The organism is Furfurilactobacillus milii (assembly GCF_009864005.1).
GTDB classification, from domain to species: domain Bacteria; phylum Bacillota; class Bacilli; order Lactobacillales; family Lactobacillaceae; genus Furfurilactobacillus; species Furfurilactobacillus rossiae_B.
Genome location: NZ_WEZQ01000002.1, coordinates 115,344 through 173,014 on the forward strand (window position 1 = coordinate 115,344; position 57,671 = coordinate 173,014).

Annotated in this window: 53 protein-coding genes and 1 tRNA gene (2 of these 54 cut by a window edge); 41 read left to right on the plus strand and 13 right to left on the minus strand. The window is 42.0% G+C overall.

The annotated features are described in order from the left end of the window. The 16 genes from GB993_RS02150 to GB993_RS02225 all read left to right on the plus strand — a co-directional run. Positions 1-852, plus strand: the 3' portion of a protein-coding gene (locus GB993_RS02150) for a prenyltransferase (protein WP_161002909.1). 69 nt of this gene lie to the left of the window's left edge; only the last 852 of its 921 coding nucleotides appear in the window; its start codon lies beyond the left edge, outside the window; the stop codon is at positions 850-852. Positions 853-983: 131 nt separating this feature from the next. Next, positions 984-1,667 (plus strand): glycoside hydrolase family 73 protein, encoded by a 684-nt coding sequence (locus tag GB993_RS02155; protein ID WP_347877337.1) that lies wholly within the window; start codon positions 984-986, stop codon positions 1,665-1,667. A gap of 103 nt (positions 1,668-1,770) precedes the next feature. After that, positions 1,771-2,967, plus strand: a complete 1,197-nt coding sequence (locus GB993_RS02160) for an ATP-grasp domain-containing protein (RefSeq protein ID WP_161002910.1) — start codon at positions 1,771-1,773, stop codon at positions 2,965-2,967. A gap of 141 nt (positions 2,968-3,108) precedes the next feature. Next, positions 3,109-5,412, plus strand: a complete 2,304-nt coding sequence (gene pcrA, locus GB993_RS02165) for a DNA helicase PcrA (protein ID WP_161002911.1) — start codon at positions 3,109-3,111, stop codon at positions 5,410-5,412. A 92-nt stretch (positions 5,413-5,504) separates the two neighbouring features. Further along, entirely contained in the window at positions 5,505-7,541 is a 2,037-nt protein-coding gene (ligA, locus tag GB993_RS02170; protein ID WP_161002912.1) for an NAD-dependent DNA ligase LigA, read from the plus strand. 58 nt (positions 7,542-7,599) lie between these two features. Beyond that, on the plus strand, positions 7,600-8,742 hold the full coding sequence (locus tag GB993_RS02175; RefSeq protein WP_161002913.1) for a CamS family sex pheromone protein: 1,143 nt from the start codon (positions 7,600-7,602) through the stop codon (positions 8,740-8,742). Between the two features lie 174 nt (positions 8,743-8,916). Next, positions 8,917-10,944 carry a KUP/HAK/KT family potassium transporter gene (locus tag GB993_RS02180; protein WP_161002914.1) on the plus strand — a complete coding sequence of 676 codons (2,028 nt, stop codon included), beginning with the start codon at positions 8,917-8,919 and terminating at the stop codon, positions 10,942-10,944. Positions 10,945-11,105: 161 nt separating this feature from the next. After that, complete coding sequence (gatC, locus tag GB993_RS02185; RefSeq protein ID WP_161001085.1) at positions 11,106-11,417, plus strand: Asp-tRNA(Asn)/Glu-tRNA(Gln) amidotransferase subunit GatC; 312 nt, start codon at positions 11,106-11,108, stop codon at positions 11,415-11,417. Further along, a complete protein-coding gene (gene gatA, locus GB993_RS02190) occupies positions 11,417-12,886 on the plus strand; it encodes an Asp-tRNA(Asn)/Glu-tRNA(Gln) amidotransferase subunit GatA (RefSeq protein WP_161001086.1) in 1,470 nt (489 codons plus the stop codon). Before gatC ends, gatA begins: the two co-directional genes overlap by 1 nt. Beyond that, the gene (gene gatB, locus GB993_RS02195; RefSeq protein WP_161002915.1) at positions 12,886-14,313 is read left to right on the plus strand and encodes an Asp-tRNA(Asn)/Glu-tRNA(Gln) amidotransferase subunit GatB; all 1,428 of its coding nucleotides are present in this window, start codon (positions 12,886-12,888) and stop codon (positions 14,311-14,313) included. Before gatA ends, gatB begins: the two co-directional genes overlap by 1 nt. Positions 14,314-14,441: 128 nt before the next feature. Next, positions 14,442-15,461 (plus strand): diacylglycerol kinase, encoded by a 1,020-nt coding sequence (locus GB993_RS02200; RefSeq protein WP_161002916.1) that lies wholly within the window; start codon positions 14,442-14,444, stop codon positions 15,459-15,461. Between the two features lie 171 nt (positions 15,462-15,632). Continuing rightward, a complete protein-coding gene (gene rlmD, locus GB993_RS02205) occupies positions 15,633-17,000 on the plus strand; it encodes a 23S rRNA (uracil(1939)-C(5))-methyltransferase RlmD (RefSeq protein WP_161002917.1) in 1,368 nt (455 codons plus the stop codon). Between the two features lie 152 nt (positions 17,001-17,152). Then, complete coding sequence (locus GB993_RS02210; RefSeq protein ID WP_161002918.1) at positions 17,153-18,040, plus strand: restriction endonuclease; 888 nt, start codon at positions 17,153-17,155, stop codon at positions 18,038-18,040. Positions 18,041-18,075: 35 nt separating this feature from the next. Beyond that, positions 18,076-18,417, plus strand: a complete 342-nt coding sequence (locus tag GB993_RS02215) for a hypothetical protein (protein ID WP_161002919.1) — start codon at positions 18,076-18,078, stop codon at positions 18,415-18,417. 470 nt (positions 18,418-18,887) lie between these two features. Further along, the gene (metE, locus tag GB993_RS02220; protein ID WP_161002920.1) at positions 18,888-21,194 is read left to right on the plus strand and encodes a 5-methyltetrahydropteroyltriglutamate--homocysteine S-methyltransferase; all 2,307 of its coding nucleotides are present in this window, start codon (positions 18,888-18,890) and stop codon (positions 21,192-21,194) included. Between the two features lie 14 nt (positions 21,195-21,208). Beyond that, positions 21,209-22,198: a methylenetetrahydrofolate reductase gene (locus tag GB993_RS02225; RefSeq protein ID WP_161002921.1), complete on the plus strand. Its 990-nt coding sequence runs from the start codon at positions 21,209-21,211 to the stop codon at positions 22,196-22,198. A gap of 102 nt (positions 22,199-22,300) precedes the next feature. On the opposite strand, the gene GB993_RS02230 is transcribed toward GB993_RS02225, so the two are convergent. Further along, positions 22,301-22,654 (minus strand): DUF2178 domain-containing protein, encoded by a 354-nt coding sequence (locus tag GB993_RS02230; RefSeq protein ID WP_161002922.1) that lies wholly within the window; start codon positions 22,652-22,654, stop codon positions 22,301-22,303. Position 22,655: 1 nt separating this feature from the next. Next, entirely contained in the window at positions 22,656-22,904 is a 249-nt protein-coding gene (locus GB993_RS02235) for a helix-turn-helix transcriptional regulator (protein ID WP_161002965.1), read from the minus strand. Between the two features lie 330 nt (positions 22,905-23,234). Here GB993_RS02235 and GB993_RS02240 point away from each other — a divergent pair, with 330 nt between their 5' ends. Beyond that, positions 23,235-25,040 (plus strand): DUF2207 domain-containing protein, encoded by a 1,806-nt coding sequence (locus tag GB993_RS02240; protein ID WP_161002923.1) that lies wholly within the window; start codon positions 23,235-23,237, stop codon positions 25,038-25,040. Between the two features lie 129 nt (positions 25,041-25,169). Here GB993_RS02240 and GB993_RS02245 read toward each other — a convergent pair whose 3' ends face one another. From GB993_RS02245 to gntK, 3 genes are all read right to left on the minus strand, one after another. Further along, the gene (locus GB993_RS02245; RefSeq protein ID WP_017262722.1) at positions 25,170-26,528 is read right to left on the minus strand and encodes a gluconate:H+ symporter; all 1,359 of its coding nucleotides are present in this window, start codon (positions 26,526-26,528) and stop codon (positions 25,170-25,172) included. A gap of 746 nt (positions 26,529-27,274) precedes the next feature. Next, positions 27,275-28,642, minus strand: coding sequence for a gluconate:H+ symporter (locus GB993_RS02250; protein ID WP_161002924.1), 1,368 nt, complete (start codon positions 28,640-28,642; stop codon positions 27,275-27,277). Positions 28,643-28,914: 272 nt separating this feature from the next. Beyond that, positions 28,915-30,468: a gluconokinase gene (gntK, locus tag GB993_RS02255; protein WP_161002925.1), complete on the minus strand. Its 1,554-nt coding sequence runs from the start codon at positions 30,466-30,468 to the stop codon at positions 28,915-28,917. Positions 30,469-30,655: 187 nt separating this feature from the next. Here gntK and GB993_RS02260 point away from each other — a divergent pair, with 187 nt between their 5' ends. From GB993_RS02260 to GB993_RS02270, 3 genes are all read left to right on the plus strand, one after another. Further along, a complete protein-coding gene (locus GB993_RS02260; RefSeq protein ID WP_017262726.1) occupies positions 30,656-31,513 on the plus strand; it encodes a MurR/RpiR family transcriptional regulator in 858 nt (285 codons plus the stop codon). A gap of 113 nt (positions 31,514-31,626) precedes the next feature. Continuing rightward, the gene (locus GB993_RS02265; RefSeq protein ID WP_161002926.1) at positions 31,627-32,406 is read left to right on the plus strand and encodes a GH25 family lysozyme; all 780 of its coding nucleotides are present in this window, start codon (positions 31,627-31,629) and stop codon (positions 32,404-32,406) included. A gap of 14 nt (positions 32,407-32,420) precedes the next feature. Further along, entirely contained in the window at positions 32,421-32,855 is a 435-nt protein-coding gene (locus GB993_RS02270) for a hypothetical protein (protein WP_161001097.1), read from the plus strand. A 121-nt stretch (positions 32,856-32,976) separates the two neighbouring features. Here GB993_RS02270 and GB993_RS02275 read toward each other — a convergent pair whose 3' ends face one another. After that, the gene (locus GB993_RS02275; RefSeq protein WP_161002927.1) at positions 32,977-33,405 is read right to left on the minus strand and encodes a M48 family metalloprotease; all 429 of its coding nucleotides are present in this window, start codon (positions 33,403-33,405) and stop codon (positions 32,977-32,979) included. Further along, entirely contained in the window at positions 33,389-33,727 is a 339-nt protein-coding gene (locus tag GB993_RS02280; RefSeq protein WP_161002928.1) for a helix-turn-helix domain-containing protein, read from the minus strand. Before GB993_RS02280 ends, GB993_RS02275 begins: the two co-directional genes overlap by 17 nt. Before the next feature lie 155 nt (positions 33,728-33,882). Here GB993_RS02280 and GB993_RS02285 point away from each other — a divergent pair, with 155 nt between their 5' ends. Both GB993_RS02285 and GB993_RS02290 read left to right on the plus strand, forming a co-directional pair. After that, the gene (locus GB993_RS02285; protein ID WP_161002929.1) at positions 33,883-34,254 is read left to right on the plus strand and encodes an ArpU family phage packaging/lysis transcriptional regulator; all 372 of its coding nucleotides are present in this window, start codon (positions 33,883-33,885) and stop codon (positions 34,252-34,254) included. Positions 34,255-34,395: 141 nt separating this feature from the next. Continuing rightward, positions 34,396-36,120, plus strand: a complete 1,725-nt coding sequence (locus GB993_RS02290) for a CotH kinase family protein (protein ID WP_161002930.1) — start codon at positions 34,396-34,398, stop codon at positions 36,118-36,120. 70 nt (positions 36,121-36,190) lie between these two features. On the opposite strand, the gene GB993_RS02295 is transcribed toward GB993_RS02290, so the two are convergent. Then, positions 36,191-36,595, minus strand: coding sequence for a DUF4828 domain-containing protein (locus GB993_RS02295; protein WP_017262734.1), 405 nt, complete (start codon positions 36,593-36,595; stop codon positions 36,191-36,193). 246 nt (positions 36,596-36,841) lie between these two features. Here GB993_RS02295 and GB993_RS02300 point away from each other — a divergent pair, with 246 nt between their 5' ends. The 5 genes from GB993_RS02300 (at position 36,842) to GB993_RS02320 (ending at position 40,075) form a co-directional block, all read left to right on the plus strand. Continuing rightward, complete coding sequence (locus GB993_RS02300; RefSeq protein ID WP_161002931.1) at positions 36,842-37,840, plus strand: Gfo/Idh/MocA family protein; 999 nt, start codon at positions 36,842-36,844, stop codon at positions 37,838-37,840. 15 nt (positions 37,841-37,855) lie between these two features. Beyond that, the gene (locus GB993_RS02305; protein WP_161002932.1) at positions 37,856-39,247 is read left to right on the plus strand and encodes a DEAD/DEAH box helicase; all 1,392 of its coding nucleotides are present in this window, start codon (positions 37,856-37,858) and stop codon (positions 39,245-39,247) included. 4 nt (positions 39,248-39,251) lie between these two features. Beyond that, positions 39,252-39,635 (plus strand): tautomerase family protein, encoded by a 384-nt coding sequence (locus tag GB993_RS02310; RefSeq protein ID WP_161001105.1) that lies wholly within the window; start codon positions 39,252-39,254, stop codon positions 39,633-39,635. 46 nt (positions 39,636-39,681) lie between these two features. Further along, positions 39,682-39,754 (plus strand) — tRNA-Arg (locus GB993_RS02315). Between the two features lie 30 nt (positions 39,755-39,784). After that, complete coding sequence (locus GB993_RS02320) at positions 39,785-40,075, plus strand: hypothetical protein (protein WP_161002933.1); 291 nt, start codon at positions 39,785-39,787, stop codon at positions 40,073-40,075. Positions 40,076-40,228: 153 nt separating this feature from the next. On the opposite strand, the gene GB993_RS02325 is transcribed toward GB993_RS02320, so the two are convergent. Then, positions 40,229-41,482: an ISL3 family transposase gene (locus GB993_RS02325; RefSeq protein WP_161002934.1), complete on the minus strand. Its 1,254-nt coding sequence runs from the start codon at positions 41,480-41,482 to the stop codon at positions 40,229-40,231. 135 nt (positions 41,483-41,617) lie between these two features. After that, complete coding sequence (gene thiD, locus GB993_RS02330; protein ID WP_161002935.1) at positions 41,618-42,424, minus strand: bifunctional hydroxymethylpyrimidine kinase/phosphomethylpyrimidine kinase; 807 nt, start codon at positions 42,422-42,424, stop codon at positions 41,618-41,620. 213 nt (positions 42,425-42,637) lie between these two features. On the opposite strand from thiD, the gene GB993_RS02335 reads away from it, so the two are divergent. After that, complete coding sequence (locus tag GB993_RS02335; protein ID WP_161002936.1) at positions 42,638-43,252, plus strand: MarR family winged helix-turn-helix transcriptional regulator; 615 nt, start codon at positions 42,638-42,640, stop codon at positions 43,250-43,252. A 75-nt stretch (positions 43,253-43,327) separates the two neighbouring features. Here GB993_RS02335 and GB993_RS02340 read toward each other — a convergent pair whose 3' ends face one another. After that, positions 43,328-43,528 carry a hypothetical protein gene (locus GB993_RS02340; RefSeq protein ID WP_161002937.1) on the minus strand — a complete coding sequence of 67 codons (201 nt, stop codon included), beginning with the start codon at positions 43,526-43,528 and terminating at the stop codon, positions 43,328-43,330. A 151-nt stretch (positions 43,529-43,679) separates the two neighbouring features. On the opposite strand from GB993_RS02340, the gene GB993_RS02345 reads away from it, so the two are divergent. The 3 genes from GB993_RS02345 (at position 43,680) to GB993_RS02355 (ending at position 45,837) form a co-directional block, all read left to right on the plus strand. Next, a complete protein-coding gene (locus GB993_RS02345; protein WP_161002938.1) occupies positions 43,680-44,312 on the plus strand; it encodes a DNA-3-methyladenine glycosylase in 633 nt (210 codons plus the stop codon). 126 nt (positions 44,313-44,438) lie between these two features. Continuing rightward, positions 44,439-44,861 carry a GtrA family protein gene (locus GB993_RS02350; RefSeq protein ID WP_161002939.1) on the plus strand — a complete coding sequence of 141 codons (423 nt, stop codon included), beginning with the start codon at positions 44,439-44,441 and terminating at the stop codon, positions 44,859-44,861. A 109-nt stretch (positions 44,862-44,970) separates the two neighbouring features. After that, complete coding sequence (locus GB993_RS02355) at positions 44,971-45,837, plus strand: YihY/virulence factor BrkB family protein (RefSeq protein WP_161002940.1); 867 nt, start codon at positions 44,971-44,973, stop codon at positions 45,835-45,837. A 19-nt stretch (positions 45,838-45,856) separates the two neighbouring features. Here GB993_RS02355 and GB993_RS02360 read toward each other — a convergent pair whose 3' ends face one another. Further along, a complete protein-coding gene (locus tag GB993_RS02360; protein WP_284142823.1) occupies positions 45,857-46,216 on the minus strand; it encodes a GtrA family protein in 360 nt (119 codons plus the stop codon). A gap of 109 nt (positions 46,217-46,325) precedes the next feature. Further along, complete coding sequence (locus GB993_RS02365) at positions 46,326-46,772, minus strand: flavodoxin (RefSeq protein WP_161002942.1); 447 nt, start codon at positions 46,770-46,772, stop codon at positions 46,326-46,328. Positions 46,773-47,147: 375 nt separating this feature from the next. On the opposite strand from GB993_RS02365, the gene GB993_RS02370 reads away from it, so the two are divergent. From GB993_RS02370 to GB993_RS02415, 10 genes are all read left to right on the plus strand, one after another. Then, positions 47,148-48,584: a flippase gene (locus tag GB993_RS02370; protein WP_161002943.1), complete on the plus strand. Its 1,437-nt coding sequence runs from the start codon at positions 47,148-47,150 to the stop codon at positions 48,582-48,584. Positions 48,585-48,731: 147 nt separating this feature from the next. Then, on the plus strand, positions 48,732-49,370 hold the full coding sequence (locus tag GB993_RS02375; RefSeq protein WP_162854012.1) for a sugar transferase: 639 nt from the start codon (positions 48,732-48,734) through the stop codon (positions 49,368-49,370). A gap of 1 nt (position 49,371) precedes the next feature. After that, positions 49,372-50,025: a hypothetical protein gene (locus tag GB993_RS02380; RefSeq protein WP_161002944.1), complete on the plus strand. Its 654-nt coding sequence runs from the start codon at positions 49,372-49,374 to the stop codon at positions 50,023-50,025. Positions 50,026-50,040: 15 nt separating this feature from the next. Further along, entirely contained in the window at positions 50,041-51,438 is a 1,398-nt protein-coding gene (locus GB993_RS02385; RefSeq protein ID WP_161002945.1) for a hypothetical protein, read from the plus strand. Continuing rightward, the gene (locus GB993_RS02390; RefSeq protein ID WP_161002946.1) at positions 51,428-52,195 is read left to right on the plus strand and encodes a DUF4422 domain-containing protein; all 768 of its coding nucleotides are present in this window, start codon (positions 51,428-51,430) and stop codon (positions 52,193-52,195) included. The genes GB993_RS02385 and GB993_RS02390 overlap by 11 nt, the downstream gene beginning before the upstream one ends. Before the next feature lie 27 nt (positions 52,196-52,222). Continuing rightward, positions 52,223-54,169, plus strand: a complete 1,947-nt coding sequence (locus GB993_RS02395) for an HAD-IA family hydrolase (protein ID WP_161002947.1) — start codon at positions 52,223-52,225, stop codon at positions 54,167-54,169. Next, positions 54,135-55,103: a glycosyltransferase family 2 protein gene (locus GB993_RS02400; protein WP_161002948.1), complete on the plus strand. Its 969-nt coding sequence runs from the start codon at positions 54,135-54,137 to the stop codon at positions 55,101-55,103. The genes GB993_RS02395 and GB993_RS02400 overlap by 35 nt, the downstream gene beginning before the upstream one ends. Before the next feature lie 20 nt (positions 55,104-55,123). Further along, positions 55,124-56,080, plus strand: a complete 957-nt coding sequence (locus tag GB993_RS02405; protein WP_161002949.1) for a glycosyltransferase family 2 protein — start codon at positions 55,124-55,126, stop codon at positions 56,078-56,080. A gap of 1 nt (position 56,081) precedes the next feature. Beyond that, a complete protein-coding gene (glf, locus tag GB993_RS02410) occupies positions 56,082-57,206 on the plus strand; it encodes a UDP-galactopyranose mutase (protein WP_186337668.1) in 1,125 nt (374 codons plus the stop codon). Positions 57,207-57,338: 132 nt separating this feature from the next. Further along, a protein-coding gene (locus GB993_RS02415; protein WP_161002950.1) for a DUF402 domain-containing protein crosses the window boundary here: on the plus strand, positions 57,339-57,671 show its 5' portion. The gene runs 231 nt beyond the window's last position; 333 of the gene's 564 nt are visible here — the first part of the coding sequence; it begins with the start codon at positions 57,339-57,341; its stop codon lies beyond the right edge, outside the window.

Here is a 57,671-nt window from a genome sequence, read left to right on the forward strand (position 1 = left end):
TTAGGACTACTGTACGTTTGGTACAACTACCACGCCTTTAATCTCTTACATAGTGTGCTCTTTTTTATCGTTATCGAGCTGATGCACATGGCCGTAAATGCCAATGACAATACTCAGGATTTCGTGCACGCAAAGGACGAGAAAACGTTTAAACAACTAACAAACGTCGTAGGGCACTATCACATTTCGCTTCGGCTGGCGATCACGGTTATTGTGAGCTTGTCAGCTGGTGCCGCGATTATTGGGTTTGGCCTGCTGAAATTGACGTGGGGCTCAAGTAGTTGGATTTTCTTGGGGATGGGGATCATTGGCTTCCTCGTTGGCTATTTTTACGCTGGCGGACCATTGCCAATTTCGAATACGCCGTTTGGCGAGCTTTTTTCTGGTGTCACCATGGGATATGTGATCATGTTGGCAGCTGTTTATGTTAATTTAGCGCCGGCTCAGCAATTGTCATGGTCCCTTGCTGGCAACGTTTTACTGGCATCAGGATTAGCTGTGTTTGCCATTGGTAATTTAATGTTGGCCAACAATCTGTGCGATTACGAAGAAGATAAACTAAATGAGCGTCGGACAATCGTGGTTTTGCTGGGGCAACGCGTTATGTTGTGGGCATGGAATATTGGCTATGCGTTGGGATATATTTGCATGGTTGCTGCTGTGCTAGTTGGCACGCTGCCTAAACTGACATTATTAGCGTTAATAATTGTACCGGTCGTCATCAAAAACAACCGGCAGTTTGGCGCTGTGATGGTTAAATCAAAAAGTTTTGTATTGGCCGTTAAGAATTGTATTGTCATCACCATTTCGTTTGCTTTAGCGATGGGGATTGGCATTGTCTTTCATCTATAGTTGAGGCGGTCCTTTGTTGAAATTGAAAGTCATTAATTTTTTCTTAGCCACGTCGCTAAAATTAGCACGGACCATCAACTTTGTGATTTAATGACAATTAAACGCAATTAACAGAGTAAAGGACGGTTGGTGTGGCAAAAAAGCGACGAAAAATTAATTGGCGTCGTCGAATGAAGCGCTTTAGGCGAGCACTAAAGGGCTTTTTTGTCTATCGCGGTCATTTGCGTTGGTTCAACACGCTGTTAACGGCACTGACGATTTTGATTATTGCGCTAGCGTTTGGTGGCGTTGGTAAACGGGTGTTAGTGCCTGCTGGACAATCTTCACAGATTGACGGAACGGCAAAACAGCATCGGCAATTCATTAATCAAGTGGCACCGTATGCGCAACAACTGCAACAACGGACTCATGTGCTGGCCAGTTTACAAATTGCCCAGGCAATTCTTGAATCCGATTGGGGCGAATCGACGTTAGCCAGCCAATATCATAATTATTTTGGTGTTAAGGCAGGACAGGATGAACCGGGGGTTGTCTTAAGTACATTAGAGTATGTTAATGACCACTATGAAACAGTTAATGCCCGGTTCAGAACGTATCCCAACTGGCAAGCATCGTTTGCAGCGCACGCGCAGCTGTTTGTTAATGGTGTCGATTGGAACCCAAACAAATATAGCGACGTTCTTGCTGCTACGGATTATCGTTCGGGCGCCGCAGCCTTGCAAAAGGACGGGTACGCAACGGATCCTGGATATACTAGCAAAATAGTTACAATTATTGAAAAATATCATTTAAATCGTTTTGATCAATCTAATTGATTGTGCACTTATCAGGCGAACAACTTGTCATTCTGGGCCGGTTCACCTACACTAAGTGCATTAATAATCAAAAATTTGAATTAGATACAGAGGAGACTGTGCCGTGACGGGAAATGTTTTATACCCTGGTGATACGCTGGGCATTATTGGAAATAGTTCAAACGGACCATTATTAGTAAATGCAGCCCGCCGTGTAGGGCTCAATGTGGCCGCCTACACCTCAGAAACCAACAGTGAAATTGCAAGTCTAGCCGACGCAGTGTTCACCGGCGCGTTTGACAACAAGCAACGTTTACAGGCGTTTGCAGAAAATTGTGATGTGGTCACTTACGAATCTGAACATGTGCCCAGTGAGGTGATTGCGTTTATCGCCCAGTTCACAAAAGTGCCACAGGGATCTGACACCTTGGCGATGATGCAGGATCGTTCATTAGAACGTGCCTTTTTTGAAGGCCTCAACATCAATATCCCACCATATGCCACGATTATTGAACTGGATGACATTTACGCTTCGGCGGCCTCAATTGGTTATCCAGCCGTGTTGAAACCAATGCAAAAGGGAATTGAACAAGAACAGCAGTTAACCATTCGTTCACAGGCTGATGTGCCGTTGGCAGCAGATATGTTGCAGCATGGCCCGCATATTTTGGAGGCTACAATTCCCAATGCTCAGGAAATTTCTGTGTTGGTGGTCAAGGGCTATCCACAAGAAAATGAACTGGCTGATCAGATCCGGCTGTTTCCAATTATTGAAACCAATTATCAACAAGGACGTTTGATGCGCGCAATTGCGCCAGCACGAATTTCGGATGATATTAATGATGAAATTAAACGGATTACTCAAACGGTCGCTCACAATGTCGATTACTATGGTGTGTTTCAGTTAAGCTTTATGATTACGGACACCGGCAACCTCTTTCTCCGTGATTTAACGCCGGCGATGGATCGGTCCGGCTTAGTATTTGATAAGGCGGCTAACATCACGATGTTTGAAGCGCATTTGCATGCAATCGCCGGCTTACCATTGGCCATTCCGAAGCAATACATGGCCACGGTTCTGGCATCCTTTGACGATGAACAACTCGATGCCATTCGCACACAGTGGATCATCAAATCTAATTGGGAATTTGTGTTCTACCATAAAAGTGGTCGGTTGATTTCCCCCGCCGCGGGGCACGTGTTGATTCAAGCTTCAACGGTTCAAGATGGTTTGAATCAGTTGTCGGCAACGACGATTTGGGATCCTGCGCGGCCAGTGGCGCCAGCGCCGAGTCGATTGGACAAAAATAAATATTTCTGATTAGAATGACCGTTTGTGAGTAGGAAAACCTTGCAAGTGGTCATTTTTATTTTCAAAACATACGTTCGATATGATGGTGTGACGCTGTCGATTTTGGTATACTTGAACTACTGAATTTTTACGAGAGGAAGGCACATTTTCGTGAGCGCAACCACATTATTAGCAGGACTAAACGACAAGCAGCAGGAAGCTGTTCAGACAACAGAGGGGCCATTACTGATCATGGCTGGTGCCGGATCAGGGAAAACCCGAGTGCTGACACATCGTGTTGCTTACTTGATCGAAGAAAAAGACGTTAAGCCGTGGCATGTGCTGGCGATTACGTTTACCAACAAAGCTGCTCGCGAAATGCGTGAACGGGTGGCTAAGCTTTTAGGCGAAAGTGGAGAAGATGTTTGGGTTTCCACGTTCCATGCTCTGTGTGTCCGAGTATTGCGTCGTGACATTGACCGGATTGGGTTTAACCGCGCATTTACCATCACAGACACCAGTGAGCAACGGACGTTGGTTAAACGAATTTTGCGAGAACAGAATATCGATCCCAAGAAATACGATCCGCGTTCACTGTTGGCCGCAATTTCAAATGCCAAAAATGATCTACAAACGCCAGCTGATTATGTAAAAACTGCGAATACACCGTTTGAACAAATTACAGCAACGGTTTACGAAGATTATCAACGTGAACTCAAGGCCAACCAGGCCCTCGACTTTGATGATTTGATTATGCTTACGATCGAGCTATTTGATAAGGCGCCTGATGTGCTGGAAGGCTATCAACGCCGGTTTGAATACATTCATGTGGATGAGTATCAGGACACCAATAATGCCCAGTACAAGTTGGTCAGCATGTTAGCAGCTAAGTCGCACAATCTGTGTGTTGTCGGGGATGCTGATCAGAGTATTTATGGTTGGCGTGGTGCTAACATGAACAACATTCTGGATTTTGAAAAGGATTATCCAGAGGCGCAAACCGTTATGTTGGAACAAAATTACCGCTCAACACAAACCATTTTAAACGCCGCCAATGAAGTGATTGAAAATAATGTTATTCGTCGGAAAAAGAATTTGTGGACGGATAATGGTAGTGGGGAAAAGATTTCTTATTACCGCGCACAAAGCGAACGTGATGAAGCGCATTTTGTGGTGGCTCAAATCGAGACACAAATGCGAGAAAATCACCGGGATTACGGTGACTTTGCTATTCTGTATCGGACTAATGCCCAATCGCGAACCATTGAAGATGCGTTGGTTAAAAGCAATATTCCTTATAACATGGTTGGCGGACATAAATTCTACGACCGTAAGGAAATTCGCGATGTATTGGCCTATTTAACGTTGATTGTCAATCCACAAGATGACATGAGTTTCGAACGAATTATCAATGAACCCAAACGTGGTCTCGGTAGTGGCTCAGTCGAAAAGTTGCGGGAATTTGCAAACTTCAACAATTGGAGTTTGCTGCAAGCAGCACAGAACGTCACGATGGCAAACAATGTCCCGAGTCGTGCACGGAACAGTTTTGATGAGTTTGGCCAGATGATGGCTGAACTGACCAAAATGCGTGAATTTGTCTCAGTTACGGACTTGACGGAACAATTGCTAGATAAAACTGGTTATTTACCAGCACTTAAAGCGACTCATTCACTAGAGGATGAGGCCCGTGTTGAAAACTTGCAGGAATTTCTGTCAGTCACAAAACAGTTTGATGATTCCTATGAACCAACAACCGCTGCGCCGACTGACGTTGAAGCAGCTGATCAACCCGTACCTGAAGGTAGCGGTGACAAGTTTGTTGATTTTCTGGCTGACTTGGCCCTTGTTTCGGACTTGGACGATGTTGACGAAGAAAACGATCAAAATGTCACGTTAATGACGTTACATGCTGCCAAAGGACTTGAATTTCCAGTTGTCTTTTTGATGGGACTTGAAGAAGGCATCTTCCCGCTTTCTCGTTCTGTTATGGATGAGGATGAATTGGAAGAAGAACGGCGGTTGGCTTATGTTGGGATTACGCGTGCTAAACAAAAATTGTACATGACGAATGCCTTCTCACGCCTATTGTATGGTCGTGTGCAAAATAACCCAGCGTCCCGCTTTGTAGAAGAAATTAATCCGGATTTGATTCAGAGCGAAAACCATAGTGCTGGCAGTTTAACAGCCGGCGGACCGAAAACACCATTTGATAGACGCACAGAATCCGCTTTGTCCACCACTTATAAACGCAAACCAGTTGGCACCAAGTCGACGAAGGTTGAGCGGTCACAGGGAACGGGGGCTGACCAAGTTAGTTGGGCTGCCGGCGATAAGGTGACCCATAAGAAGTGGGGCGAAGGCACCGTTGTGAAGGTTAACGGTCAGGGTGAGGATGCTGAATTAGACATTGCTTTCCCAGAGCAAGGCATTAAACGGTTGCTGGCAGCTTTTGCCCCAATTGCAAAGGCTTAATTCTCCGTTTAGTTGATGGTTAATCAAAAGTTTTAGCGAGTTTGGCATCTGTGTCTAGATACACGGGCAAATCGAGAGAGGAGTGTTAAAGCATGGCAGATCAACCAGTATCGGAACTAACAACCACACAGGCTAATCAAGAAGCTACACAACTGCGTGAACAGTTGGATTCATGGCGAAAAGAGTACTATGTGCAGGATGCACCAACGGTTGAGGATCACACATATGATATGCATTATCAACGATTGTTGGATTTAGAAGCAGCGTTTCCTGAGATCGTAACGCCTGACTCACCGACACAGCAGGTTGGCGATGTGACACTGCCTGGTTTTAGTAAGGTGACACATACGGTACCAATGCTGTCGATGGGGGACGTGTTCTCGGTTGAAGAACTGGCCGAATTTGATGCCCGTACGAAGCAAAATTTAGGGCAAGATGAACTGGAATATAATTGTGAACTTAAAATTGATGGGTTGGCGATTTCGTTAGTTTATGAAAACGGTAAGTTTGTTCAGGGTTCCACGCGTGGTGATGGTAATATTGGCGAGGATATTACAGCTAACTTGAAGACCATTAAGTCAATTCCAATGACATTGACCGAGCCCCTCTCCATTGAGGTTCGGGGCGAATGTTACATGCCTAAAGCGTCGTTTGCAAAACTAAACGAACGTCAGGAAGCCGAAGGGAAAACACCGTTTGCCAATCCACGAAATGCGGCCGCCGGTTCACTAAGACAACTGGATCGAAAGGTAACGGCAGATCGTAATTTAGACACGTTTATCTATTACACATCAAGCTTTGAAGCTCTCGGTGCGTCCACCCAAAGTGAAGCACTGAAGCGTTATCAGGAACTCGGTTTCACCATCAACCCACATTCTCGCGTGTGCCACAATATGGATGAAATTAAAGCTTATATTGACGAATACACTGGTCAACGTGAATCGTTAAGCTATGGCATTGATGGCATTGTCATTAAGGTTAACCCTGTGTCCCAACAAGATGAATTGGGAAATACTGTCAAAGTGCCGCGGTGGGAAATTGCCTACAAATTCCCGCCGGATGAGCAACAAACGGTAGTGCGTGATATTGAATGGACGGTCGGTCGAACGGGCATTGTCACGCCAACGGCAGTGATGGATCCTGTTCAATTGGCTGGAACAACAGTTGCGCGCGCTTCGTTGCACAATCCTGATTATTTAAATGAAAAAGGGGTGCGGGTCGGCGATACTGTTACGTTGCATAAGGCCGGTGATATTATCCCTGAAGTCGGCGAAGTCGTCATGGACAAACGGCCCGCAGATAGTGTGCCTTACCCGATTCCAACGCAATGTCCATCTTGTGGTAAAGACCTCGTTCATATTGACGAGGAGGTTGCACTACGCTGTATCAATCCTAAGTGCCCAGCTCAGGTCACAGAAGGGCTGACTCATTTTGCTTCTCGTGACGCGATGAATATCGATGGATTAGGACCTTCTTTAGTGGCTCAACTGTACAATCGTGAAATGCTTAGTGATGTAGCTGGTCTTTACCATTTGAAGCATGATGAATTGTTAACTTTAGATAAATTTGGTGATAAATCAGCCACAAACTTATTGACAGCGATTGACAACAGCCGCAATAATTCTTTGGAGCGGTTATTGTTTGGTTTAGGCATTCGGCATCTTGGCGCTAAGGCTGCTCGGCAAGTTGCGGAGCACTTTAAGACGATGACAGCAGTTATGACAGCATCCGCAGACGACATTGCGGAGATTGATGGCATGGGGCTGACTATCGGCGATGCGGTAGCACAATACTTCAGTACCGAGGCTGCTCAAGAGCTAGTCAATGAGTTGGTCGCTGCCGGCGTTAACATGACGTATGATGGCCCCGATACAGTAGCTGCGGCGGATGATCCATTCTTCGGTGGCAAACGGGTAGTGTTGACTGGTAAGCTAACACAGATGACCCGTGCCGATGCGACTGCGTGGTTAACCGCTCACGGCGCCAAAGTTTCTAGCAGTGTTTCTAAGAATACGGACTTACTTATTGCCGGTGAAGATGCTGGGAGCAAGTTGGCGAAGGCAACACAGCTGGAAATTGAGATTTGGAACGAAGATCGATTCGCACAAACGATGGCTGAGGATAATTAACAGTACAGACTAGTTTGACCTGTTTGTATTGATCCCAGCAGGGAGGATTTGGATTAAGGTGAAAAAGTTTCGTATTGTGGCCGCATTGTTATCTACCATGATGTTATTGGCAGCCTGTGGTAACCTCGACAGCACATCAAGTAGTTCGACAACACCGACTACCAGTAAAAAGAAGGTTCAAACAACTGGTCAAACCAACAGCAATAATTATCAAGGTGTCATCAAGGATGGGCATTATTTGACGAGTGCTGCCCGTGGTGTCACTAATGATCAAGACAATAACACCATGAACCTGAAGAGTTTTGAAAGTGGCTTATTAAATGTCTCTAAGAAGGAATTTAAGCCAAGCAAGTATATTTTTCAGGAAGGTCAGTATTTGTCTACGTCAACTGTTCAAAAGTGGGTTGAGCGTAAGTCAAACGATAATCCTACGGGATTGAACCCTGTTGATAACGGTCAAAAGGATGCTAATAAACGGAATCCGCTGTATTTACAGACTATTGAAGAACAGGATTACATGACCCAGGATGGCGATAATTTGTCCTTGTCAGGAATGACCATCGGAATCGGGTTAAATTCGGTTGACTACTACACCAAGGAAAAATATGGTGCCCAGTATTCGACAAATATTTCCGATGAGCAAATGACGACCCAAGGCCGTGCAATTGCAGCAGAAGTATTAAAACGCGTGCGTGCGGCTAAGGGCGTTGGCAAAGATGTGCCAATTGTGATTGCTTTGTACAAGCAGGCTTCTGATGACAGTTTGGTTGGTGGCACGTTCTTCTCATATAGTGTTAATGACGGGAACAATATCAGTTCCTGGCAGAACATCAATCAACGTAACGTGGTCTTCCCGTCTGCTGGCGGCTCCAGTACGTCAGGCACCAGTAATGATGAGAGCAACTTTGAAAACTTTAAGACTCAAATTCAAAACTTCTTCCCGAACCTCAGTGGTGTGACCGCTCAGGCACAATACCAGGACGATAATTTAGCTGGTATGAATGTCACGATTACAACGCAATTTTATAGTCAAACAGAGATTATTAGCTTTACCCAGTACCTGGCCCAAGTAGCGCCGAAATACTTGCCGTCAGGGGTACCAATTGATATCACGGTTCAATCAACGGATGGCGTGCAGTCGTTCCTGAGTCGTGATTCAGGACAAACTAAATTTTCAACACATGTTTTTGGATCCTATTAACAAAAATGAATAATTGACCAACCGCCACAACACAGAACAAAGCCTGTGTTATGGCGGTTTTTGTATTGAAGTGACAGAAAGATCATTAAGTTTGCGTTAGACTATTTTATTTTCGATCAAAATGGCTAAAATGAATTGGTGGTTCCAGATTATAAAAGTCGAGGTCGTTTTACGATGAATGCGAACACAAGAACTAAGGTCAGTCGAGCAGGCATTTTTATTACGTTAGGAATCGTTTACGGAGATATTGGTACTTCGCCATTGTATGTCATGAAAACGATTCTGGGCGATAATGGTGGACTGTCTACCACGACGCCGGAATTAGTTATTGGGAGTATTTCACTTATTTTTTGGACAGTGATGTTACTCACAACTGTGAAGTATGTGCTTATTGCACTTAATGCCACCAACCATGGTGAAGGCGGTATTTTTGCACTTTATACACTGGTAAGACGTCAAGCTAAGTGGTTACTTTATCCGGCATTGATTGGTGGCGCTGCATTGCTTGCCGACGGGATGCTGACACCAGCTGTGACAGTGACAACCTCAATTGAAGGACTAAAGGGGATTGTTTTTCATCATTGGGAACCCGTTCAAAATCAGGCTGACGTCATTTTTATCACCGTTGTAATTTTATCGATTTTATTTGTGATTCAGCGCTTTGGGACCAAAACGATTGGTCATGCTTTCGGTCCAATTATGACCCTTTGGTTTACGTTTATTGGTGTCGTTGGTTTGGTGAATTTGTTGCCAGACCTTGCCATTTTAAAGGCATTAAATCCTTACTATGCGATTAGTGTGCTGACGAGTCCAGATAATAAGGTTGGCATTTTTATTCTTGGGAGTGTCTTTTTGGCAACTACTGGGGCCGAAGCGTTGTATTCAGATGTTGGTCATGTTGGAAAGGCAAACATTGATGCAAGTTGGCCGTATGTTTTTGTATGTTTAATGCTTAACTATTTTGGCCAGGGTGTTTGGGTGATTCAACACGCACACGTGACCAATTTGGGACAAGCAGTGGACTTTAATCCCTTCTTTGAACTTTTACCTGGCGACTGGCGTTTTGTTGGCATTGTGCTGGCAACCTTAGCTGCAATTATTGCATCGCAAGCACTGATCACTGGATCGTACACCTTAGTTGCAGAAGCAGTACGGTTAAAATTATTACCACGATTGAAGATTAATTACCCAACGCTTCAGCACGGGCAAATATACGTACCGGCCGTGAACGGTATTTTGTGGATTGCCTGTGTCGGAATAGTTTTCTTTTTCAGAACTTCTGCGCATATGGAAGCCGCGTATGGGTTAGCCATTACTGTGACAATGTTGATGACGACACTCTTGCTGTTCCAGTATTTACGGTTACGGCATGTGAACGTTGTGTTGACTTGGTTGATGGTTTTATTCTTTGGCAGTTTGGAAACCATGTTCTTCCTGTCATCGATGGTTAAATTTGTTCATGGTGGCTATGTAACGGCCATTCTGGCTGGCTTAATTTTGTGTGTGATGTTTATTTGGTATTACGGCAATAAAATTCGTGATCGCGATGAGTTTGAGTCCGGCTATGTGGATTTAGATGATTATAAGGACCAGTTAGTTGCGCTGAGCAAAGATGAAAACTACCCAACTTTTGCAACCAATTTAGTTTATATGGCTAAGGTAAAGCCGGGCCATATGATTAAAAAAGAAATGCTCTATTCAATTTTGGACAAACGTCCGAAACGTGCGCAGGCATATTGGTTTGTGACGGTTAACGTTACAGATGAGCCGTACACAGCTAAATATGATGTCGATATGATGGGCACGAATAATGTTATTAACGTTCAACTTTACCTTGGGTTTCGTCGTGAACAACGGGTGAATGTTTATCTGCGGGCGATTGTTCACGAGCTAATTGAGAGCGGTGATTTGCCGGCCCAACCGCAAACTTATACGATGCAAAAGGGCCGCAATGTCGGGGACTTCAGCTTTGTTGTCATTCAAGAAGAGCTGTCACCGGAAACACGAGTCAAACCATTTGATCGCTTTATTATCCAAGCGCGAGTAACGCTTCAAAATTGGACGAGTACGCCTGCAACATGGTTTGGACTGGAATTTTCAGATGTTGTTGTCGAGCATGTGCCACTAATTCTCGGACGCCGGCGCCGGCCATTTTTACGGCGCATCAAACAACAACATACGGATGGCGCAGATCGACAGTAGCCGAATCGAGATGTGTTTGTTGAAAAAATTAATTATGACAATTAAGGGGCTGGATAGGCCATTATTTTTGTCGCGATTATTTAGAGAAGAACACAAACTTACCGCGCTTTGTCGTATAATATTAAAGATAGTGACAACTTTTTACAGAAAGAGGGATGGGCATGGCAGAAGAACCAATTTCACGTGCTGAAGTTGAGCACGTTGCCGAACTGGCAAAACTTTCGTTGACCGATGAACAGGCCAGCAAGTTTACTAGTCAACTGGACGAAATTATTACCATGATTGATGGTTTGAACGAGGTCAACACAGATGATGTGAAGCCGACAACCAACATGGCCGACGCGACTGCAATTTTACGTGAAGACGTTGCAGTGAACGCCCACCAAAAAGATGCGTTAATTAACGAAGCTCCTGAAACCGAAGATGGTTTTATTAAGGTGCCCGCAATTATTGACGAAAGTGAGGACGCCTAATGACACAACAGTTTGATAATTTAACTGAGCTTCATCAAGCGCTCGTTAATAAAGACTTATCTGCTACTGAATTGACGCAACAAACGTTAACTAATATTCATGATCATGAAGACGCCTTAAACGCTTATGTGACGGTGAACGATGATGAAGCATTGGCACAGGCTAAACAGGCTGATGAAAGCGGAATTGATGCGGATAACGTCTTTTCTGGTGTGCCAGTTGCATACAAAGATAACTTAACGACTAAGGGCTTGCTGACAACAGCTGCTTCTAAAATTCTGTACAACTTTAAACCTGTATATGATGCAGACGTTGTGACGCGTTTGCGCGCTGCTGGCGCCGTTACAATCGGGAAAACCAACCTAGATGAATTTGCCATGGGTGGCTCGACTGAAACATCTTACTTCGGGACCGTTCATAATCCTTGGGATACAACTAAGGTGCCTGGCGGTTCTTCGGGTGGTTCTGCAGCTACGGTAGCTGCTGGCGATGTGCTAGCTGCTCTGGGTTCTGACACTGGTGGTTCAATTCGCCAGCCGGCTGCTTTCAACGGAATCGTTGGTTTGAAGCCAACGTATGGCCGTGTTAGCCGTTGGGGATTGATCGCGTTTGCGTCATCATTAGACCAAATTGGTCCAATGACCCAGAACGTGACGGATGCCGCTGCTATGATGAATGTGATTGCGGGTCGTGATGAACGTGACGCCACTTCATCCAGCAAAGAAGTGCCGGATTATGTGGCTGGTTTGTCTGGCGACATCAAGGGCTTAAAGATTGGTGTGCCTAAGGAATTCCTTGGTGACGGAATCGATGAAGGCGTTCGTGATCAGATTAAGACCGCGATTAAGAAACTTGAAGCCTTGGGTGCAACGGTGGATGAAGTTAGTTTGCCACACAGTACCCACGGGATTCAGGCTTACTACATTCTTGGACCGTCTGAAGCTTCTTCAAACTTACAGCGGTTTGACGGAATTCGTTATGGATACCGCACACCAAATGCTAAGAATTTGGAAGAACTGTACGTTAAGACCCGTTCCGAAGGATTTGGTGACGAAGTTAAACGGCGGATCATGTTAGGAACCTTTGCATTATCTGCTGGTTCATTCGATGCGTTCTTTATGAAGGCTGCTAAGATTCGGACACTCATCATTGAAGACTTTAAGAAAGTGTTCGCTGATTACGATGTCATTGTTGGACCAACTGCACCAACACCGGCCTTTGGTATCGGTGCTGAAACTAAGGATCCGATGACGATGTACATGAACGACATGTTGACGGTTCCTGCTAATTTGGCTGGTTTGCCTGCCGTTTCAGTGCCTGCTGGCTTGGTAGATGGTCTACCGGTTGGTTTACAAGTCATTGGCCGTCCATTTGATGAAAGTCGCGTTTTGAACACAGCGTTTGCATTTGAACAGAACACGACATTCCACGAATTGAAGCCATCAATGAGCAAAGGAGGGCGTGCTTAATGAATTTTCAAACGACGATTGGACTAGAAGTCCACGTTGAACTTAAAACGAATTCAAAGATTTTTAGTCCGTCACCCGTTGAGTTTGGTGACAACCCTAATGCCAATACTAATGTGATTGACTGGGGATATCCTGGTGTCTTACCAACGCCCAACAAAGGGGTAGTGGAATACGGTATGCGTGCGGCTTTGGCCCTTCATGCCAAGATCAATCAGCATACGCACTTTGATCGGAAAAACTACTTCTATCCAGATAACCCAAAGGCTTACCAAATTTCACAATCAGATGTGCCGTTAGCCCAAAATGGTTGGATTGAAATTGACGTGGACGGTAAGAAAAAGAAAATCGGAATCGAAGAGATGCACATTGAGGAAGATGCCGGTAAAAACACGCATAATCCTAATGGGTATTCCTACGTCGATTTAAACCGTCAGGGGACACCACTGATTGAAATTGTGTCGAAACCTGACATTGCTTCACCTGATGAAGCCTACGCTTACCTTGAGACTTTGCGTCAACGAATTCAGTTTACCGGTGTTTCTGACGTGAAGATGGAAGAAGGTTCCATGCGTGTCGACGTCAACATTTCGATTCGCCCTTATGGAACGGACAAGTTCGGGACTAAGACGGAACTGAAAAACTTGAACTCCTTCAACTATGTGAAGAAGGGCCTTCAGTTTGAAGAACAACGTCAGCAACGTGTCTTATTGTCTGGCGGTCAAATTCAACAGGAAACACGTCGTTACGATGAAGCTTCTAACGAAACTATCCTAATGCGTGTTAAGGAAGGTGCGGATGATTACCGTTACTTCCCAGAACCAGATATTCCTAACGTTGAAATTGCGGATGACTGGATCAAACAGATCGAGGCAACAATGCCAGAAATGCCAGAACGTCGTCGTCAACGCTATGTTGATGACCTTGGCTTGACTGACTATGACGCCATGGTGTTGACACAGACCAAGGAAATGTCTGACTTCTTTGAGGCGGCTGTGGCACAAGGTGCAGACGCTAAATTGACGTCAAACTATCTGCAAGGGGACGTTAACGCCTATCTGAATGATAACCATTTGGATCTGCAAGATACGAAGTTGACGCCAGACCACTTGGCCGGCATGATCAAGTTGCAAATGGATGGCACGATTTCATCCAAGATGGCTAAGAAGGTCTTTAAGGCGATCATGGATGGTGAGGAACCAAATGATTATGTCAAGGCACATAACCTGGTTCAATTGTCAGATCCAGCTCAATTGCAGCCGATTATCGATGGCGTGTTGGACGCTAATGCCCAATCGATTGAAGACTTTAAGAATGGTAAAGATCGTGCCGTTGGCTTCTTAGTTGGTCAGATTATGAAGCAAACACACGGGCAGGCCAATCCGAAGATTGTTAACAAGTTGTTAATGACTTCATTGAATGCACGTTAAACGATTGTTATTTTAATCAGAACCGGTTAAAATTAAACCTCGTTGTGAACCTTACAACGGGGTTTGTACATAGTACTAAAATTGTTAAATGAAATGACTAAGACAGTTTGCAGTGGAGGCAATGAAACATGGGACAACGCGCACGGGTCATCTACAACCCAACGTCAGGACGCGAAGCACTAAAAAGAGATTTAATCGATATACTGAACGTCTTTGAACAGGCCGGTTACGAGACTAGTGCGTATGCGACCACGGCAGAGCCGGATTCAGCTAAAAATGAGGCGCACCGTGCTGCTCTTGAAGGGTTTGACCTAGTGGTGGCAGCCGGTGGTGACGGGACGATTAACGAAGTCGTCAACGGCATTGCTGGACTTGAGAAGCGACCTAAAATGGCGATTATTCCAGCTGGGACCACTAATGACTACGCTCGCGCGTTACGAATTCCACGTGATGCACCGCTGGATGCCGCTAAAGTTGTGCTTAAGAACCAAACCGTTAAGATGGATATCGGTCAGGCTGGCGAAACGTACTTTATCAACATCGCTGGTGGCGGCTTGCTGACTGAATTGACTTATGATGTTCCTTCCGATATGAAAACAATTTTTGGTTACCTTGCGTACTTGGTTAAGGGCGCTGAATTATTGCCGCAAATTAAACCGATTCAAATGTCGATTGAGTACGACGATGGTAAGTTCGAGGGCGAAGCTTCGATGTTCTTATTGGGACTGACGAATTCAATCGGTGGGTTCGAACAAATTGTGCCTGATGCATCGCTTGATGATGGTAAATTCAGTTTGCTCATTGTCAAAACGGCTAGCATGCCACAACTGTTGCGGCTGATGACATTAGTCTTAAACGGTGGTCGACACATTAATGATCCGTTGGTCATTTACAAGAAGACCAGCAAAGTGATTGCTAAGCCGCTTAACTCCGATCGAATGATGATTAACTTGGACGGGGAATACGGCGGTGACGCGCCAATGACGTTCATTGATCACAAACAGCACATTGAAATATTTGCTGATTTGGATGCGATTCCCGATGAACAGTTGACCGGTGAGGACCGTGCTATCGAAGAAGATGCCCGGAAGTTTGTTGAGGAAGTTGACAAGTTGCCAGAAGGTCAGACAGACGACAATAAAAAATAAGGATGTATCTCAGCAGCGGGTTCGCTTAAATGCGGATCCGCTGTTTTGTACTTCTTTTAAGTGAGTTGGCATGCTATACTAGTTTGGTTCGAAAATTTTACAGCGGACTGTTTTTGTTCGTTTGAAAAATTCCGTTGAGTGACCGTCGCAAAAGTCGAAAGGAAATAATTAATGAAATTCAAAGCACCAGTTGCTAAAAACCAAGAGTATACAGGCGATATTATTGACCTGACCTATCAAGGGATGGGTGTTGCTAAGATAGAAGATTTTCCAATCTTTATTACGAACGCATTGCCTAATGAAAAGGTTGTATTTGCGGTAACCAAGGTGGCGAAAACATACGCTTTTGGCCGAGTTGTTAAATTTATCGAAAAGAGCCCGCAGCGAGTTGATAGTGTCAATGTGACTTACACTCAAACTGGGATTGCGCCCCTGCAACACTTGAGTTACGAAGGTCAATTGGCCTTCAAACAACACCAAGTGGTTGAATTGTTAAAGAAGGCACACCTGGATATTGATGTTGCCAAGACGGTGGGGATGGAGACACCTTATCATTATCGTAACAAGGCTCAAGTACCGGTTCGTGAGATCAATGGTCAAATCGAAACTGGTTTTTACAAACGTGGCTCTCACACGGTTGTGCCAATTGAGGATTTCTATATTCAGGATCCTAAAATTGACGAAGCCATTATTGTCGTGCGTGATCTCTTACGTCGTTTCCATTTGGATGCGTATGATGAAACTAACAACACCGGTGTGATTAAAACCATCATGGTGCGTCGAGGCTATTATAGTCACGAAATGATGATTGTCATTGTTACGCGGACACATAAATTGTCGATGGTGAATGAATTAGTTGCTGAAATCACGAAGGCTTTGCCAGAAGTGAAGAGCATCATTCAAAATGTTAATCCACAACAAACGAACGTATTGTTAGGTGACACGGATCGAATTCACTTCGGTAGTCCAGTGATTCATGACCAATTGATGGGGTTGACGTTTGAAATTTCAGCTCACTCATTCTACCAAGTTAACCCACAGCAAACGGAAAAACTGTATCAGTTTGCAATCGACAAGGCACAGTTAACGGGTGAAGAGACTGTCATTGACGCCTACTGTGGTATCGGCACAATCTCTTTGGCGGTGGCTAAGCATGCTAAACATGTGTATGGTGTTGAAATGGTTAAAACAGCCATTAGTGACGCCAAGACCAATGCTAATTTGAATCACATCGATAACGTTGACTTTGTTGTCGGCAAGGCCGAAAACCAAATGGTACGGTGGCAAGAGGCCGGTTTGAAGGCGGACGTTATCATGGTTGATCCACCACGTAAGGGTCTGGCACCAGACTTCATTGAAGCTGCTACGGCCGTTAAACCGAGTCGCGTTGTCTACGTCAGCTGTAACCCAGCAACGTTGGTTCGTGATATTCAAGTGTTCATGGATCACGGCTATCACGTTGATGGCGACATTCAGCCAGTGGACCAGTTCCCACAAACAACTAGCATTGAATGTGTTGTCAGTCTGGTGAAAGACTAATTGAAAAAGGACAGTCCACTTTTGGACTGTCCTTTTTCAATGAACAAAATTTTTGAACGATTAATGGAGTGAATTTCTAATTGTGAAGACTGCTTTAATTAATCTATAATTAAAATAGAAATGATGTTGTAAATGATTCAGGAGGTTGTTTGATGGCAAATAAGTCGATCGAAACAGAAAATAAAGCAATGAGGGAAATTCTTCTTGCTATGATTAATTTAGGCGGTCAAGCGAGTCGAAAAGAAGTTTTGCAAGAGGTCAGAGATAATTCCCAAGTGTTTTCCGAAAATCAAATTGATGAAGTTCGAATTTCTAAACGAACGAATAAAACTTATCATCCTTTTCAATATAAATTTAATTTTGCTGTCAAGCATCTTATTTTGGCCGAGTTCATTAATTCAACGGCTGATGGTGAGCTGGAGTTATCCCAAAAAGGCCGCACAGTCAATTTTGATAGTTTTGATCCAGAAGAAGATGTTCGAAAAATTTCTGAAGATAAAATGTCTCACCAAAATAGGAAATCAGATATGGTCGATGAGGAAGCTATCGGTGTTAAAACTAATGAAGCTGATGAAGAAGAATCCTGGAGGGGAGAACTGTTAAGGTCCCTTGTTAAGATGGATCCAAAAAAATTCGAACTTTTTTGTCGCGGTCTTTTGACTAAAATGGGGATAGATGTTGACGATACTATTGGCATTCAGTATGTTGCAGATGGTGGAATAGACGGGTTCGGCTTTGTTCGATCTAATGACTATAGAACCACTAGGGTAGCCTTGCAGGCTAAACGTTGGCAAAGTAAAGTTTCGGCTCCAGAGATTGATAAGTTCAGGGGAGCTATGGATAAAAGAAACGCGGAATTCGGCATTTTTATTACGAATGCTGATTTTACTAGAGACGCTATTAGAACCGCCCGCCAAGGCACAAGAATTATAACTCTAATAAATGGCGATCAGATTTGTGATTTGGTTGCAAAATATAACTATTACGTGGAACCAGTTACAACGTATCGACTTAAGGGCTTTTACAAAGAGAATGATTAGGAGGGAGTATTTGCGAATTATGCTAGGAGCTAATTATGAAACGATTGAACGAGTATAAGCCAAACGGTGAAATTTATAGTTCAGTTGTCTTAAACTTTGATTCGAGTCAGCCTACAATTGATGGTCAAAAGGGAAGAGTCACTGTGACGGGCGGTAATCAGTATATTGGTTACATAGGCAACTATTTTAAGCGTAATGAAACAGAAACTTTCGATGTTTGTCATTATGATATTGATGAAGAAAATGATCGTCTTAAGAGCGATGTTATTACTGCTACAATAATTCCCTTATCGTGTGTAACACAAATTGAGGTCATTTTGTTCAGTTCTCCACGCTGGGACAGCAGAATGACCAACAAGTTTGTATTTTTAGAATGATGATGTATTTTTCTCTTTCTTTAACATCAAAGCGATCCTTCTTTTAAGATCATTCTACAAAAGTAATTGTTTATGTACTAGAATTAACCAAAAGTTCAAAATTAAATTAACATTAGAAAATACCTTGACTTTAATGAAAATCGAGTGTAAATTCAAGTCATTGAAAACGTATCGATGAGAAAAGTAATCTTTAACCAACGAGATAGAGAGCTTGCAGGGTGGGAACAAGTCACGCGGTGAAAGATGAACAATGGCCTCTAAACGGTGCCGCTGAACCTTAATGGCAAAGTGACAACGACCAGCAGTCGTTATCCTGCTACCGTATGAAAATGTACGGGATAAGGTTACAAGTGTGAGCTTGTGACAAAGATAAGGTGGTACCGCGAACGGTAGCTTCGTCCTTTTTGTAGGATGAAGCTACCGTTTTTTGTCGATTATTAAAAGCATTTAAACGAGAAGGAGTGTCATACATGACAGTTATTAGTAGCAATCTTGGTTACCCGCGGTTAGGGGAAAAACGTGAATGGAAAAAGACGTTGGAACACTACTGGGCAGGCAAGATTGATGAACCGGAATTTCATGCAGAAACAAAAGCATTGCGTTTGGCCAATTTGAAAAAGGAACAGGCAGCAGGTTTGGATTTAATTCCGGTTGCCGATAATTCAGACTATGATCATGTGCTGGACACGATTGCGGCTTTTGGCATCGTGCCAGAACGCTACGGTAGCTTCCACAAACGGTTAACGCTGGACGAGTATTATGCCATCGCACGTGGAACAAAAAATGCCGTGGCGTCAGAAATGACGAAATGGTTCAACATCAATTACCACTACATCGTGCCAGAATATGACCAACCTCATTTTGAATTATTGGATAATCGTTGGTTACGCTTCTACAACGAAGCCAAAACTGAATTAGGAATTGACGGAAAACCAGTTATCCTTGGTCCAATTTCGTTGTTAAAACTGGGCAAACGGAATGGTGATTACCTAGACGCAGACGCTGTTGATGAATTACTGCCACAACTGTTGCCACTTTACGAACAAGTCTTTACTGAATTGGCTCAGGCCGGTGTTAAGTGGGTTCAGGTGGACGAACCAACGCTGGTTAAGGTTGCGACGGCAGCAGAAGTTAAACCTTACGAAACGGCCCTAAACGCACTTCGCAAAGCGGCACCATCAATCAACATCGAACTACAAACGTACTTTGATAGCATTGATCCTTATGAAGCTGTTACCAAATTACCCGTTCAGGCAATCGGACTCGATTTTGTACACGACAACGGTGAGAACTTACAGCACGTGCTGAAGGACGATTTTCCAAGCGACAAGGTATTAGCTGCTGGTATTATCGACGGTCACAATATTTGGACAAGTAATTTTGCTGACAAACTGGCCGTAATTAAGAAATTGCAGGGTGTCGTTGACAACAATCATCTTTGGTTACAACCTGCTAACTCATTACTTCATGTACCAATCACGACAAAGAATGAAACGAAGATCGATCCTGTGTTATTAGGTGGATTAGCCTTTGCTGATGAGAAGCTACATGAACTGACGGTTTTGACTAAGGCCGCTAATGAAGGCCAACAAGCGGTTTCAGAAGAATTCACCAAGAATGCTGCCGCACTCAAGGCGTTAAATGAATCTGAACACCGGAACAACGCTGAGGTCCGTGCTGCGGAGGCCAACTTGGCCAACGAAACGTTTGAACGGCACAGTGCATTTCCAACGCGGATTGCACTGCAACACAAGAAGCTGCAATTACCGTTATTGCCAACGACAAGTATTGGCAGTTTTCCGCAAAGCAAATTGGTTCGCTCCAAACGGGCTGCTTGGCGGAAGGGCAACATTACGGATGCCGAATATGAAGACTTCATCAAGTCTGAAATTAAGCGTTGGATTGGTATTCAAGAGGACCTCGGACTGGACGTATTGGTCCACGGCGAGTTTGAACGGACCGACATGGTTGAATACTTTGGTCAGAAATTAACGGGCTTTTATGCGACGCAAAATGGCTGGGTTCAATCGTACGGATCACGTGGGGTACGGCCACCAGTAATTTTCGGTGATGTCGCTTACACGAAACCAATTACAGTTAAGGAAAGTGTCTACGCACAAAGTTTGACGGACAAACCTGTTAAAGGGATGCTCACGGCACCATTAACGATTATTAACTGGAGCTTTGTCCGTGATGACATTAGTAAGGCCCAGGTTCAAAACCAAATCGCATTAGCGCTGCGTCAAGAAGTGATTAACTTGGAAAAGGCTGGCATCAAGATTATTCAAGTTGACGAACCTGCGTTGCGTGAAGGTCTGCCACTAAAGAAACGTAACTGGAAGCCATACTTGGACGAAGCAGTTTACTCATTCAAGATTACGACGACTGGTGTTCGTGATGACACCCAGATTCACACGCATATGTGTTATTCAGACTTTGAAGACATCATCGACACGATTAGTGCACTTGATGCGGATGTGATTTCGATTGAAACATCCCGGAGTCACGGTGAAATCATTAGTTCATTTGAAAAGACACACTATGATAAAGAAATCGGACTTGGTGTTTACGACATTCACAGTCCACGGGTACCTTCTGTTGAAGAAATTCAGGCAAACATTGAGCGGGCGTTACGTGTTATCGACGTTCATCAATTCTGGATCAACCCCGACTGTGGTTTGAAGACGCGTCAGGAACCGGAAACGCTGGCAGCCTTAAAGAACATGATTGCTGCACGTGATAATGTTCGCGCTAGTTTAGCGGAACCGACAAAGTAATAGGGGGCGTTGCCATGGTGGCTGACGCAGAGCACCAAAAGTTAACGGATGATGGGCAGCGATTGACACATACAGGTGAAGCACAAACGGAACATCCTTTCCTCCATCCGTCCGTAGGTCATAAGAGCGTTCTTGTGGAAATGGATCCACCGACGACATTTAAAACGGCAAGCTTTTATCGTGGTGCGGAGCGTTTACGTGATGCAGGAGTGGACGCAATTACGCTGGCGGATAATTCGTTGGCAGCCGTTCGAGTGAGTAATGTGGCCGTTGCTGCTAAGTTGAAATTGGAATATGGCATTCATCCCATCGTGCACCTTACGACCCGTGATCATAATCTAATTGGCATTCAGTCTGAAATTATGGGGTTACACAGTTTGGGGATTGACGATATTCTAGCGATTGCTGGCGATCCTGCTAAGGCAGGCGACTTTCCGGGTGCTACTTCAGTCAGGGACGTTAATGCGTTAGGCCTCATTAAACTGATTAAGCAATATAACACTGGTGTTAGTCCAAGCGGGAAGGACTTAGATGACCGCCCTAATTTCTGTGTAGCGGCAGCCTTTAGTCCTAAAATTACCAATGGTGTTTTAGCAACTCGCGGGATCAAACGGAAAATCGACTGTGGGGCTGATTATCTCATTACACAGCCAGTGTTTGATATCGCCAGGGTTAATGAATTGGCGGATGCTTTCTCACAATGTGGGTTACAGATCCCCGTGTTTGTTGGCGTTCAGCCGCTAATGTCCAAACGGAATGCTGAGTTCTTAAACGAGCACGTGTCGGGGATGAGTTTGCCTCAATCTGTACTAGATCGAATGGCTCAAGCCGAGATCGACGGCAATGAACATGAAGTTGGCTTGCAAATTGCTGAAGAAATTGCGGATGCAATCTGTGATCGATTTGATGGCGTTCATGTGGTTACACCGTTTAATCGGTATAAGATGGCGGCAAAACTGGTAACACATATTAGACAGCGCGAGAATGTGGCTGTTAACGGGTAAGTAGAATAATAAAGAACTCCTTACCAAAGTGGTTGCGAACGAATCACTTTGGTAGGGAGCTCTTTTAGTATGGACAGAAGCTAGAATTATTTAATTGATGTGTTACCGCATTTCTTTTCTATAGGTCACAACAAGATAGATGAGCCCTGACAACATCATAACAATGTATTTAATCATGCGAAATTGATTAATGAGATAGTCACTTGGAAAAATAATGTCGCAAATGAGGTTTGTTGAAAGCATGATTGAAGCAGCTGCCAGATAGATGGTTGCTGTACGTTCATCTTGAATTTTACCAATTTTGCGCATCATAAAATAACCGGCAATCATAAGAAAGATTAACAGAAGTGTGCCGGTACCAACCAAGATGTTAAAATTCAAGTTACTTTGTTCGGCCCACTGTTTTAACGGCCAAAACAAGGCATCTGGAATATCAGACAATGATTTAATTTGCATATTAGTTCTCCTTATAACCAAAAATATCAGTAATATCCACATTGAAAAAAATTGCAATTTCAAAGGCTAATTTCAATGTCGGTGAGTAATTGCCTTTTTCCATTACCAAGATTGTTTGTTTACTAACACCGACTGCTTTGGCCAAAGCGGTTTGAGATAGATGATTTAATACGCGGTATTCGTAAACCCTATTGGTGATGGTGAGACCTGAATTTTGTTTGCTAGCGATAGTGATCACCTCAATAATCATGGTAAACAATACTTTACCAAAAGTAAAGTATTGTTTTGAGAAAACTGACATTTAATTGCCAATCGGAGTTTTAACTATAAATGCCTTTAAACCAGCATTATGCTATCTACAACTGTTGAAAATGTGCAATACAATATGTCTGCTTTAGAAATTGATTTCGATGTAAAGTTACCGAGAACCATTATTTTGATTCCTGAGTCAATATACCTGATCACGATTAAACTGACCGATAAACGAGAGCAACCGCGGACATGAATTTAAGCAGTTCATCGGCGTTCAATAATGGCTTCATGGTAAACTAGGCTTAATAGCAAAGCGGGAGGGTGCATCATGACAGCAAAGCACTGGTGGCTTAGTTTGGTGATTGTAATTGGTTGGGTTCTTTTATTGCCAATTACTGGTATGGCTGATGGATCATATACAATCGATAAGTACGTTGCAAACGTTAATGTTTTAGAAAACGGGGATGCAGATTTTACACAACGCATTACTTACAACTTTGACGGTCATTTCAATGGTGTATTTGTAAAACAGGATCTAAAGGGATTGAAGGGTGTCGATACACCTCAAGTGACAGTTAAGAATCAGGGTGGTTCTGAGCAAACGTTGAGTGAGCAGGCAGATGGGCGCGACAATTCGTTTCAGAGGATACAGAATTCCGATGATTTACAACTTAAGGTCTTTCACAAAATCAGTGATAAAAGCGCCACGTTTACATATCGTTACCGTTTACATGGCGTAGTTACAAATTATGCCGACACCGCTCGCTTAAATTGGAAAGTTATTGGTCAGGGATGGGACGTGGCACTGAATAACGTGCACATTACAATTAAGTTACCAGTACAACCTGTGAACGATTTACAAGCTTGGGTTCATGGACCCTTAAACGGTAAAACCACGGTTAAGAATGCGGCTGGTAGGGTGAACATCACAGTGCCTAGTATTCCAGCCAATCAATTCGTTGAAACGGACCTATTATTCCCGACCTCAGTGACGGCCACGAATACTACCATTGTTAATCAGCCAATGAAAGAACAGGCCCGCAAGTATGAACGTGACCTGGCCGAGGCTGCCAACCGTAAGCGACAACAGTCGCAACGAGTGAATTTTGGGATGTTGAGTGCTGTGGGAGTGATGCTAGTTGTATTGCTCGGTGGTTCGTTGATTTACTTCACTCGCCGACCAGTAAACCGGCATCCTGCTCCAATTCCAGTTAATCATTGGTATGAAGTGCCAACGGTATCGCCAGCCGTGGCGGCCCGGTTAATTACAGACAAAGCGCCGACGACTAAGGCGTATACGGGAACCTTAATGACTGAAGCTGGCAATGGTGAAATCACTATTAAACCGGAAGACAAGACCTATATCATTACGAAACAAAAAGATATTTCTGAGCCACTGACCGATTTTCTGATCACAGAAGTAGGCGATGGTGAATATGTTTCATTGAAAGATTTAAAAACCTTTGGTCAACGCGATCAAAGCGGGCGTTTGAATGGGCGGTTTATTTCGTGGCAGGATCGGGTAGAAGATGAGGCAAGAAACTACTATGATGCACATAATGTTGCGGTGAGAAGATGGTGGTTGACCGTCGCCATTGTGACGACGGCATTATCTGCGTTAGCGGCGCTCATTGCGACAAATCTGCCAATAATTCGGTTAGGTGTGTGGATTGCCGCAGTTGGTTTAAGTGTTTTGGTCTGGGGCTGTGCGCTGTGGCAACGACGTGTCATCAGTCGTTACACGCTTGAAGGTGACCAACTGCACAATGAATTGTTGGGTTTCAAACGAATGTTAAACGATATTGGCCACTTTGACACGGCTAAGGTTGGGGACATTGTGATTTGGGAACAAATATTACCATATGCGGCAGCACTTGGCTTAGCTGAAAAAGTGACGCAGGCCTTAGCTGTTGAGTTCGGCAGTGATGCGCTGATGAAGACGGGGATGATTTTCCCACTGTATTACGGTTTCGGCGGCTTTGACAGCAGTTTTGATACTGGTTTTAGTAATGGCTTGTCATCATCAATTTCGGCCAGCAATACGCAAGCGTCCAGCTTGTCTGGTGGCTCGGGCGGATTCTCTGGTGGGAGTTCAGGCGGTTTTGGCGGTGGCTCCGGTGGTGGTGTCTTCTAAAGCATCTGCTGGTGAATTTACGTTTGGATAGATGACATTTTAAATAGCTGGAAGCAAAAAGATCCACAATATCGCGGTCACATGACCATAATATTGTGGATCTTTTGGTATTAACAAAATGAAATTAATTTAGTGAACGAACACACTGAGCAAGAGCACCATCAGTAAACCGACCACAGAGATGATGGTTTCCAACACGGTCCAAATACTCAACGTTTGCTTAACCGTCAGATCGAAGTATTCAGAGAACATCCAGAAGCCAGCATCGTTGACGTGTGAGGCAGCTAGTGAACCAGCACCAATAGCTAATGCCATTAATGCGGGGTTAGCACCAGATGCATGCATCAACGGAACAACTAAACCGGCTGCGGTCATACCAGCAACTGTGGCAGACCCAAGAGCAACACGCAGAATGACCGCAATCAGCCAACCAAGAATTAATGGTGATAGGCTAGAATGTGACATCATTTGTTGAACGGCTTTACCAACACCACCATCAATCAGAACTTGCTTGAAGGCGGCACCACCCCCGATAACCATTAACAACATGGCAATCGACTTGATGGCATCTTCAATCGTGCCACTAATCTGTTTCATTGTCCGACCACGGGAGAAGCCCATTGACCAGATTGCGAATAATAGTGAGATGACCATCGCAATGACGGGGTCACCGAGCATAATCATGATCGAAGCAAGGCCATGCGGGTGAGCGGGTTTAATGCCATGCAAAGCCGTCATCGTGTAAATGGTCGAAATAGCCATGAAAATAACGGGGAACAATGAGGTAAGGGCAGCCAAGCCGAAACTAGGTGTTTCATCCAAGTTGTATTCCTTAACCTCACCAAAGGCTGGTAATTCTTTTTTAATAACGAATACGCCTGGTTCCAAACGTTGCATGATCCGCGTAAATACAGGACCGGCAATGATCACACAGGGAATGGCAACAATAATACCGAGTAACAACACATTACCAGTGTTAGCACCCAATGCTGTTGAGACGGCCGTTGGAGCGGGTTGTGGTGGCAAGAAGCCTTGCGTTGCTGACAAAGCAGCAGCCATTGAAATACCCAAGTAAACGAATGGGACTTCGGCTTCTAGCGCAACAGCGAACACGATTGGTGTTAGTAGGACAAGGCCAACTTCAAAGAATAAGGACATCCCAATAATGAAGGAGGCAACCACGATTGCAAGCTGCAACCGTTTTTTACCAAACGCGTTAATCAACGTTTTGGCGATTCGGTAAGAACCACCAGAGTCGGACACAAGCCGACCAATCATCGCCCCAAACCCGAACACGATGGCTAACTCACCAAGTGAGCTACCAATCCCGTTCTTGATGGACGTCGCGATGGCTGCTGGGTTCATGCCAAGACCCAGGGCCACCAAAATCGACGTCACAATCAAGGAAACGAACGTGTTGAGCTTGAACTGGATAATCAATACCAGTAACAAGGCGATACCAAGAATTAGAACAATAAATGGCGTCATAATCAAAACTTTCCTCTCAAATGTAAAGACTTTTGGTAACTAAAAAACCAACTCCAACCATTGTACTCGTCCGAAACTCATTCTTAAACAGGATAATGGCAAAAAATGTAAATAGTTTTCAGAGTTATCAAACGATTATTTCATTGTGAAATTTAACTGGTGGTTTATAGCTGTCTGTCGCTTACGGTTGTCAGCATAGAAACGCTCATCGTGGGACCGGTTCAAGCCTCCTAAATCCCCAGGAGTCTTTCACCTCGCCAGCAAGCCTCGTGGGAATCCGAGTCTTGTCGCCCGTCCATGTTGTAAATCCGGCAGGCAACGCCTGATTAACAACATTTTCACGACTCGGTTTCTATGCTGACGCCCTTCAGCTACATTGAAGTATCTAATAGACGAGAAATTAGTAAAGAATTTTAGAGCGATTCTTCAATCGCAAGTATTCAATTTGAATTAATCGTCATTTTGCTAGATATCAACAGTTAGTGAAGCCAGTCAGGAACAGAGTTTCGTGAAGGCATGACTTAGTGGGCGGTGTTGGGCCACTTAGTCATGCAGGACGACTTCTGAGACCGAACTTGGGCTCAGAATCGAAACTCAAGACCGGTCCTGGGGCTTGAGTTGGTCCCATGAAACGGCGTTCCTGACTGGCGTAACGCAAGGCCTGCTGTATTTTCACGCAAAAAAACGACACTCAAATTTGATGAGTGTCGTTTGAAATAATGACTAATAAATTTTAAAACGAGTGTTTAGTGGAAAATAACGTTTAGAATCATAACCCCGATAATCCCACAGACGGCAATGATTGACTCCAGTACCGTCCATATACTCAACGTTTGCTTAACAGTTAAGTCGAAGTATTCACGGAACATCCAGAAACCAGCATCGTTAACATGAGATGCAGCTAATGAACCAGAACCAATGGCGATAACCATCAGGGCAGGGTCCACACCAGATTGTGCCATCAATGGGGCAACAATCCCTGCGGCTGTTAAAGCAGCAACCGTGGCTGAACCTAAAGCGATCCGCAAGATAACGGCAACTAACCAACCAAGTAACAGTGGACTGAAGTTTGTGTGAAGGAACATTGTGGCAACGGCTTTACCAACACCACCGTCGATCAGCACTTGCTTGAAGGCGCCACCACCACCGATAACTAACAGCAACATAGCGATGGACTTAACAGCGTTTTCCATGGAAGTCATGATGTCCTTGGTAGCACGGTTACGATGCCAACCCATGGACCACATTGCGAAACATAGTGACAAAATCATGGCGATACTTGGGCTACCAATGAAAGCAATGAACTGATCCATTGCGCTCGGGTTCTTTGGTAATTCACCACCCGTGAAAATTAACTGATACAGCGTGGTGATGGCCATGAAGATAACTGGGAACAGGGAGGTCAATACGGCTAAACCAAAGCTAGGGGTATCTTCCAACTTGAATTCTTTGATTTCACCAAGTGAGGAAAGGTTACCTTTTTGTTCAAACGCAGAGGGTGCGTAACGTTGTGCTAACTTAGTGAATAATGGACCAGCAATGTAAACCGTTGGAATCGCTAAGATAATTCCGAATAACAGAACTCGGCCAACGTTGGCATGCAATGCTGCCGAAATGGCAACTGGGGCTGGGTGAGGTGGCAAGAATCCGTGGGTAACAGACAATGCTGTTGCCATGGAGATTCCTAAGTAAAGAATTGGCACTTCGGCTTCAACCGCGATGGCGAAGACGATAGGAATCAAAAGGACCAAACCAACTTCGAAGAAGAGGGCAATCCCGATAATAAAGGAAGCCAACACAACGGCAAGTTGCAAACGCTTTTTACCAAAGCGTTTGATTAAAGTCGTTGCGATTCGGTAAGCACCACCGGCATCGGCAACTAGGCGACCAAGCATGGCCCCAAAACCGAAGACGATGGAGAGTTCACCTAACTGACTGCCGATACCGGTTTGGATGGATGTGGCAATTTTATCCATTGGCATCCCAAGACCAAGTGCAACCAATACAGCAGTGATAACTAGGGCTAAGAAAGTGTTGATCTTAAAGCGAATAATGAGAACTAATAAAAGGGCAATTCCCAAGAACAACACTATAAAAGGTAAAGCTGCAGACATGATTAATGTCTCCTTTCAAAGTGAAAAAATAAGAACTGAAGAAACAATACCAGATAATTGCCAAATAGGAAAGCGATTACATTTGATTTCTGTAATTTTTTTACAATATCGGTAAAAAGTCACTTTAAATTAATTGAAAAAAGTTAATGCACACGGTGATATTAATATATTAATTGAACGATAATTTTTTTCATGCTTTCAAGCTTAATTGTGCAAAAGCAAAAAGCTATCAAAAAAAGCAACCCCAAAATGAGGTTGCTCTGTAGACACAATTATTCTTGTGTTTCACCATGTTGCGCATGCTTCTTTTGGAAGTTGGCAATGTTGGTGTATTCAGTTTGGAGCTGACGGCTAAGGCGAATGTAAATTGGTACTAATTCACGGTAAACGTCGAAGTTTTCTGGGTTTGGTTGGTAAGTGTTAGTTTCACCAACGAATTTCTTAACATCGCTTAAGTTGTCAATTAAGCCTAGTGACTTCATGCCGATGACAGCAGCACCTAAACATGAAGATTCAAATGATTCTGGAATGGTGACAGGTTGTTCGAAGATATCGGACAACATTTGACGCCACAGTTCAGAACGGGCGAAACCACCAGTGGCCATGATGGACTTAGGCTCACCGACAACTTCTTCAAGGGCCAACAGCACCGTGTACAAGTTGTAAACGATACCTTCCAAAACGGCGCGAATCATGTGAGCCCGAGTGTGCATTTGTGTCAAACCGAAGAAGGAACCACGGGCGTCAGCATCCCAGATTGGTGCACGTTCGCCACCAAGGAATGGGTGGAACAACAGACCATCTGAGCCAGCTGGTACACGTTTGGCAATTTCTGTTAACAAGTCATAAGAGTCTTCTTGCAATAGGGCAGCAGTACTCTTTTCAGCGTCAAACAGATTGTCCCGGGCCCAACGGAAGACAACACCACCATTGTTAACTGGTCCGCCGACAACCCATAGGTCTTTGGTCAAAGCGTAACAAAAGACACGTCCCTTAGGATCAATAACAGGGTGGTCAGTAACGACACGAACGGCACCGGAAGTACCAATCGTAACCGCAACGACACCTTCGTCAATTGCGTTAACACCTAAGTTGGATAATGCACCGTCAAATGCACCTTGGATGAATGGAACATCCTTTGGATAGCCAATGACTTTTGCATATTCGTCACGCATGCCCGTTGATTGGGCATAGCCGTCGACGATCTTAGGCAATTGATCAGTGGTAACACCAGTTAATGCCAAAGCATCTTTATCCCAGTCGAGATCGAAAATGTTGAAAATCCCAGTCCCACTGGCAACGGAAATATCCATCTGCCAAACGTTTAATAAACGATAGAAAATGTATTCCTTAATCCCACAGTAATAGGCTGCCTTCTTGTAAATGTCAGCGTGATCATTCTTCAACCACAACAATTTACATAATAATGACATTGGGTGGATCGGTGTTCCTGTGTGCTCATACAGGGTTTTACCGGTGCCGTCTGCCTTCAACTGATCAGCGTATTTTGTTGCCCGGGTATCAGCCCAAGTGATGACACGCGTCAGTGGCTTATGGTTTTTATCTAGTGCAATCAAACTTTGGTTGGCACTTGAGAAAGAAACACCATGAAGCTTGCCATTCTTAAGGTCGGCCTTGCGTAGAATTTCTTGTAAACCATTCACAACAGCTTCAAGAATTTCTTCTGGATCTTCTTCAGCCATCCCCGTTGCGTCACGATATAACGGGTAAAGCTTGTTCGTGTAAGCTAAGACGTTACCGTCTAAGTCGTATAATACGGCTTTGGTACTCGTGGTACCAATGTCCATTCCGACCATATAGTCCATATGAATAAACTCCTTTGTAAACTTTTTTAGTTAAATCTACGCCTGCTAGTATAGGCGAAATTGACAGCGTTCACAACTGTTTCGATCACTTAATTTGTGAAAGTTGATGCAATCTGAAAGCGTTTGCGGCATAATGTTCTTAGAAAACTTTTTACATAAAAGTGGATGAATATTTTCATAAAGGACGGTGTTTATCATCGCACGAACTAGTGTAAGTACGATTAAAGCAAACTATCAGCACTTAACGGGGGCTGATAAGAAGATTGCTTCATTTATTCTCGGTAATCCAGCAGCCGCCAGTGAAATGACGATTCAAGATTTAGCGGAGAATGTCAAAGTATCGACGGCAACAGTTAGTCGGTTTGTCAAACGAATTGGGTGGCGTTCATTTCGTGAGTTTAGCCTTGGTTTTGGTGGCATTGCGGCACAAACCGACAGCTTTTTCAGTGAAATTGAAGAAGACGATGCGCCGTCAGTTGTCGTAGATAAGGTATTTCAGGGTGCGGATAACGCGTTAGATGCAACCCGTGCGTTATTGAAAGATCAAGATTTAGCGGATGCAATTAAATTGATCAAAAATGCACATACCCTATCATTTTTTGGCTTTGGTGGTTCTTCAATTGTTGCGTTAGATGGGTATCATAAGTTCTTACGGACAACGGTTCAACCGCAGTTTCACCCTGATGTCGACATTCAGTTGATGCAGGCAGTTAAGATGACTAAGGATGATGTTGCAATTATCGTGTCTCACTCTGGGCGTAACCATGACACATTGATGATTGCAGATCAATTGCGAGCTAATCACGTGCCAATGATTGCAATCACCAGTTATCCGGCTTCACCACTGGCAAAAAAATGTGACATTGTGTTCCAATCCGTTGCGGAGGAAGTCAACTATCGGAGTGAGTCAATGAGTTCTTTGATTGCCCAGTTGACGATTATGGACAGTTTGTTTACATTGGTTGGTGCTCAAGGGGCGCGCACTCAGTCTGGGGAAGGCCTATTAAAAGATGTGCGTCACGCAATGGCAACGACTCGCGAGTAATTATAGAAGTTATATAGAAGAATAAAAGTGAATCGTAGTTAACTAGTAATGTTACCCACCCGTAAACGTGATAGAATAGGGCTTAATCTTTTGTCACGAGGGTGGTGGGATTTGTGCAAAGTCGGCGGCAGTCGGCCTCAATATATCAACGGTTAAAACAGCGACGTATGCGGCGATGGCGTTGGCTATTGGTGCTGATTATCGTTGGCTTGATTGGTGGTGCCGGTTATGGTGTATTTCACTGGTGGCAATTACGACATCAGACAATGATGGCCAAGTATCCTGTCACTGGAGCCGCCATTGATCAGGATGCGGGTTTTTTAGATTTCCAGGCCCTGTCCAAAACAGGTGTTAAATTTGTCTACTTGAAAACGACGGTTGGCAATCGTTATACGGATGACGATTTTGCAGGTAATTACAGTCGCAGTGGCGGTAGTGGCAATACACTGAAAGTCGGGGTGTACATGGTGTACAGTCCCAATAGTTCCGTGCTCAGTCAAACGACTTATTTTGAAAAACAGGTCGGGTCAGATACGGGAACGTTGCCAATTATGATTTCTGTTCCAGACACCGGGTCTAGTTTTGGGTCTGCCAAGGCCATTGAACGAACTGTGGCACGTTTGACAGCGATGATAGCGACATTAAGAACGGATTATCAGCAACCAGTATTATTGTGGACGTCAACAGATGGCTATCAGGCGTTAAAAGGCAAATTGAGTCATACAATGTTTTCACTTGATGATAGCAAACTAGCCAAACGTAGTCCTCAGGACGTTCAATTTATCAGCTATGACGATAATGGTTCGCTAATTGTGGCTGGTGAGCGACAATCTATGTCTCTAATGGTATACAATGGCAGTAAGCAATCGTTTGATGCATTAAGCAACGAGTAAAGATGGGTGATAAAATGGCTTTTTTTAGTAAAAAAGAAAGTGACGATGCAAAACAAAGTGCACCGCGTTTGACAATCGATCAGGCGCAAACTGGTATTCTTGACGCCGTCACCAGTCAATTTGGTGATTCACAAACAGCATTGCCAGATTTCTCAGTTGTTGCAGGGTGGGCTAGTGCTGATTTTATTGCCTTCCGCAGTTTTGATATTCAAATCAAAGTGGGGGTCACTCCAGAAAATCCTCGCGATCAGAAACGTTTGAAATGTTTGGTCGCCGTTGGCCCGCGTTTTGTCTCGTTGTATGACCTTTTGGAGACGGATTTACGCAGTCAGTACAAACGACAATACACGCCAGAAAATTTGCGTGCTGACTTAAAGTTGTTGCAACATTATCTAGCTTGGCGCTTGACGCCAGAACAACGCGCCAAATTTGGTTTGACGCAAGACTAGAGTTAATAAAGTTCATGTTTGATATAAAAACACCACAACTCAGCGAAAATGAGTTGTGGTGTTTTGAATTTAATAAAGCCAGATTAGTGATTGATTGATATCAGTTACAACAACGGTTATATTAGTCAACTTGTTTAAGCTGCGTCTCATAATGTTGCCTGATTTGGGTTTCAGTAAAGTTGACCAGGTAACTCGGAATACATAACTGGTGAATAAACCGGGCAGAATTTGCATCACTAACAGCGACGTCAGCAAAGTATAAATCAATCAGCAACTGAATGCCACGTTTGCTAGCCGCAAATTCAATGCTGTTGTGTGATGCCTGCGTACAGCCGTATAGAATGCCGGCGTCGTTATTTAAGACATGGCCGAGCTCATGTGCCAACTGAAATGCAATCTGGTTTTGATTGGGCCAGTTCAAGTTAATGAGGACTTTATTCAAAGCCGGATTTGCTGCGGGCGGTGTATTAGGCGACATGGTGGTCGATAAAATAACATTGATTTGATGTTGCTTTGCAAATGCAAGTAAGCGATCAATTAGATTTTGCATTATCATCACTGCTTCCAAGAATACGTTTGATATAGGCAAGGTCTTCCGGTGGAATGGGGCGGCCTTCAAAGGTCATGATGACATCATCGTCGTTAAGATCAACTTGTTGTGATTTTTTGGTCGCAGTGGCCGTGTCGACACCAATTAAAGAATCAACGGATACATTAAGAATTTCGGCGACTTTCGTTAATCGAGAAATGCTTGGATCTTTTTTTTGCCAGCTATAAATACTGTTGATGCCCATACCAGCCTTGATAGCCAGGGTCTGGAGGCTCAGTCCCCGTTCTTGAGCGAGGGCCTTCACTTGTTCGTAGATTGACATGTTACATCCTCTTTTCCTTACTTTCTATTTTACACTAAAAAATAAACGATGTTGTAAAAATTATCCGATTGAATTAAAATGTTGTTGAATAATTATCCAATTGTGTAATTAAAGCACGATTATTTTATTCTATTGAGTAAGAAAGGCTGGATGATATGAAACGACTTATTGAAATAAATGTCGATTTTAGTTTGACACGACAACGAATTAAACAACAAAGTGAGCAGTTTATTCTTGAGAATATTAAACGTTCCGGAACACGGAGAATTAACGTTAACGAAGAGTATTCAATCATGGGAGTGAGTTTAACGGCAATGTCGCCAGAAACTTCCCATTGGGATCACTATGCACAGATGTTTAATCAATTAACGGTGATGGAACGACGGATTATTTATTATCGTTATTTATCGCAGAAAACGGATGTTTACGCAGAACTAAACACATACTATAGTCGTTCGCAATACTTCCGTGTTAAACGCACAGCCGAGTATGAGTTCGCTTATCTACTTGGTGTACTGGCGAACTAGCTGAACTAATGGAGGAGTTTTTGTATGCGACTTTTGCGAGGGCGAACTGGGATTTAAATGATAAAAGCTTCGGACTTCCAAAATGCGAACGTATGTTTGAATAGACTTGTACCAAAAAATAAATGAAGGAGTGATTATCTTATGGATAACACAGTTGATACAAGTCAGTTGGCAACGTCAGTGAAGACGTTACCTGAATTACATCTTACCGGTGATTTGACCGGAATGAGTCATGAAGTATACAAGAACTTGTCGTTTGATTTTAAATTGAACGATGATCGTGATATTAGTGGCTTTGCCAAGATTAAGTGGCAAGGGGATGGTTCGTTACGTTGGGACAAAAAGAGTTACAAGTTTAAGGCATACGAGGATGAGGCATGCAAGACAAAGCTTAAGTTTAAACCGTTAGCAGATTGGGCCGAAAACAGCGACTTTAACCTGAAGGCCAATTATATGGACATCACGCATGCTCGTAACATTACGAATGCCGCATTGTTTGCGGACATGACTGCGACACGTCAGCATGTTAATGATGAACTAGCACAGGCGATTAACTTTGGCGAGATTCAGGGATTCCCAATTCGTTTGTGGATCAATGACAAATTTAATGGCGTATATACATTTAACACGGGGAAAAACGGTACCCTGTTAAACATGTCAAAAGACAATAAGAATCATGCGGCCGTGGAAGCGGCTCAATTTAACGACACAACAGCTTTCAAAACTGATACTGCCAAGTTTGATAATAGTGATTTCAGTGTAGAATTTCCTGACGCGCTATCTGATCCATTGAAAACTAGTTTTGAAAATCTGATGAAATTTGCCCATAATTCTTCAATTTTCGATTTTCGTGCCCACCAGGATGAGTATATTAACATTGAATCGGTTATTGATTTCGGTATCTTTGCCAATGTCATCGATGACACGGATATGGAAGTTAAGAATGCGATGTACGTCACTTACGACGGCACTCACTGGACCATGGTTCCATATGATTTGGACACGAGTTGGCAATTACAATGGGATGGTAAGTCATTGCAACCGATTGATCAAGATCTATTCGATTTCCAAGGTAATCAGTTGTTATATAAGGCGTTTGCGGCTAACCAGGACCTTGTCTACAAACGTTATCGTGAGTTGCGTCAAACGGTACTGCGTGGGGACAATGTTATTAATCACATTAAGCAGTTTATACAATCAGTTGGCGAACCAAATTATGAAAATGATTTGAAGACATGGCCTGATTTGCCCAGTGAAAAGCTGACGGGGATGTCACAGTTGCAGTATGATATGCATCGGCGATTGAACATGATTGATGATCAGATTGAACGACACTTTGGTGGTGGCAAGACACAGGTTACACCCAACTTTGTTAAAAACTCTGATTTTAAATTTAATCTTGATGATTGGGGAATTTATGGTAATTTTTATCGTTCTTCATTTACTGAGTCAGTTAATGCTGGGAGTTTTGGCATGAGCTTTTGGAGAACGAATGCGACTACAGCTGATTGGGCTCATGCCGAGAGCAAACAGATAGGTATTACTGATCCAAATAACACGCCATATGTTTCATTTGCGGGTAAGGTATTAGTTAAGAGTAATACCCCTTTGGCAAACGACGACTTAATTGCAATTTCTGTGCGTTTTAGGGATAGTAATCAGCATGAAATCAGCAATGTGACGGTTTATGCAGATAAATCGCTTCTGGGATTTTCACAGCTTCTGAAGGCAGAGGGAATTAAAGTGCCTAATGGAACTGCTTGGGTTCAGTACGAATTTAACTTTGCCAAGAACGGACACGCCACATTAACACAACCACAATTAAACTTTGATCGTAAACTCGGTGATTATGTAAGTGGTGATTAATTGAATTCTTTTGAGTAGTAAATTAAAAGGATATAACTACGTGTGTACGTGGTTATACCCTTTTGGTATTTTATTCAGCTATCGTTTTCTCAGTAGTGGCAGGTTTCGTCGTATGTACGCTAACCAATGTATAAGTAGCGTTATCGGCCTCGTCATACAAAGAAACGGGTTGTTGTTCATTGGCATGAATTCTTAAATGATAGCCAAAGCCATCAAGATAGACCAACTCTTGTGCCGTAATACTTTCAACCGTCGCATTTTCCTTACGGCCATCGATGTGCAGCGTTAAATCTGGATTGATTTGAATTCTGTGGATGCGATGGTCGTTATGGTCGGAATATTTCCAGGTACCAGAAAACAACATTGGTAATGATGATTGATTATCAGTATGCTTTTTACCTGAACGGGTAAATGTGCTTGATAATCCGGCGGCCAGTGACACGCCAAATAATAAAATATTCCGCTTTAACGACACAAATGCATCCTCGCTTTCTCTCTTTTGCCAGTTAACTTACAAGTATTAATATAGCACGATTTCACGCTGTTTCCTTATCCAAACCATTGGCGTAACGGAATTAAAATATTCCTGCAACCAATCTGACTTGATTACTGAAACTTCGTCATAAAATTGGTAAACTAGATGTATTAACAGGTGATGGAAAATTTTCTTAAATCGTCTGGTAACGGATTAAAAAATTCATTTCGACGGAGGTTCTATAGCATGTTAAAACTAGGAATCATTGGCACGAACTGGATTACGCAGCAATTTGTTGAGGCCGCTGCGGCCAGCAAAGAATATGAACTGACAAGTGTTTACTCACGCCACGAAGAAAGCGGTAAAACGTTTGCCGACAAGAACGGTGGTCAAGTTTACACAGATTTGGACAAGTTTTTTAACGATGGTGATTTTGACGTTGTTTACATTGCTTCACCGAACAGTTTGCATTTTGCCCAAACGATGCAAGCAATTGATGCAGGCAAACAGATTATTGTAGAAAAGCCGATTGTTTCCAACCCAGACGAATTTGCACAGATGAAGGCCGAGTTAGCCAAGCATCCTGAAATTCACGTGTTTGAAGCAGCACGTCACATTCACGAGCATAATTTCCGTGCAATTCGTAAACAGTTAGCCAGCATGGAAACCATTAGTGGGGCGACCTTGACCTATATGAAGTATTCATCACGTTACGATGAATATCTGGCAGGCAAGGATCCAAATGTCTTCACGACAACATTCAGTGGTGGTGCCCTACAGGATCTCGGTGTCTACGTTGTGTATGACGCTGTTACTTGGTTCGGCAAGCCTAATCGGGTTCACTACTACGCCACGCCATTACGCACTGGTGCAGATGGTAAAGGGGTCGCTGTATTAGGTTATGATGGCTTTGACGTCACCCTGAACATTGGTAAAAATACGAATTCATACCTACCATCAGAGATTTATGGCGTTAAAGACACGATTGTGATGGATAATGCGGCTGAATTGACTTCTGTTATTTACCATGCAGCTGATGGTTCGACGAAGCGGATTTCTGAAGAACCTGACGATAATCCGATGATTGCTGAAGCAAAAGATTTTGCGACCGTGATTAACGATCCTAAGAATCCAGACAATGTCCGTCATTATCAGACATGGCTCCATTTGAGTGAAATTGTTAACAGCGTACTGTTTGACATGCGTCGCAAGGCTAGCATTGTCTTTCCAGCCGACAATAAATAGAAACGAGTATTATAGATGAACAAAGAATTTGAAACACATTTTAGTGAGTTGGGCTATACAAAACCAACTGCTATTCAAACTGGTGTTGAAACACCGCTGACCAATGGCGAGAATGTGGTCGGTTTGGCACCAACCGGATCAGGAAAAACAGTCGCATTTGCATTACCACTGTTGGCAAAACTGCTGCCTGGTGATGGGACACAATTGTTGATTTTGGCACCCAGCCAGGAACTAGCCCAGCAAACGACCCGTGTTGTCCGCGATTGGGCAGACATTATTGGGGTGAACGTCGCTGCCTTAACCGGTGGGGCTAATGTCAAACGGCAGATTGAACGTTTGAAGAAAAATCCAGAAGTTGTCGTCGGCACACCTGGTCGAGTACTCAACTTGTTGGATGATCACCGACTGAAGGCTCATTTGCTCACCAGCATTGTAATTGATGAAGCAGATGAGTTATTGGCTGGTGAAACACGTACCGATGTGGAAGACATTATTCGCGAAGCACCCGGTGACGTGCAGTTGAGCTTTTTCTCAGCTACTAAATCAGAAGCACTCGATCAGCTAACTAGCGAATTCGGTATTGAAGTGACCACCGTTGATGTCCGTGATATCGATGAAACCCAGGGACAAGTTAAGCACGGTCTGATGACTTTACCAGCTAATCAACGGGCGGTGATGTTACGCCGCTTTTCCCGCATTCCAGGATTTCAGGCACTGGTGTTTTTCAATCAGTTAGGTGAATTGGAACGGGCAGCCGCTTCAATGCGGCATGAACATGTGGCGGCAGTTTCTTTAGCCGGTAAGCAACGGCAAGTACAACGTGCTGATGCGATGCGTGATTTTCGTAATGGCAAAGTTAAGTTTCTGTTGACGACCGATGTTGCAGCTAGGGGACTGGATATTCCAAATCTGCCAGCAGTCATCAATTACGATCTGCCCGGTTCACTGGTTACGTATACGCACCGTGTTGGCCGGACTGGGCGAATGGGTGCTAGTGGTCTTGTCATTAACTTTGGGAATGATCATGATATTCGTAGCTTAAAGCAGGTGTTGCGGGGGAGTGATTACCAACTTCAGCCACTGTACTTTGCTAATAATGCGTTTGTCGATGAACGACCACAACGTGGAGAGTCTGTTGGCAGTGTTGCAAAAAAGACAGCCCGTCCTGAGCAAGGCAGTAAAGCTAAAGTGCGTAGTGGTGAAAAGCTTGGTAGTACCAGCGGTACTGATAGCACTACGGCAAAACCAAAGCCTCAACGTGCCAAGACGGCTACGAGCCATTCAGCTAAGAAGAGTGACTCGGCTAAAGTACAGGCAGCTTCGAAGAAACCACATACGCATAAAAAGCATTCGAAGAACAAAGGAATGCGGCACAAACATCAACTGAAGAATCAGGAAGGAAAATAACGTTATGCCATTAGTACGAGTTGACCTCCAACGAGGCCGTAGTAAATCAGAATTGAAGGCCATTTTAGATGCAGAACATAAAATCTTAGTCCAAGATTTTGGTGTTCCTGCGCGGGATCGCTACCAAATTGTGACGCAACATGATCCAGAAGAAATGGAAATTGAGGATACCGGGTTTGGCATCGACAGAACAGACAAGTTCGTGATGATTCAAATCACCATGCGTGGCGGTCGGACTGAAACGCAGAAACGAACATTCTATGAAGACCTCGTTAAAGAACTTCAAAGCAGTGCTGGTATCGAGCCAAACGATGTAATGGTGGTCATCTCAGAAAATGGCAGTCCTGACTGGTCATTCGGAAATGGTGCCGCACAGTTTTTAAATTAGTGTATACTAAAAAACGGTTCATCCATTAAGATGAATCGTTTCATCTGTCCCTATAGTTTAACTGGATAAAACCGCCGCCTCCTAAGCGGCTGCTCCCAGTTCGAGTCTGGGTGGGGACATTCATCTTATCTTATTGGAGTAATGCAGAAATGGCAGATAATGACACAATCGTGGACTATTTAGTTGATGCAATTGAGCGCAATGGTAAGGCCAAAAAGGTGCTTAAGAACGATAAAGCACGGTCCATCGCCTATGTGGCAAAAATGGGCGAGCCGAACTTCAACAGTAAAGAGTTAGTAAGTTTAATGCTGAAGGGGATGCAGGCTGGCATCATCGAATTTGTCCGGTCAGAGCCCCGCTTCGAGTGGAATGAGACGGATTTTCCTGTATTATTAATGGCTAGTTCAAAGGCCAAAGACGCGTTCGTTAAGCTTTTATGACATAAAAGACGAGCATCCTGAAATCTTCAATGATTTCAGGATGCTCGTCTTTTGACTGCTAGGACTCAAACATTAATGGCTCTCTGTCAATGAGTGTTGATGGAGCTATTGAAAGGAGTTGAATCTTAGGGTTCAATTCCTTTTTCTTTGGTTCTAATGATGCGTCACTTCAAGCCAAATTCGGTTAAAGTAATGGTTCAGATTATGATAGCCACAGGCGGTACGCTTAATTTGTTTGATTTTACGATTGGTGCCTTCTAAAGGTCCATTGGATAAATTGGTCTCAAGGCTGTGCTTGATGTCTCGCAAATTCTTCTTGAATGTTTTCACGGTTTGATCCATCGCAGTGCCTGCAGAATTATACTGTCCTAGACAAACTTCAAAATCGTGTTCGTTACGGTTCTGCATGGCCGTTAAGAAGGCCTGATACGCTAACCAGTCATGTTTCAGTTTAGGACTGGTGCTCAGGCAGATATCAATAACTTCAAAGTCAGAGAGATATTCATGTAGTCGATAACGGTATTTGCGGTGTACTTCATCCAGTTTATCAGCTGGTTTCTTAAGTACCTTCCATTGGCTCTTTAAGACGTGTCGTTCACGGCTTTTAGTTGGTAACTGTTTGCCAACTTTAACACGTGTATCGTCCAATGACCGGCCTAGCATTTGAACCAAGTGAAAACGGTCGATGACAATTTTGGCATTGGGAAACAAACCATGAATAATGCGACCATAGTTGGCATTGAGATCCATGACCACCGAAGTGACGCGTTTACGATTATTAAGATCAAAGCCATTGAAGAAACGCTTGATTGTCTTAATTAAACGATCTGGTAATAGTTCTAACAATTGGTGCGAGTCACCGTCGATACAAATAAAGCTCATGCGAGACCCGATAGATCGGAATTCATCAAAGCAGATATGACGCGGTAATGGTTGTGAGAAGCGCACACAGTGAGCTGAAATACGGTTAATACATCGATTAACGCTACTGGGTGAAATGTTAATCTGTTGCGCAATTTCCTTTTCACTAACATCTTCCAAACACCATTGTTTGATCATTTTTTTGGTGACATCAGCGATTGAACAATGTTTATGCATGACTGGTGTATGGGCCATAAAAGAGGCGTGACAGTTACGACAATAAAAGCGTTGTTTGTGTAATCGTAAAATAGTCACATAGTTATTGATGCAAGGCATCTTTAACTCAACTAATTTAGTGCCGTTATGGACTAACTTATTTTCATAGCCACACTGCGGACAACGACTGACCTGATAAGTCAGTTTTCCTTCGTAAACCAGGACCTTAATGGCACCGTGCCGTTCATAGTGATTAAAGTTTTCTGGATCAAAAGTAATATTTGCGTCTGTGATTCCAAGTGTTCGACGTGTACAATCGTTATGGGACATCTAATTCTCTTCTTTCAATTGGTTTTCGTCGACTTGATTGTAACATGAGGACTTAGGTGTCCTTTTTGCATTTCATTAGAACTAAAAAGAGCGTTGATAGATTTCTCTATCAACACTCAAAAGTGTAGAGCCACATTAATCCGTGTAAGCCCAGTGGTTGATTGGGCCATATTTGTGACCAACTTCAATTTGGTTAGCAATCGAGACATTAACATATTGTTTGGCAATCGTAATGGCTTCCTTAACGGATTTACCCTTAGCCAATTCGGCAGTAATGCATGCAGATAACGAGTCACCCGTGCCGTTAACACGGTCTGTATGAATGTAAGGTGCGCTGAGCCAGAAGTGTTCGTCATTCTCAAGAAGGACTAGATCACGGACTTCTGTTTGATTAGCATCACTATGTTGTCCCTTGATCATGACGTTTTTAGCACCCATTGTTTGCAATTTTTTAGCCGCGGTTAACATGTCTTCATCTGTTTCAATGACCATATCAACCAACTTTTGCGCCTCAAAAAAATTTGGTGTAATCACTGTTGCTAAGGGAACTAGCTGTTCGCGTAACGTTTCAAACGCAGCCGTTTCTAGCAACATTGCGCCGTGTTTAGTGACGATAACGGGATCCACGACTAGCGGTCCAAAATCGACACTTTTGTAATTGGTCACAACGTTATTAATCAATTCGGCATCGGCCAACATGCCTGTTTTGGCGGCCTTTAAATCAAAGTCATCTGCTAAGGATGTAAATTGTTGGTTAATGAAGTCGGTCGGCATTGATGTGGATGCCTGAATGCCATACGAGTTGCCAGCGACACATGCTGTGACGATGGACATGCCGTAAACGTTGCGGGTGAAGAATGTGTTTAAGTCTGCCTGTAAACCAGCACTGCCATCGGAATCAGAACCGGCAATGGTGACAACTTGTGGAAATTCATTTGCCATTTCATAAAACCTCGCTTTTCAATTGGTGTTGGTGATAGCGTAGCACAATCCAAATCAACTGCGACAGTCTTTTTAATCAGTTTTTGTGTGAGGTGGACAAATTTTCATTTTTGTCTATGTTTGCCTAATTAGATCGAAAGTGTTGACAAATATTTAGGTACCTATATAATAGTCGATGTTAGGTACCTAACTAACAATCTTTGGAGGAAAATTATGAATACTGAAAAAAACGATGAATTGTTTAGAACATTTATGGATTTAACAAAACAGATGCAGCGGTATGGGTTTGCGACCCGTGGTCAAGAGCACGGCCGGCACCATGGATTTGGTCGTGGCCGATTGTTACAACTGATCGCGGATCATGATAATGTCACACAGAGTGAACTAGCTGAGTTGCTGGACATTCGTCCATCTTCTTTATCAGAAATGCTGAGTAAGCTTTCTGATGGGGGATTGATTGAACGGCATACTGACGAAAACGACAAACGAATTACGCACGTCGTTCTCACTGAGGTAGGACGTAAACGCTTAGTGGAACGCAAGCAGACAACGGATGATTATCTGACAGGCTTATTCGATGGCCTGACTGATGAGGAGACACAACAGTTACAACAGTTGTTGGCCAAACTTGATGGTTCGCTAAAAGATAAGTTGGCAGATATGGATGACGCGCCGGAGCCTGAATTTGGCTCATTCGCTGGTCCTGCAGGCCACTTTGGCCGTCGTTCATTTAATGGCCGCAATGGTTTTGATTCTCGTGGTCAGGGGTTCAATCGTCAACATCACGATAACTCAGACATGGGCATGACGAACGGTTTCTGGCGTTAGTTTAACAAACGCAAAAGAGTGGTTACTGATATTATTTTTCAGTAACCACTCTTTTTACATATATAATTGCGGATCCTATGCTTTCGGTGCAAAAACGTCCTCCAGCATTGCAAATGAAATGAATGAGACGCCCGCCAAGAGAAGACCGGCAATAATGCCAACAACCAACCCCGTGACGACTTGCCCAGCAATCAGTCCATACAATAGGCCAATCAAAATGATAAGTGGTAAAACACTGCCAGAAATCCAAACAATAAGTGAATCATCGCGTTGCATGATAAATCCCCCTTGTATAATGATGACATAGTGTGACAAACACTGAACCCACCTATGTTGTATCATATTAATGAATAGAAAACGGAATTCTAAGAAAAAACGGTTTCATTTCTTAGAGAATAAATGATTTTATAATGGAGCAAACAATTTAATGAAAGAATTAACAGCGGATTTCTTTTCAGGACGGCCAACAGAACAAATTGCCAAGGATTTACTGGGGGTCACATTGACGCGAAAAATGGACGATGGTGTAGTTGGTGGTGTTATCGTCGAGACCGAAGCTTATTTGGGCGATCAAGATACAGCTGCGCATGCTTTCGGCCATCGAAAGAGCAAGGCTAATGCAGCCTTGTTTTCAGATCCTGGTACGCTGTATTTTTATACAATGCGTGGGCTAATCCTTATGAATCTTATCTGTCAGCCGTCGGGTACACCACAAGGAGTTTTACTGCGGGCGCTCGAACCAACCGTTGGCACAAGATTGATGGAACAAAATCGTCATAGAACGGGCATTGATGTTGCCAACGGTCCTGCTAAGTTAACAGCGGCGATGGGGATAGACACGTTGCAGTACAATGACATGTTACTGAGTCAGTCTCCCTTTAGCTTGAGCGTTAGTGGCCAGTATCAACCGCAGCAAATTGTGAGTGCTGCTCGGGTTGGCGTCAGTGAAGGGGAATGGCACGACCGACAGCTTCGGTTTTATGTCGAGGGAAATCCTTTTGTCTCGGGGATGAAGAAGAGAGAAATGAATTGGGATAATCACGGTTGGACGGAGGACTAGTTGGTTGCGATAACGACATCTAAAATAATAAATACCTAAGTTTTACTTATGAAGGGTCGACACGTTGCCGTCAAAGTCGTAAATTGTTATGTTAGTTGATTAAATAAGGAAGTTGGAATTCTCTAAATGGCGACTTTAGTAAAGTTATTTAAAAAGTATCAGTCTCAGATTGCCTATCTTTTTTTTGGTGGCGTTACAACGGTAATAAACATAGTTGTTTTCGCAGTTGCTAATAGTTGGTGGCATTGGAATTATCAGGTGGCAAACATTTTAGCTTGGTTGCTGTCAGTTCTCGTTGCTTACATTACAAATAAGCTATGGGTTTTCTCATCGCATGCAAAGGGTTTTCGTGAAAACATGAGGGAAATAACTTCCTTTTTTGGTTTTCGAATATTAACACTGCTTTTTGAAGTGGTCATTCTGTTCGTAGGGATTACATTGTTACATGGCAATAATATTTTAGTGAAAATCATTGATCAAGTTATTGTGATTGTTTCAAACTACTTCTTTAGTAAGTGGTACATTTTTAAAACAAATGATTTTGACTAGTATAGCTTTTAAAGCATGTCCTCGACGGACATGCTTTTTTTGTTTTGAACGACAATGTGGTTTAATTAGACAAGGATAAATCGACTTAAAGTGTGAACAGGGGTTAACAATGAAACGTTTCTTTAAAATTTTTTTGCGCCGATTTGGCAATGCTGAAGTTAGCAACTCAGCGGTAATATTGGCGTGGTATTCACTATTGTCAATCTTTCCTGCAGTGATTGTAATTGGGAATTTATTGCCTATTTTTGGTATTGACGCGCGAACGGTCTTAGATTATTTACAAACGGCAGTGCCAGCGGATGTGTATAAAACCCTAGCGCCAGCAATTTTGTCCTTTCTTCAGCGGGGAAGCGGAAGTTTACTTTCTATTGGGGCTGTCGTGGCTTTATGGTCTACCAGTCAAGTGGTCGCAGCCTTTCAACGTACAGTTAATCAGGCCTATGGCGTTGGGGAAAATCAAAATGCCATTGCGAACCGTTTATTTTCTTTTATGTGGATGATTTTAGTTATCGTGATTATGGCGGTGATTATTCTGTTCTTCACCTTAGGCCAGGTTGTTGTAAAACAGTTAACACCTTTACTTCATTTAAGTCGCAATATTACTAATGTTGTGAGTTCATTGAAATGGCCTGTGACATTAGGACTTCTATTTATACTGCTTTTGCTACTGTATTATTTTTTACCGAACGCACATTTAAAATGGCGGTATGTATGGGTGGGAGCTTTAGCATCGACAGTAGTGTGGTTATTGTTGTCTCAACTTTTTTCGTTGTACGTTGATTATTTCGCCAAGTCTGTGACTACTTATAAAACAGTAGGTTCGGTTATCGTGATTATGATGTGGTTGGATTTTTCGGGAATTGTTATTTTGACGGGATCAGTTTTGAATGCGACCATACAAGAATATTTCGGCGGCGACATAATTGAAAGTCGTCAGTCGTTGCATTGGTTGACCAAAATATGGCAAAAAAAATAAGCATTCGATGGAGAGACGCTTATTTAACGGTTTTAAAGATATACCAACGAGAAAAAAAGTAGTTTGCAACATTGGTGATACATTGATCTATAAGCTTGACAATAATGTCGTTGCCCTTAAACAGAGTAATACCCACAAAAAGAATGACTATATCCATCAATAATGTGACAGCCCTAAAAAAATAAAATGACCACATTTCATGAAATAATTCCTTAAAATTATCTGCATGAGTGGCAAATACCCACATCTTATTTGTAAGGAAAGCAAAAGTTGTCGCTAAAAGCCAGCCAATTGTATTAGCCAGTTGATAGTTCATGGGGGTCCAGACGTCCAATACAGTAAAGACAGACAGATTGATCAAAAAGCACAGGTTCCCCATACGGCGTATTCAATTAGAGCTTGGTGCTTATTAATCCATCTAATCATATAAATAGTTCAATTCCTTTTTAAACTTTGTTGGGATGGTCAATAAAGTTTTACTTTTTAGATTAAGCTTTGGCTGAGGTAACTATTTCCTTTACAAACTGGTCAAGTTTCTTGATATCGTCAGCGTCTGGACTTAGGTTTATTTTTAACGGATTTGCTCCCATCTTTGCCCCAGTTTTTAACATTTGATCATTAAATCGATCAACGGCGACACCATAATCATCGCCATAAAAAACGTCACCAGACCCAGCAACTCCAAAAATCTTTCCCCGAAGTTTTATGTCTGAAAGATCATCAAAAAAGTCAAGTCCTTCTTCTGGAAGTGCGCCCTCATCGTATGTATAAGGAACGATGACCAAAATATCAGCTTTGGCGAAGTCATCGACATCTGTTTGAGAAATTTCTGATTCCTTGGCTGGGATATTTAATTCTTCAAATGCCTCAGTTATGATGTCAGCTACATCTTCGTTGTTGCCTGTAATAGTTGCGTATACAACATGTGCATTCATTTTGAAAATTTCCTCCGAAGTAAAAATTGCTTTTATGGGATTATAACATGAACTAACATAGAGGAAAACTTTTGCAAAGATTGTGATTTATGCTTGTTTGTCCATCTTTAAGAAATGATGGCACAAATGATCGAATTTTTCTGAAATTGAAATAAGACAGTGGGAGATTCGATATAACTTTAAATTAATAAAATTGTGTTGAGCACTGAAAAACATGAAAGTGATTAAGCACCTGGCATATTTGGTTATAACGGATTGGATTGGAATCTTTAATAAGGACTTAGCATGACGGCATGAAATTAAGAGAGTTGTTTTTTTTTTGGTCATTTCATGATAGCATTAACGGGTTAAACGTAAAAAGGGAGGCAAGAACAGTTGAGAACTATTAGAAATTTATTGTATAACGCCTCATATCAAGTGCTCTTGCTACTTATCCCACTTATTACTCAACCATATGTATCACGTGTGTTGCAGCCGTATGGAAACGGTGTTTATAACTACACTTATTCCATTATTCAATATTTTGTCTTAATCGGTGATCTTGGAATTACATTATATGGAAATCGAGAAATAGCGTATCACAAGGACGACAAACAAGCTCGTTCACGAATTTTTTGGGAAATCGAAATTCTACAACTAATTACTACTACTTCGGCTCTACTAGTTTTTTTTGCATTTACTGCTTTTGATCGACAGTATTTAACTATCCAGTTATTGCAAATTTTATGGCTGATTGCTAGTGGCATTGATATTTCTTGGTATTTTATGGGCCTGGAAGATTTCGGAAAAACTGTTTTTAGAAACACCTTGGTTAAAGTTGTTTGTGTTATTTTGATTTTTATTTTTGTTAAAAAACCTAGCGATTTAGCAATTTACACTATCATTCAAGGTGCTTCTCAATTATTAGGAGGGTTAACACTGTGGCCATATTTGAGACATTCGGTGGAACGAGTATCTCTAAAATCATTGCAGGTATGGAAGCATTTTAAGCCGTCGCTTGTTTTGTTTTTACCCAACATTGCAGTTCAAATATACGCGGTAGTTAACCGCACAATGCTGACTCAGTTTGATTCTGTGAAGGCTACGTCGTACTTTACATTTGCCGATAACATTGTGCATACCGTTCTTGCGGTGGTGACAGCTACTGGGACAGTTATGTTGCCCCATGTTGCTGCGAAGTTTGCTAAGGGAGATATTAAAGGGGTTCATAACAGTTTGTATCGCAACATGAACTTTGTGACTTCTATTTCCGTTCCATTAATGTTTGGACTAATGGCTGTGGGTGGCAAGTTTGCGCCTTGGTTTTTTGGGAGTCGTTATGTTGCAAGTGGTCCAGTTATCGTCACGGAAGCTCCAATAATACTTTTGATTGCTTGGAGTACCGTTACAGGCAAACAATATTTAATGCCAGTTCAGAGAATGAAAGATCTCACAACTTCTGTCTCACTTGGTGCGGTTGTAAACATCTTTTTAAATATTCCTTTAATCATCTGGGCGGGGCCTGTCGGTGCCGCTTATGCGGCGGTCCTTTCTGAGCTAGTGGTTACGGTTTATCAGATTTATATAGTGCGTGACTCTTTAGATTTAAGAAAGATGTTTTTCGGTCAATGGAAGTATTTTGTTAGCGGACTTATTATGTATCTAATAGTGTTTGCAATGGTAAAACGTTGGTCTATGGATCCGATTCATATTATTGTTGAAGTTATGGCGGGGGCCATAATTTACACTATTGGATTGATGTTTACGAGAGCCAAGATAATTGACGATGTACGCTCGATTATTCGAACACAAATAAATAAGCGTAAAGGATAATAAATCATTTTCAGCAATAAAATGCGATATTTCAATTAAGCTTTGCTTTCTCATTTTTGGCCGGCTTGCTTGGTAAAATGAATAATGCTATCCTATTATTCGTGCTAGGCAACATGCTAATAGACAAAGGGTTGAATCTTACAGAATATGAAAACAAAATCAAAGTCGAGGTTTTACCTCATTACAAAGAGGTTTCTAGATGTAGTCTTGTCATGTGTTGCTTTAGTTTTGCTAAGCCCCATTTTTTTAGTTGTTTTTCTTGTTTATCAGTTTGATTCAGAGAACAAGGGGCCGGTTATTTTTAAGCAAAAAAGAGTCGGGCAGGACAATCAAGATTTCTATATTTTAAAATTTAGATCTATGGTTGTTAATGCTGATCAAAAGTTGCACAACAATGCTGAACTATATCAGAAATATATTGATAATAACTACAAACTGCCCCCAGATGAAGATCCAAGGGTGACCAGATTTGGCAGATGGCTTAGACGTACGTCAGTGGATGAACTACCTCAGTTTATAAATATCTTGCGTGGCGAGATGAGTATTGTGGGACCAAGACCAGTTGTCCGCGAGGAATTGGCAGAGTATGGCGACAAAGTTGATGTCTTTTTGTCAGTCAGACCTGGGGCAATGGGATTATGGCAAGCAAGTGGCAGGTCAAATATTGGTTATCCAGAACGATGTGATCTTGAGCTTTCTTATGTTAAGAATGCTGGATTATTATTTGATACAAGAATATTTTTCAAAAACATTCTTCATATTGTGACCTCAGATGGGGCCTATTAAGGTGGAAATTAAATTGAACAATCGTTATTCAGCTCGCCAGTTATGGCAATCTTTTTATTTAAATATTTTAGTTATTGTTATATTTGGTGCTGTATTTTCAGGCGGTGCTTATTTATACGCAGGGCATAAGAACAGTTTGACGTTTGATGCGCAGCGAAGTTTTTTTATTTATCGAAATGTCAGTTCAAAATTTTCTTCTTCCGCAATTCAGGGTAATATTGCTATGATGGATACATATTCAAATTTACTGACAGACCATTCAGTAACGAATCGTATTAATGACAAAATGCAAAATGTCAAAGGGTACACGTATAATCAGCAGTCTTTACCTGGTCAATTAAACTATGTAGTTACGCCGGGGACTACTTTTATTAAAGCACATGCTGAGGCTAACTCGGCGGCTGTAGCTAAGAAGATGGCCAACACAGCTGTTGATGTTGCTGCTAAAGAGCTGCCAAAGTATATTGGAATGGACGTTGCTATCAAGAAGTTAGCACCTGCTCAGGACAATCCAATTACTGTCAATAATTCAATTAGCAAGAAAAAGTTTGTTGCTTTTGGGTTCGCTCTCGGGGCTGTTTTAGGCGCTTTTGTTATGTTTACTTATGATTTATTTGCGAACAAGAAGCTTAAAATTGGAAAAGAAAAAGAATAGCAGGAGTTAGGGAAAATGTCAGGTTTGTTGATACCAATAAGTTTGTTTGTCAAAACTTACACATACTCATTACCCACAACTGTGGCCGAGTTTCCCATCCTCGCCTTTTTAGTGATTATTGCTTATCAAGCCGTTGTGGATCATGGCGCACAGCTTGAAGAGCAATTTGTTACTAGAAAGGCTTTTTTGTTTACAGTTTTTGCTTTTCTAGCCCAACTAACTGCAATTTTGATTAGTTATTTGCGTTATGGCGATTCTAAGCAAGATGCGGGGATTTTACACGGAACACTAAACGTCATAGGGCTTTTTTTAACAATACTTGTTGCTTATTTTTGTGTACGAGCCACAATCACGGATATGGTAGCCGTTAAGCGATTTATCAGAGCAATCTTTCTGACACTAATTGTTTTCAGCTTGTTTGTTTTGTTGCCACAACTCATCGCATCTTTGTCAAACAATGGTCTGCACAGCTGGGTTAATTTGGTCGCAAGCCTTTTTGAAAAACGTTGGAAGTTTAGAAATTGGTATGATAATGGTAGTTACGTTACTACTATGGGACGTTTAAATGGTTTCGAGGCGGAAGCTGGTTATTTGGCTGCCCAAATTGCGTGTGTATTTTTACCGATGACGATTGCGGCGATTACAAACCATTTTGACTACTTTCAAAATGCTGTTGTTAAATCACGCGGATGGTACTTTTTGGCTCTTGTTTGGCTTTTCGTTGTTCTGTTTTTTGCGAAGACAACAACCGGCTTTCTTGTTATTGGGATAGCATGTTTGACTTTATTTTGGAAATCAGGGGCTGCGGATCGTATTGTTTATGCAATTGTTGCTGTAGTAATAGGTATTGGAATTTTCGTGTCCTATTTAACTGTGCCGAGTGTTACGAATTTGTTGAATCAATATCTGCTTCAGAAAGGTGGGACAGATAATCGTCGTGGTGGAACTATAGGTTTGATTCTTACATTTATTCACAATCCGGTTATTGGTGTTGGAAATGATTGGGCCGGTTCTTATTTAATGCAGTATGTTCCGTGGCGGACACGTAATAATCCAGAGTATTTAACGGTTTATTCAAAAAATTCGTATCCGATTCTTAGTGTTTGGGGTGGGTGGCTTGCTCAGTATGGCTTGGCCATTGTTGGTCCAGTACTTTTTTATATTTGGAAAAGAATAAAGCTAGCTTTGACACTTAAGGCACGTTTACGCGCATCGCACATTAACGACAGGGCACTGTTTCTCACTTTAATAGACGCTTTTGAAATTTTTCTAATAATGTATTTTGTATTAGCACTGTTAGTATTTTCTTGGAGTGAATATTATATGCTTATTTCTTTCTTCTTTTATGTTTCTGTTTTAAACATCGCAGAAAATCAGCTTTCAAGCGAGGAGTCTCTGGCAAATGAATATTAAGGTTTTAGTTGCAACACATAAAAATTATATGATGCCCAAAGATCGTGAGGTCTATTTGCCAATTTTTGTTGGTAAATCGATTCATCCGGATGTAAACCATGATTTTCAGGGAGACAATACTGGAGATAACATCTCCTTAAAAAATTCTTCTTACAATGAACTAACAGCGTTGTATTGGGCTTGGAAAAATCTTGATGCAGATGTTATTGGATTAGACCACTATCGGCGTTATATGAGTTTGAACCACAAAAAGGACCTAGACAGCGTACTGACAAAATCTGAGATTGAAGAGATTTTAAAAAATGTTGATGTGATCTTACCCAAAGAACGGAAATATTATATAGAGTCAAATTACTCTCACTATGTTCATTCACATCATTCTGAACCGTTGGATAAAACTCGTGAAATTATTGAGCGTGATTATCCAGCATATTTGTCCGCGTTTGATCATGTAATGTCCAAAACGTCAGCGCATATGTTTAACATGTTCATAATGAAAAAAAGCTTGTTTAATGACTATTGTACTTGGCTTTTTGATATTTTAGGCAAGGTTGAAGAACAAGTTGATACCAGCAATTATGACAACTACGAAAGCAGAATTTACGGATTCATTAGTGAACTACTGCTCGATGTTTGGTTAGATACCTTAGATATCAGGTACAAGGAAGTTGATTTTGTGTACATGGAAAAACAGAATTGGTTGGTCAAGGGCTTTTCCTTTCTTAAAAGGAAATTCAAACCCAACTTTTCTAATTAGCGGATAAAACAAGAAGGAGTGACTTGAGTGATTAAGCAACGCTTAAAGTATTTTCTACAGGCATATCCAACCGTAAATGTCGATTATTTGTGGAAAAGTATTCAATCATATCAAATAGTTTCTTTTGATATTTTTGATACACTCATAAAACGTGATATTTCGAATCCTACAGATGTTTTTAAACTTCTAGAACGAAGGAATGGCATCGAGGATTTTGCCAACAGAAGAATTAAGGCTGAGTCGGCTGCAGTGGCTGCAAAAGGTGCCAGAGCAGATTTGACAGACATTTATGCATACTTAACGTCTAGTGAAGATAATGCACGCAAATTAGCTCAAGAAGAGATTGATTTAGAGCTTGAACTTTGTCGTTCTAATGACAAATTACATGAAATTTATGATCGCTGTCAAAAGGCTGGGAAAAGGATTCTTATTATCTCAGATATGTATTTACCTGCTAAGGTTATCAAGCAGATTTTAAAGAATGCCGGATATAGATGCTTTGAAAATTTGTTTGTGTCAAATGAGGTTGGTTCTGATAAGTTATCAGGGCAACTTTTTAAAGCTATTGCCCATGCAGATGGAATTGATACAGAAAAATGGATTCATGTCGGAGATTCAATTAAGGCCGATGTATGGGGAGCAAAACGTGCGGGAATAAAGGCGGTTCAAATTTCGAAGTATGATCGACAAATTTCCAATCGATCATTACTACAGCCAAATTTGGATGAGAGCTTCATCACTGCTTTCATCAATAATCGGTGTGATGAGATTTCAGAGAACCCTTATTTTTCTTTCGGTTTTGAAACGTTTGGACAACTGCTTTTTGGTTTTACAAAATGGCTTAATAAAAATTTAGAAGAAAAAGGCATTAAAAAGGTCTTTTTTCTTTCCCGTGATGGATTCATTATGGAACGAGCATTTTCCAAAATGAATTTTGAAAAGAATTATGAAACGCACTACATACATGTTTCACGACAAAGTGTAAAAGTTCCTTACTTAAGTCAAACAAAAAATTTGAATGATGTGTTAGATGTTCTCGATTTACCTCCGTTTTTTTCGGTGCAAACTTTTTTTAGTGCTATTAATTTGCAAGCTTCCGATTACAATAGCTTTTTGCTTAAGAACAATGTTGATCTAAACGAAAGCGTAGCTCAAGCAGATTTTAAAAAGCGGGATGTTTACTTAAAACTGTTTGAAGCGGTCAAGTTGGATATGTGGCAAAATGCTAATGATAAATTGAAGCTTTTTAAGAAGTATTTGGTTGATGCCAATTTTAATGGCAAGGTTGCAATCGTAGATATTGGTTGGAAGGGATCAATGCAGCATTTTCTGACCAAGGAATTAACTGATATGAATATTGATGTTGACATCACAGGCTTTTATTTCGGATTGGTCTCCGCCGCAAAAAAATTCGGGATAAAAGGTAAGGCCTATGTTTTTGATCAATTGAATAATTCGAATGATGTTGACCTAACCACTTCTATGCAGGGTTTGATAGAAATGATGTTTTTCTCAGGGGAAGGGTCAACAAAATCTTATCGATTAGAAAATAAGAAAGTTGTCCCAGAACTTTTCGACTACGAGTATGAAGGCACGGGTCATAAGGTGGAACGTGAAAAAGTTGAGCAAATTCAGGCGGGTGCAATATTCTTACTTGAAAAGCTGCGCGATTCAAAAGTTGCTGAAATAATTAATTTGGACGGAAAACAGGCATTTAGACCTTTCCATCGAATTGGGACTAATCCTTCTGCCAAAGACATCGAATTGTTTGCAGATTTTGAATTCTTTGATCACAGTTTTGTTCCACTAGCAGCACCACTTTCAGTAGGAACCTATATCAAACAACCGAATCGGTTTAAAAGGGATCTTTCAGCTTCTAGATGGAAAATAGGATTTTTAAGGCGTCTGTTTAAATTACCTTTACCTTATAGATGGTCGTATGATTTGGTTAAGCGTTTACGACATAAGAATTGAGGAGGCTTTTAATATCAATTATGTGAGTGTTATTGTTACTTATAATCGAAAGTTACTGTTAACCGAGGCTGTTGAAAGTCTTCTTCAGCAAACCAACAAGCCTCAACAAATTGTAATATTAGACAATCATTCCAGCGACGGCACGGAAACATATTTGCGTAGCCATTTTGACTTTGTTGATCAATCGATTGAATATCATAGATTACCAGAGAATATTGGCGGTTCTGGCGGTTTCGCTGCTGCAATTAAAGACGCTTTAAAGTATGAGTGTGACTGGATTTCGTTATCTGATGATGATGCAATTTTTGAAAGCCATTATTTCCAACAGCTTTCTAATTATGCCGAAAAAAACAGAGACATAGCGGCTTTGTCCGGCACTGTTAGATTTGAAAATATGGATATCGATTTCACACATCGTCGACGTGTTAGAGATTGGAACACATTGGCACCGATACCAGTAGCCACTTCTGAGTATGTTGATAATTTCAATTACGACGTTTCTTCATTTGTTGGACTGGTCGTAAAAAAATCTATGATTGAAAAGATTGGTTTGCCCGAATCTGATTTCTTTATTTGGGTTGATGATTTTGAATATTCCTTGAGAATTCGGCAGCATTCGAAAATAATAAATGTGAGTGATGCCACTATCGTCCATAAAACCGGTATTTCTTCTGTTGCATTCAGGGAGGCATATCAGCCGGATTGGCGGGAGTATTACGGACTTCGAAATCGTGTTGTTATGGTTCAAAAACATGGGAAAAACAAATTTTTGAGTACACTTTTTTTGGTTGCTTGGATGTCCGGAAAGATTGCAACAGTTCCGATGAAGAGGTTTACAGGTTATAGAAGACATGTTTTACGCGTATATGTGGATGCGTTTAGAGATGCATTTAGGCACAAACTAGGAAAAAACAATCGTTATCTGCCGAAATAATATGAGTTTGGAGTAATTTAATGAAATATGGATCTATTATAGTTACCTTTAATCGAAAGAAATTATTACTGGAAGCGATAAACAGTCTTTTAAACCAAACGGTAGCGCCAGATTATATAATTTTAATTGATAATCATTCTACTGATGGAACAAAGGCAATGCTGGATGAATCGGGGATTTTGAAAAATTCAAAACTCATTTATCAATTCTTACCGGAAAACGTTGGTGGCGCCGGCGGTTTTCATGAAGGTGTGAAGATTGCTCGTAATTTGAATATTGACTGGGTTTCCTTGTCTGATGATGATGCAATATTTAACAATAATTACTTTGAAAACATTGACAATTCAGTTATTGCGCATCCAGATGTCAAAGCGTTTTCTGGAACTGTTAAGTTAGAAGATGGTCGAATTCAAAATGATCAACGAGGAAATGTTTACAATCCTTATTGGTTGCGTCGACGGGGTCGTTCGGTAGAGGATTTTCAAAATCAAGATGAACTAAACATTGATTGGTTTACTTTTTGTGGTTGCTTGATAAATATTGATCTCATTAAAAAAATTGGTCTACCAGAATCAAAGTTTTTTATCTGGTGGGATGATGTAGAATATTCAATGAGAATTCGAGAATACTCTAAGATTATCAATGTTAACAAAGCAGTTTTGATTCATAAGACGGCTATTCCATCAATTGACATTCATACGAAATACGTTAGGGATTGGCGTTCCTTCTATGATGTTAGAAACACTATTTTTTTATTGAAAAAGCATGGTAAGAATCGTGTTATTACGACGTTATATCTTATTTATTGGTTCCCGAGATTGATGATTAAGATTTGTGGCAATGCGTATTCTGGTAACCGCTGGTATTTGATTAAAGCCTATGTACGAGCCTATATCGCAGGGTTATCTGGTAAGGGTGGTTTATCCAGGCACTACTTGCCTGGATCATCTAAACAAAAAAGTAATGGAGGACACTAAGTTGGTAAATTATGATTATTTGATTGTTGGGTCAGGTCTTTTTGGGGCCACTTTTGCTTATGAAGCCGCTAAGCGAGGGAAACACGTTAAGGTGATTGAAAAAAGAGATCACATTGCGGGTAATATCTACACAAAAGAACAAGATGGCATTCAAGTTCATCAGTATGGCGCACATATTTTTCATACTTCAAACAAAGAAATTTGGAATTATATTCAACAGTTTGCTGAGTTTAATCGTTACACAAATTCGCCTGTAGCCAACTACAAGGGTGAATTGTATAATCTGCCATTTAATATGAACACTTTTTCAGAGCTTTGGGGTGTTACAACACCGGCCGAAGCGAAAGCAAAAATTGAGGAGCAAAAGGCTGCAGCCAATTTATCAGACTCAGAGCCTAGAAACCTAGAAGAACAAGCAATTTCATTGATTGGTACAGACATTTATACCAAACTGATAAAGGGTTATACCGAAAAACAATGGGGGCAAAAAGCAACTGAACTTCCTGCTTTTATTATTCGACGACTGCCTGTTCGATATACATTTGATAACAATTATTTCAACGATATATATCAGGGCATTCCGATTGGTGGGTACACACAAATTGTTGAGAAAATGCTGGCCAGTGATTTAATCGATGTTGAAACTGGTGTAGACTTTTTTGATAATAAAGAAGAATATTTGAAAGATTATCCAAGAATTATCTTTACTGGAATGATTGATGAATTTTTCGATTACCAGCTTGGTGAGTTGCAATATCGTTCATTGAAGTTTGAAACCGAAGAAATGAACGTTGATAATTTCCAAGGCAATGCAGTGATCAATTATACAGATTCTGAAACACCATACACCCGTGTTATTGAACATAAACACTTTGAATTTGGTAAGGGTGACAAAGGTAAAACAATCGTTACCCGTGAATATCCTGCTAATTGGAAACGTGGTGATGAGCCCTACTATCCGGTAAACAATAAAGCAAATAATGAGTTGTATACCGAGTACCGAAAACTTGCTGAAAACCAGCCTAAGGTTACTTTTGGTGGGCGTCTGGGAATGTACAGATATTATGATATGCATCAAGTTATTCATGCTGCCCTAGAGGCAGTTAGTCAAGAATTTAAAGATTAGTTTTTGATGATTCGTAACCAAAGCCCTAAAATCAGGGCTTTTTTTATTTTTAGAATCTTTTTTTCTCCTGCAGTGTTTACTGTATACTTGTTATTAGATTTTATATTCGCCATATGTAGAAAGGGTGACAGTATGATTAATGGCCAGGTGCCACACGAAGGAGAATATGTTGCAATTAAGAGCTTTAAGCATGATGGAAGTTTGCATCGTACTTGGCGAGACACTATGATTTTAAAAACCAGTGATGAGGCTTTAATCGGTGTGAATGATCATACTTTGGTGACAGAGGATGATGGTCGGCGCTGGGTGACTCGAGAGCCTGCAATTGTTTATTTTCATAAACATTATTGGTTTAACATCGTGGCAATGATTCGAAATAATGGTGTTTCGTACTATTGTAATTTAGCTTCTCCGTACACTCTAGATAGAGAAGCTATAAAATACATTGATTATGATTTGGATGTT

Coding starts and splice junctions, on each gene's coding strand:
- GB993_RS02290 (WP_161002930.1), top strand. CDS start 34,396: ATGGATAACACAGTTGATACAAGTCAGTTGGCAACGTCAGTGAAGACG.
- GB993_RS02320 (WP_161002933.1), top strand. CDS start 39,785: ATGGCAGATAATGACACAATCGTGGACTATTTAGTTGATGCAATTGAG.
- GB993_RS02280 (WP_161002928.1), bottom strand. CDS start 33,727: ATGTCAATCTACGAACAAGTGAAGGCCCTCGCTCAAGAACGGGGACTG.
- GB993_RS02215 (WP_161002919.1), top strand. CDS start 18,076: ATGAAACGATTGAACGAGTATAAGCCAAACGGTGAAATTTATAGTTCA.
- GB993_RS02340 (WP_161002937.1), bottom strand. CDS start 43,528: ATGCAACGCGATGATTCACTTATTGTTTGGATTTCTGGCAGTGTTTTA.
- GB993_RS02325 (WP_161002934.1), bottom strand. CDS start 41,482: ATGTCCCATAACGATTGTACACGTCGAACACTTGGAATCACAGACGCA.
- GB993_RS02180 (WP_161002914.1), top strand. CDS start 8,917: ATGAATGCGAACACAAGAACTAAGGTCAGTCGAGCAGGCATTTTTATT.
- GB993_RS02305 (WP_161002932.1), top strand. CDS start 37,856: ATGAACAAAGAATTTGAAACACATTTTAGTGAGTTGGGCTATACAAAA.
- GB993_RS02345 (WP_161002938.1), top strand. CDS start 43,680: ATGAAAGAATTAACAGCGGATTTCTTTTCAGGACGGCCAACAGAACAA.
- GB993_RS02270 (WP_161001097.1), top strand. CDS start 32,421: ATGGCTTTTTTTAGTAAAAAAGAAAGTGACGATGCAAAACAAAGTGCA.
- metE (WP_161002920.1), top strand. CDS start 18,888: ATGACAGTTATTAGTAGCAATCTTGGTTACCCGCGGTTAGGGGAAAAA.
- gntK (WP_161002925.1), bottom strand. CDS start 30,468: ATGGACTATATGGTCGGAATGGACATTGGTACCACGAGTACCAAAGCC.
- GB993_RS02275 (WP_161002927.1), bottom strand. CDS start 33,405: ATGCAAAATCTAATTGATCGCTTACTTGCATTTGCAAAGCAACATCAA.
- GB993_RS02230 (WP_161002922.1), bottom strand. CDS start 22,654: ATGCAAATTAAATCATTGTCTGATATTCCAGATGCCTTGTTTTGGCCG.
- GB993_RS02360 (WP_284142823.1), bottom strand. CDS start 46,216: ATGGGGAACCTGTGCTTTTTGATCAATCTGTCTGTCTTTACTGTATTG.
- GB993_RS02245 (WP_017262722.1), bottom strand. CDS start 26,528: ATGACGCCATTTATTGTTCTAATTCTTGGTATCGCCTTGTTACTGGTA.
- GB993_RS02350 (WP_161002939.1), top strand. CDS start 44,439: ATGGCGACTTTAGTAAAGTTATTTAAAAAGTATCAGTCTCAGATTGCC.
- GB993_RS02240 (WP_161002923.1), top strand. CDS start 23,235: ATGACAGCAAAGCACTGGTGGCTTAGTTTGGTGATTGTAATTGGTTGG.
- GB993_RS02235 (WP_161002965.1), bottom strand. CDS start 22,904: ATGATTATTGAGGTGATCACTATCGCTAGCAAACAAAATTCAGGTCTC.
- GB993_RS02225 (WP_161002921.1), top strand. CDS start 21,209: ATGGTGGCTGACGCAGAGCACCAAAAGTTAACGGATGATGGGCAGCGA.
- GB993_RS02210 (WP_161002918.1), top strand. CDS start 17,153: ATGGCAAATAAGTCGATCGAAACAGAAAATAAAGCAATGAGGGAAATT.
- gatB (WP_161002915.1), top strand. CDS start 12,886: ATGAATTTTCAAACGACGATTGGACTAGAAGTCCACGTTGAACTTAAA.
- GB993_RS02390 (WP_161002946.1), top strand. CDS start 51,428: ATGAATATTAAGGTTTTAGTTGCAACACATAAAAATTATATGATGCCC.
- GB993_RS02335 (WP_161002936.1), top strand. CDS start 42,638: ATGAATACTGAAAAAAACGATGAATTGTTTAGAACATTTATGGATTTA.
- GB993_RS02385 (WP_161002945.1), top strand. CDS start 50,041: ATGTCAGGTTTGTTGATACCAATAAGTTTGTTTGTCAAAACTTACACA.
- GB993_RS02250 (WP_161002924.1), bottom strand. CDS start 28,642: ATGTCTGCAGCTTTACCTTTTATAGTGTTGTTCTTGGGAATTGCCCTT.
- GB993_RS02310 (WP_161001105.1), top strand. CDS start 39,252: ATGCCATTAGTACGAGTTGACCTCCAACGAGGCCGTAGTAAATCAGAA.
- GB993_RS02200 (WP_161002916.1), top strand. CDS start 14,442: ATGGGACAACGCGCACGGGTCATCTACAACCCAACGTCAGGACGCGAA.
- gatA (WP_161001086.1), top strand. CDS start 11,417: ATGACACAACAGTTTGATAATTTAACTGAGCTTCATCAAGCGCTCGTT.
- thiD (WP_161002935.1), bottom strand. CDS start 42,424: ATGGCAAATGAATTTCCACAAGTTGTCACCATTGCCGGTTCTGATTCC.
- GB993_RS02365 (WP_161002942.1), bottom strand. CDS start 46,772: ATGAATGCACATGTTGTATACGCAACTATTACAGGCAACAACGAAGAT.
- GB993_RS02300 (WP_161002931.1), top strand. CDS start 36,842: ATGTTAAAACTAGGAATCATTGGCACGAACTGGATTACGCAGCAATTT.
- GB993_RS02285 (WP_161002929.1), top strand. CDS start 33,883: ATGAAACGACTTATTGAAATAAATGTCGATTTTAGTTTGACACGACAA.
- GB993_RS02375 (WP_162854012.1), top strand. CDS start 48,732: ATGAAAACAAAATCAAAGTCGAGGTTTTACCTCATTACAAAGAGGTTT.
- rlmD (WP_161002917.1), top strand. CDS start 15,633: ATGAAATTCAAAGCACCAGTTGCTAAAAACCAAGAGTATACAGGCGAT.
- ligA (WP_161002912.1), top strand. CDS start 5,505: ATGGCAGATCAACCAGTATCGGAACTAACAACCACACAGGCTAATCAA.
- GB993_RS02355 (WP_161002940.1), top strand. CDS start 44,971: ATGAAACGTTTCTTTAAAATTTTTTTGCGCCGATTTGGCAATGCTGAA.
- GB993_RS02400 (WP_161002948.1), top strand. CDS start 54,135: ATGATTTGGTTAAGCGTTTACGACATAAGAATTGAGGAGGCTTTTAAT.
- GB993_RS02405 (WP_161002949.1), top strand. CDS start 55,124: ATGAAATATGGATCTATTATAGTTACCTTTAATCGAAAGAAATTATTA.
- gatC (WP_161001085.1), top strand. CDS start 11,106: ATGGCAGAAGAACCAATTTCACGTGCTGAAGTTGAGCACGTTGCCGAA.